The 55,963-nt window shown below is 67.5% G+C and carries 52 protein-coding genes and 2 tRNA genes (2 of these 54 cut by a window edge); 36 read left to right on the top strand and 18 right to left on the bottom strand.

Translation table 11 applies throughout. The features are described from left to right. The 5 genes from napA to BBX35_RS02045 all read right to left on the bottom strand — a co-directional run. On the bottom strand, positions 1–2,395 hold the 5' portion of the coding sequence (gene napA, locus BBX35_RS02065) for a periplasmic nitrate reductase subunit alpha (protein WP_067215446.1). Its footprint begins 107 nt before the window's first position; the window shows 2,395 of its 2,502 coding nt (coding positions 1–2,395); it begins with the start codon at positions 2,393–2,395; its stop codon lies off the left edge, out of view. A gap of 2 nt (positions 2,396–2,397) precedes the next feature. Next, positions 2,398–2,649: a chaperone NapD gene (locus BBX35_RS02060; protein ID WP_067215444.1), complete on the bottom strand. Its 252-nt coding sequence runs from the start codon at positions 2,647–2,649 to the stop codon at positions 2,398–2,400. Further along, positions 2,642–3,148, bottom strand: coding sequence for a ferredoxin-type protein NapF (gene napF / locus BBX35_RS02055; RefSeq protein ID WP_067215441.1), 507 nt, complete (start codon positions 3,146–3,148; stop codon positions 2,642–2,644). The genes BBX35_RS02060 and napF overlap by 8 nt, the downstream gene beginning before the upstream one ends. Positions 3,149–3,158: 10 nt before the next feature. Next, on the bottom strand, positions 3,159–3,353 hold the full coding sequence (locus BBX35_RS02050) for a periplasmic nitrate reductase, NapE protein (RefSeq protein ID WP_067215438.1): 195 nt from the start codon (positions 3,351–3,353) through the stop codon (positions 3,159–3,161). Positions 3,354–3,596: 243 nt separating this feature from the next. Continuing rightward, the gene (locus BBX35_RS02045; protein ID WP_083205969.1) at positions 3,597–4,814 is read right to left on the bottom strand and encodes an NnrS family protein; all 1,218 of its coding nucleotides are present in this window, start codon (positions 4,812–4,814) and stop codon (positions 3,597–3,599) included. Positions 4,815–4,948: 134 nt separating this feature from the next. Between BBX35_RS02045 and BBX35_RS02040 the strand changes: the two genes are divergently transcribed. Beyond that, positions 4,949–5,188 carry a DUF1858 domain-containing protein gene (locus BBX35_RS02040; protein ID WP_067215435.1) on the top strand — a complete coding sequence of 80 codons (240 nt, stop codon included), beginning with the start codon at positions 4,949–4,951 and terminating at the stop codon, positions 5,186–5,188. 48 nt (positions 5,189–5,236) lie between these two features. On the opposite strand, the gene BBX35_RS02035 is transcribed toward BBX35_RS02040, so the two are convergent. Continuing rightward, positions 5,237–5,941 (bottom strand): Crp/Fnr family transcriptional regulator, encoded by a 705-nt coding sequence (locus BBX35_RS02035; protein WP_067215433.1) that lies wholly within the window; start codon positions 5,939–5,941, stop codon positions 5,237–5,239. 147 nt (positions 5,942–6,088) lie between these two features. On the opposite strand from BBX35_RS02035, the gene nirK reads away from it, so the two are divergent. From nirK to BBX35_RS01990, 9 genes are all read left to right on the top strand, one after another. Then, on the top strand, positions 6,089–7,216 hold the full coding sequence (nirK, locus tag BBX35_RS02030; protein ID WP_083205968.1) for a copper-containing nitrite reductase: 1,128 nt from the start codon (positions 6,089–6,091) through the stop codon (positions 7,214–7,216). Positions 7,217–7,282: 66 nt separating this feature from the next. Then, positions 7,283–8,137, top strand: a complete 855-nt coding sequence (locus tag BBX35_RS02025) for an SUMF1/EgtB/PvdO family nonheme iron enzyme (protein ID WP_067215430.1) — start codon at positions 7,283–7,285, stop codon at positions 8,135–8,137. Continuing rightward, positions 8,122–8,523 carry a hypothetical protein gene (locus BBX35_RS02020; RefSeq protein ID WP_067215427.1) on the top strand — a complete coding sequence of 134 codons (402 nt, stop codon included), beginning with the start codon at positions 8,122–8,124 and terminating at the stop codon, positions 8,521–8,523. The genes BBX35_RS02025 and BBX35_RS02020 overlap by 16 nt, the downstream gene beginning before the upstream one ends. A 157-nt stretch (positions 8,524–8,680) precedes the next feature. Then, positions 8,681–10,138, top strand: coding sequence for a cytochrome c oxidase accessory protein CcoG (ccoG, locus tag BBX35_RS02015; protein WP_067215424.1), 1,458 nt, complete (start codon positions 8,681–8,683; stop codon positions 10,136–10,138). A 96-nt stretch (positions 10,139–10,234) separates the two neighbouring features. After that, the gene (locus tag BBX35_RS02010; protein ID WP_067218050.1) at positions 10,235–10,672 is read left to right on the top strand and encodes a pseudoazurin; all 438 of its coding nucleotides are present in this window, start codon (positions 10,235–10,237) and stop codon (positions 10,670–10,672) included. Between the two features lie 90 nt (positions 10,673–10,762). Next, a complete protein-coding gene (locus tag BBX35_RS02005; RefSeq protein WP_067215421.1) occupies positions 10,763–11,959 on the top strand; it encodes an NnrS family protein in 1,197 nt (398 codons plus the stop codon). After that, on the top strand, positions 11,956–12,402 hold the full coding sequence (locus BBX35_RS02000) for a hypothetical protein (protein WP_141687798.1): 447 nt from the start codon (positions 11,956–11,958) through the stop codon (positions 12,400–12,402). Before BBX35_RS02005 ends, BBX35_RS02000 begins: the two co-directional genes overlap by 4 nt. Before the next feature lie 128 nt (positions 12,403–12,530). Next, positions 12,531–12,791 carry a helix-turn-helix domain-containing protein gene (locus tag BBX35_RS01995; protein WP_067215416.1) on the top strand — a complete coding sequence of 87 codons (261 nt, stop codon included), beginning with the start codon at positions 12,531–12,533 and terminating at the stop codon, positions 12,789–12,791. Then, entirely contained in the window at positions 12,788–14,095 is a 1,308-nt protein-coding gene (locus BBX35_RS01990) for a HipA domain-containing protein (protein ID WP_067215413.1), read from the top strand. Before BBX35_RS01995 ends, BBX35_RS01990 begins: the two co-directional genes overlap by 4 nt. A gap of 88 nt (positions 14,096–14,183) precedes the next feature. On the opposite strand, the gene BBX35_RS01985 is transcribed toward BBX35_RS01990, so the two are convergent. Next, entirely contained in the window at positions 14,184–17,876 is a 3,693-nt protein-coding gene (locus BBX35_RS01985; RefSeq protein WP_067215411.1) for a vitamin B12-dependent ribonucleotide reductase, read from the bottom strand. A gap of 933 nt (positions 17,877–18,809) precedes the next feature. On the opposite strand from BBX35_RS01985, the gene BBX35_RS01980 reads away from it, so the two are divergent. Together BBX35_RS01980 and BBX35_RS01975 are read left to right on the top strand one after the other, a co-directional pair. Further along, positions 18,810–19,460 carry a response regulator gene (locus tag BBX35_RS01980; protein ID WP_067215408.1) on the top strand — a complete coding sequence of 217 codons (651 nt, stop codon included), beginning with the start codon at positions 18,810–18,812 and terminating at the stop codon, positions 19,458–19,460. Positions 19,461–19,566: 106 nt separating this feature from the next. Continuing rightward, positions 19,567–19,950, top strand: coding sequence for an NADH:ubiquinone oxidoreductase subunit NDUFA12 (locus tag BBX35_RS01975; protein WP_067215406.1), 384 nt, complete (start codon positions 19,567–19,569; stop codon positions 19,948–19,950). Positions 19,951–20,400: 450 nt separating this feature from the next. Here the strand turns inward: BBX35_RS01975 and BBX35_RS01970 are convergent, their stop codons facing one another. The 3 genes from BBX35_RS01970 to BBX35_RS01960 form a co-directional block, all read right to left on the bottom strand. Beyond that, the gene (locus BBX35_RS01970) at positions 20,401–21,231 is read right to left on the bottom strand and encodes an ATP-binding cassette domain-containing protein (protein ID WP_067215403.1); all 831 of its coding nucleotides are present in this window, start codon (positions 21,229–21,231) and stop codon (positions 20,401–20,403) included. A 2-nt stretch (positions 21,232–21,233) separates the two neighbouring features. Next, positions 21,234–22,361: an ABC transporter permease gene (locus BBX35_RS01965; protein ID WP_067215400.1), complete on the bottom strand. Its 1,128-nt coding sequence runs from the start codon at positions 22,359–22,361 to the stop codon at positions 21,234–21,236. A gap of 141 nt (positions 22,362–22,502) precedes the next feature. After that, complete coding sequence (locus tag BBX35_RS01960; protein ID WP_067215398.1) at positions 22,503–23,453, bottom strand: sugar ABC transporter substrate-binding protein; 951 nt, start codon at positions 23,451–23,453, stop codon at positions 22,503–22,505. A gap of 284 nt (positions 23,454–23,737) precedes the next feature. On the opposite strand from BBX35_RS01960, the gene BBX35_RS01955 reads away from it, so the two are divergent. Next, entirely contained in the window at positions 23,738–24,598 is an 861-nt protein-coding gene (locus tag BBX35_RS01955; protein WP_067215396.1) for a MurR/RpiR family transcriptional regulator, read from the top strand. Here BBX35_RS01955 and BBX35_RS01950 read toward each other — a convergent pair. The 6 genes from BBX35_RS01950 to parE all read right to left on the bottom strand — a co-directional run bounded on the left by BBX35_RS01950 (position 24,595) and on the right by parE (position 32,046). Then, positions 24,595–25,071, bottom strand: a complete 477-nt coding sequence (locus tag BBX35_RS01950) for an Lrp/AsnC family transcriptional regulator (RefSeq protein ID WP_067215395.1) — start codon at positions 25,069–25,071, stop codon at positions 24,595–24,597. The genes BBX35_RS01955 and BBX35_RS01950 overlap by 4 nt on opposite strands. Positions 25,072–25,180: 109 nt before the next feature. Further along, positions 25,181–26,242 carry a GGDEF domain-containing protein gene (locus BBX35_RS01945; protein ID WP_067215393.1) on the bottom strand — a complete coding sequence of 354 codons (1,062 nt, stop codon included), beginning with the start codon at positions 26,240–26,242 and terminating at the stop codon, positions 25,181–25,183. Positions 26,243–26,685: 443 nt separating this feature from the next. After that, entirely contained in the window at positions 26,686–28,332 is a 1,647-nt protein-coding gene (locus BBX35_RS01940; protein WP_067215390.1) for a DEAD/DEAH box helicase, read from the bottom strand. Between the two features lie 166 nt (positions 28,333–28,498). After that, complete coding sequence (locus BBX35_RS01935) at positions 28,499–28,894, bottom strand: hypothetical protein (RefSeq protein WP_067215388.1); 396 nt, start codon at positions 28,892–28,894, stop codon at positions 28,499–28,501. Between the two features lie 71 nt (positions 28,895–28,965). Beyond that, on the bottom strand, positions 28,966–29,787 hold the full coding sequence (locus BBX35_RS01930; protein WP_067215384.1) for a sulfotransferase family 2 domain-containing protein: 822 nt from the start codon (positions 29,785–29,787) through the stop codon (positions 28,966–28,968). A 195-nt stretch (positions 29,788–29,982) separates the two neighbouring features. After that, positions 29,983–32,046 (bottom strand): DNA topoisomerase IV subunit B, encoded by a 2,064-nt coding sequence (gene parE / locus BBX35_RS01925; RefSeq protein WP_067215382.1) that lies wholly within the window; start codon positions 32,044–32,046, stop codon positions 29,983–29,985. An 819-nt stretch (positions 32,047–32,865) separates the two neighbouring features. Here parE and BBX35_RS01920 point away from each other — a divergent pair. Both BBX35_RS01920 and BBX35_RS01915 read left to right on the top strand, forming a co-directional pair. Then, positions 32,866–33,720, top strand: a complete 855-nt coding sequence (locus tag BBX35_RS01920) for a tetratricopeptide repeat protein (RefSeq protein WP_083205967.1) — start codon at positions 32,866–32,868, stop codon at positions 33,718–33,720. Between the two features lie 316 nt (positions 33,721–34,036). Further along, on the top strand, positions 34,037–34,351 hold the full coding sequence (locus BBX35_RS01915) for a hypothetical protein (RefSeq protein WP_171901373.1): 315 nt from the start codon (positions 34,037–34,039) through the stop codon (positions 34,349–34,351). Positions 34,352–34,488: 137 nt separating this feature from the next. Here the strand turns inward: BBX35_RS01915 and xth are convergent, their stop codons facing one another. Both xth and BBX35_RS01905 read right to left on the bottom strand, forming a co-directional pair. Further along, a complete protein-coding gene (gene xth / locus BBX35_RS01910; protein WP_067215379.1) occupies positions 34,489–35,280 on the bottom strand; it encodes an exodeoxyribonuclease III in 792 nt (263 codons plus the stop codon). Between the two features lie 38 nt (positions 35,281–35,318). Further along, complete coding sequence (locus BBX35_RS01905; RefSeq protein ID WP_083205965.1) at positions 35,319–35,717, bottom strand: HesB/IscA family protein; 399 nt, start codon at positions 35,715–35,717, stop codon at positions 35,319–35,321. A gap of 326 nt (positions 35,718–36,043) precedes the next feature. Here BBX35_RS01905 and BBX35_RS01900 point away from each other — a divergent pair, with 326 nt between their 5' ends. The 21 genes from BBX35_RS01900 to BBX35_RS01800 all read left to right on the top strand — a co-directional run. Next, positions 36,044–37,261 carry a deoxyguanosinetriphosphate triphosphohydrolase gene (locus BBX35_RS01900; protein WP_067215375.1) on the top strand — a complete coding sequence of 406 codons (1,218 nt, stop codon included), beginning with the start codon at positions 36,044–36,046 and terminating at the stop codon, positions 37,259–37,261. Positions 37,262–37,313: 52 nt separating this feature from the next. Then, positions 37,314–39,080, top strand: coding sequence for an arginine--tRNA ligase (gene argS, locus BBX35_RS01895; RefSeq protein WP_067215373.1), 1,767 nt, complete (start codon positions 37,314–37,316; stop codon positions 39,078–39,080). 60 nt (positions 39,081–39,140) lie between these two features. Beyond that, complete coding sequence (locus BBX35_RS01890; protein WP_067215371.1) at positions 39,141–41,558, top strand: SPOR domain-containing protein; 2,418 nt, start codon at positions 39,141–39,143, stop codon at positions 41,556–41,558. Positions 41,559–41,697: 139 nt separating this feature from the next. Next, positions 41,698–42,720, top strand: coding sequence for a beta-N-acetylhexosaminidase (nagZ, locus tag BBX35_RS01885; RefSeq protein WP_067215369.1), 1,023 nt, complete (start codon positions 41,698–41,700; stop codon positions 42,718–42,720). 27 nt (positions 42,721–42,747) lie between these two features. Next, positions 42,748–43,602: a segregation and condensation protein A gene (locus BBX35_RS01880; RefSeq protein WP_067215367.1), complete on the top strand. Its 855-nt coding sequence runs from the start codon at positions 42,748–42,750 to the stop codon at positions 43,600–43,602. Positions 43,603–43,693: 91 nt separating this feature from the next. Then, on the top strand, positions 43,694–44,362 hold the full coding sequence (gene scpB, locus BBX35_RS01875) for an SMC-Scp complex subunit ScpB (RefSeq protein WP_067218043.1): 669 nt from the start codon (positions 43,694–43,696) through the stop codon (positions 44,360–44,362). Continuing rightward, on the top strand, positions 44,346–45,473 hold the full coding sequence (locus tag BBX35_RS01870) for an ABC transporter ATP-binding protein (RefSeq protein ID WP_244271548.1): 1,128 nt from the start codon (positions 44,346–44,348) through the stop codon (positions 45,471–45,473). Before scpB ends, BBX35_RS01870 begins: the two co-directional genes overlap by 17 nt. Before the next feature lie 90 nt (positions 45,474–45,563). After that, on the top strand, positions 45,564–45,794 hold the full coding sequence (locus BBX35_RS01865) for a twin-arginine translocase TatA/TatE family subunit (protein WP_067215364.1): 231 nt from the start codon (positions 45,564–45,566) through the stop codon (positions 45,792–45,794). A 96-nt stretch (positions 45,795–45,890) separates the two neighbouring features. Further along, positions 45,891–46,370, top strand: a complete 480-nt coding sequence (gene tatB / locus BBX35_RS01860) for a Sec-independent protein translocase protein TatB (RefSeq protein WP_067215363.1) — start codon at positions 45,891–45,893, stop codon at positions 46,368–46,370. Further along, entirely contained in the window at positions 46,367–47,149 is a 783-nt protein-coding gene (gene tatC / locus BBX35_RS01855) for a twin-arginine translocase subunit TatC (protein WP_067215361.1), read from the top strand. Before tatB ends, tatC begins: the two co-directional genes overlap by 4 nt. Positions 47,150–47,209: 60 nt before the next feature. Next, complete coding sequence (serS, locus tag BBX35_RS01850) at positions 47,210–48,490, top strand: serine--tRNA ligase (RefSeq protein WP_067215358.1); 1,281 nt, start codon at positions 47,210–47,212, stop codon at positions 48,488–48,490. After that, positions 48,490–49,251, top strand: coding sequence for a 5'/3'-nucleotidase SurE (gene surE / locus BBX35_RS01845; protein WP_067215355.1), 762 nt, complete (start codon positions 48,490–48,492; stop codon positions 49,249–49,251). Before serS ends, surE begins: the two co-directional genes overlap by 1 nt. Positions 49,252–49,297: 46 nt before the next feature. Further along, positions 49,298–50,020: a protein-L-isoaspartate(D-aspartate) O-methyltransferase gene (locus BBX35_RS01840; RefSeq protein WP_244271547.1), complete on the top strand. Its 723-nt coding sequence runs from the start codon at positions 49,298–49,300 to the stop codon at positions 50,018–50,020. Positions 50,021–50,233: 213 nt separating this feature from the next. Beyond that, positions 50,234–51,496 carry a murein hydrolase activator EnvC family protein gene (locus tag BBX35_RS01835; RefSeq protein WP_208979739.1) on the top strand — a complete coding sequence of 421 codons (1,263 nt, stop codon included), beginning with the start codon at positions 50,234–50,236 and terminating at the stop codon, positions 51,494–51,496. A 215-nt stretch (positions 51,497–51,711) separates the two neighbouring features. Then, a tRNA-Asp gene (locus BBX35_RS01830) sits at positions 51,712–51,788 on the top strand. A gap of 44 nt (positions 51,789–51,832) precedes the next feature. Beyond that, positions 51,833–51,909: transfer RNA gene (locus BBX35_RS01825), tRNA-Asp, on the top strand. Positions 51,910–52,132: 223 nt separating this feature from the next. After that, the gene (locus BBX35_RS01820) at positions 52,133–52,999 is read left to right on the top strand and encodes a penicillin-binding transpeptidase domain-containing protein (protein WP_067215351.1); all 867 of its coding nucleotides are present in this window, start codon (positions 52,133–52,135) and stop codon (positions 52,997–52,999) included. A gap of 235 nt (positions 53,000–53,234) precedes the next feature. Beyond that, on the top strand, positions 53,235–53,600 hold the full coding sequence (locus tag BBX35_RS01815) for an NADH-quinone oxidoreductase subunit A (RefSeq protein WP_067215349.1): 366 nt from the start codon (positions 53,235–53,237) through the stop codon (positions 53,598–53,600). Then, complete coding sequence (locus BBX35_RS01810) at positions 53,591–54,169, top strand: NuoB/complex I 20 kDa subunit family protein (protein WP_067215347.1); 579 nt, start codon at positions 53,591–53,593, stop codon at positions 54,167–54,169. Before BBX35_RS01815 ends, BBX35_RS01810 begins: the two co-directional genes overlap by 10 nt. Positions 54,170–54,234: 65 nt before the next feature. Continuing rightward, positions 54,235–54,840 (top strand): NADH-quinone oxidoreductase subunit C, encoded by a 606-nt coding sequence (locus BBX35_RS01805; RefSeq protein WP_067215345.1) that lies wholly within the window; start codon positions 54,235–54,237, stop codon positions 54,838–54,840. An 8-nt stretch (positions 54,841–54,848) separates the two neighbouring features. Beyond that, positions 54,849–55,963: the 5' portion of an NADH-quinone oxidoreductase subunit D gene (locus tag BBX35_RS01800; RefSeq protein ID WP_067215343.1), read on the top strand. The gene runs 70 nt beyond the window's last position; the window shows 1,115 of its 1,185 coding nt (coding positions 1–1,115); its start codon is at positions 54,849–54,851; the stop codon falls past the right edge of the window.

The following is a 55,963-nucleotide window of genomic DNA, read 5'->3' as shown; positions in this document are numbered from 1 at the left end:
ACGGCACGAAGATCACACCGCGCGGCATGCGGTTGCGTCCGCGCGTCTCGATGCGCGAGCGGATCTCGCCGCGCCGGGAGGTGACCACGACCTCGGTTCCCTGGTTCAGGCCGCGGGCGCGGGCATCGTCGGGATGCATGAAGACGCGGGCGCCGGGGAAGGCCTTGTAAAGCTCGGGCACGCGCATGGTCATCGAGCCCGAGTGCCAGTGCTCCAGCACCCGTCCGGTCACCAGCCACAGGTCAAACTCCTCGTCCGGCACTTCCGCAGGCGGCTCGTAAGGCACGGCGAGGATCACCGCCCGTCCATCCTTGCGGCCGTAGAAGCGCACGCCTTCGCCCGGCTTCACGTAAGGGTCGTATCCCTCGCGGTAGCGCCAGCGGGTTTCCTCGCCGTCGACCACCGGCCAGCGCAGGCCCCGCACCTCGTGGTAGCGGTCATAGGGCGCCAGGTCGTGGCCGTGGCCGCGGCCGAACTCGGCATATTCCTCGAACAGTCCCTTGTGGACGTAGAAGCCGAAGTCCTTCGCCTCCTGGTTCTCGTAATCGGGGTTGATCTCCGACAGCGGGAAACGGTCGACATTGCCGTTGCGATACAGCACATCGAACAGCGTCTTGCCGCGATACTCGGGGTGGGCGTCGAGAATCTCGGCGGGCCACACCTCGTCCGTGGTGAAGCGCTTGGAGAACTCCATCAGCTGCCACAGATCGGAACGGGCTTCGCCCTTGGCGGTAACCAGCTGGTGCCAGACATGGGTCCGCCGCTCGGCATTGCCGTAGGCGCCTTCCTTTTCCACCCACATGGCGGCGGGCAGGATGACGTCGGCGGCGAGCGCCGTCACCGTCGGATAGGCATCGGAGACGACGATGAAATTGTCCGGGTTGCGATAACCGGGATAGGTCTCCTGGCTGTTGTTGGGGGCGGCCTGGACGTTGTTGTTCACCTGGACCCAGTACCAGTTGAGCTTGCCGTCGCGCAGCATCCGGTCCTGCAGGACGGCGTGGTAGCCCGGCTTGTCCGGCAGCAGGCCCTCGGGCAGCTTCCAGATCTCCTCCGCATGCTTGCGGTGCTCGGGATTGGTCACCACCATGTCGGCGGGCAGGCGGTGGGCGAAGGTGCCGACCTCGCGCGCCGTGCCGCAGGCGGACGGCTGGCCGGTCAGCGAGAACGGGCTGTTGCCCGGCTCGGCGATCTTCCCGGTCAGGAGATGCAGGTTGTAGACCATGTGGTTGGCCCAGACACCGCGCACATGCTGGTTGAAGCCCATGGTCCACAGCGACATGACCTTGCGGTCCGGGTCGGCGTAGAGCTCGGCGAGCTCGCGCAGGAAATCGGGCTCGACGCCGGACAGTTCCGACACCCGCTCCAGCGTGTATTCCGACACCAGCTTGCGGAAGGTCTCGAAGTCAGCCGGCTCCATCTTGCCCGGATCGCCGGCCCCCGCGGCCTTGAGTTCCAGCTCGTTGTCCGGGCGCAGGCCATAACCGATGTCGGTCTGGCCGGTCATGAACACCGCATGGTCGCGCACGAAGTCCTCGTTCACGCGGCCGGTCTCGATGATGTGGTTGGCGATGTAGTTGAGGATCGCCAGATCCGTGCCCGGCTTGAACACGACCGGGACGTCGGCAAGGTCCATGCTGCGATGGGTGAAGGTCGACAGCACCGCGACGCGGACATGCTCGTGGCCGAGCCGCCGGTCGGCGAGGCGGGTCCACAGGATCGGGTGCATCTCCGCCATGTTCGAGCCCCACAGCACGAAGGCGTCGGCATGCTCGAAATCGTCGTAGCAGCCCATCGGCTCGTCCATGCCGAAGGCGCGCATGAAGGCGGTGGCGGCAGAGGCCATGCAGTGGCGGGCGTTGGGATCGAGATTGTTGGAGCGGAAGCCCGCGCGCATCAGCTTGGTGGCGGCGTAGCCCTCGAAAATCGTCCACTGGCCGGAGCCGAACATGCCGAGCGCCGTCGGCCCCTTGGCCGCCAGCGTCTCCTTGGCCTTCTTCGCTATCAGGTCGAAGGCCTCGTCCCAGGAGACCGGCTCGAACTCGCCGTCCTTGTGATAGCTGCCGCCGCGCTTGCGCATCAGGGGTGTGGTCAGGCGGTCCTCGCCATACATGATCTTCGACAGGAAATAGCCCTTGATGCAGTTGAGGCCGCGATTGACCTCTGCCTGCATGTCGCCATGGGTGGCGACCACCTGTCCTTCCTTCACGCCGACCATGACGCCGCAGCCGGTGCCGCAGAAACGGCAGGGCGCCTTCGACCACTTGATGTCGAGCGTGCCGATGCCGCCGGGGACCGGCTGCGCGTCGGCGGGCAGGGCGATGCCGGCGGCGGCAGCCGCGACGGCTGCGGCCTGCGCCTTGATCATGTCGCGTCTGGAGAGCTCAAGCTCCATCGTCAGACCTCCTCGATATGTTCGAAAACCATGTTGGCGGACACCACGCCGTCGAGCAGGGCGATCTCGACCAGCTGCCTGCCGGTCTCGCCGCGCGGGGCCTCCAGGACGATGACGATCTTGCTGCCCTCGGCGGCGCGGACCTCTACGCCGGGAAGGTCGGACAGGGTCGCGGCAACGCTGTCCAGCCGGCCCGGAAGAACCGAGACGACGGCACTGGAAATGGCGAGGGGGACGGTGGGGCTGTCAGGCATCGCAGGTCTCCTCAGCCATGGGAGCAAGCGCGATCGCCGAGACGGGACAGGGCGCGACGCAGGCGCCGCAGCCGGTACACAGCGAGGCCGTGACCTGCGGCAGGAACGGACCGCCGCGGCGAGGAGGAAAGCGGATCGCCTCCTGCGGACAGGCATCGCGGCAGGCCTGACAGTCGATCCCTGCGCGCGGCAGACAGTGCGCAGCGATCTGCGGCCTGTAAGGCAGGTCCTCCCGCTCCAGGTCGAACAGGTTCTCCGGGCAGGCCTCGGCGCAGGCGCCGCAAAAGGTGCATTCGCCCGAGGCGAAGGACAGCGCCGGCCGGCCGTGCTGCATCTCGACGATGCCGGTCGGACAGGTGTCGACGCAGGCGTTGCACGCCGTGCAGTGCGCCAGCGCCTCCGGCGCAAGCCAGGGCGGAAGCAGCGGGCCGTCGGAAGGTGGCCGGGAGGCGCGTCCCGTCAGGAAACGTCGTCTTGCGGGGTCGAAGGGCAGGGTCATTGCTCGACCCTCAATGCAGCGCCGACGGCGGCCCGGGAGGGCCGAATATCAGCTGCAGCATCCACACGGCAAAGCCGTAGGCGCCGACGACGGCGACGGCGACAAAAGGCCATACGCCGAACGCCAGCACCAGAAAGGCCAGCAATTCCGTGCGCCAGCGCCGCCGATCCGCGGCGCCGGCACCATTCTCCCCCGATCCGGTCATATCGACACGCGTCCTTTCGGATGGTGTTGCTGTGACTTGAAAAGCAGTCTGGATACAAAAATATGCAACATCAATGCGCAAAACTCCGTATCCTGTGAGTGGGTGAATATTGCTGACCTATTTCCCTTGTTATTTTTGACGTTGATCGACAGTTTTTTGATTTTTCTATTTCATAAATTCGTCACATCATCGGGTTCGCCGCGGTTAAAGCTGTTGTCTCTAATATTGGAATGTTGCGCGTGCTCAATGCGAGGCGCTGCTGCGCGACGGCTGAACTTGTGCGCTGGCGAAAAGCAGATAGGCGAGGCTCCAGAGGGCCGCGCCAGCACCCACGAGATGCAGGTAGTGCTCCGGGAACAGCGGAGCTGCCACGCGCAGCAGCGCCCCGACGTTGACGAGCAGCAAGGCAACCGCGCAAAGCCGCTGTCCGGCATGGCCGCCGGGACCGCGGGTCGTGGCCAGGCGGCTCATCACCGCAAGCGTCATGCTGCCGATCGCGCCGGCAGTCAGTGCGTGCAAGGCGCTGTCGGCCGCCACGCCGAAGTGCGGCAATGCCGAGAGGGACGCCAGCAGCAAGCCAGCCACCAGCCAGGCGTAGCCTACGTGAAGGGCGATGATGTCGCCGCGCCGAAGCAGCCATCCGCGCCAGCGCAGCAGGCGGGCAAGCTGCAACAGGCCGGCTCCAGCCAACAGGACGGCGCTGAACGGGGCATCCGGCGCCAGCACCCAGGCCGGCAGGGCAATGCTGGTCGCCAGCAGCACGAAGATGTCGAAGCGGCCGTAAGGAGCGGGCACCCGCTCGGCGCCGCGTCCGGCCAGCGCATTGCGCGTCAGGCTGGGCACGAGACGCCCGCCGACGGCGGAGATCAGCAGAGCCGCCACGGCGATGCCTGTGCGCGCCAAGGTCGCGGCCATCTCCGGATCGTTGCCCAGCATCCGGTGGGCAAGGGCGGCGGCGGCGAGCACTGGAAACAGCATCAACCCATGCCGCGACTGGCCGCTGCGCCCGAGCCGCATCTCGCGGAGCAGCAGCGCCGAGACCGCGAGCGGAAAGGCCGCATCGGCAGCGAGCGCCAAAGGCAGCGGAGCAACGAGAGGAATCAGGCGGCCGGTGAGCCACAGGCCGACGAGCAAGGCCAGCGGCCGGCCGGCGGTCGGCAGCCGTCCAGACCAGTTCGGCGTTGCCGACAGCAGGTAGCCGGCCATGATCGGCGGCAGGAAGCCGAACACCATTTCATGCGCGTGCCAGGTCATCGCCGGCAGGCCGGCGACTTCGGCGATGCCGGACGTATAGATCCAGATCCACAGAGGTACGGCGGCAGCGGCCTGCAGCGCGGCCGCCAGGAATAGCGGCCGGAAGGCAACGGCAAGCCACCAGTTGTTCGCCGGACGTTTCATGCCGCCGATGGCGGGCGAGATCGGAGTTGCGTTTGCGGGAAGAGAGCGCGTCTGCGGTGCCATTGCCGGCGTCCTTGCAAGTTGGGGGACGCTTGCAGGAGTAACCGCGGAATTCGCCTGCCTCGTTGTTCCCGCGCAAAGACGCGAACGACGGGGAAGCCTAGACTTTCACCTGACGTTGCAAGGGGAGTTCTCCCATGTCCAGCTATCAGGGTTCCAACGCCGGAGCGGCCAGAAAGGTCGGGCCGGAGACGCTCGTCGGGGAGCTGATGAGCAACTACCGCGCCACGATCTCCGTGTTCATCCGACACAAGATGATGTGCATCGGCTGTCCGGTCGCCCGCATCCACGATGTCGAGGAAGCCTGCCGCGAGCACGGCATTTCGCTCGATGCCTTCCTCGGCGAGCTCGATGCCGCGATTGCCGGCGCCGCCTGACATCCGTATAGGCACTTTCGATCCGGTCGCCCTTCCGGGGCGGCCGGATCAGTCGTTCGACCGCTCGGCCAGCATGAACAGCTTGTGGGCGTTGCACACGACCACTTTCTTGCGCGCGCTCGACACCAGCCCCTGTGCTTCCCACGAGGTCATCACCCGGCTCACGGTGTGAAGCGTCGTGCCGGTCATCTCTGCGATGTCCTGACGGGTCACCGGAAAGTCGATGAGGATGCCGTCCTCGGTCTTGCGGCCGGCCTGATTGACGAGGCGCAGCAGGGCATGCGCCACCCGTCGTTCCACTTCCTCAGTCGACAGCTCGCGGATACGCGTATGCGCGTCCTGCAGGCGCTGGCCGACGGTCTGCAGCGCATTCATCGCCAACACCGGGCTGCGGGCGATGAACGAGTCCCACTGGCTCGACGGCCAGACGAGGGCGAGACTGTCGACGACGGCGGAGGCCGTCGCCGGATAGTCCGTGCGCCGCATCGCCTTGGCGATGCCGAAGATGTCGCCGGGGCTGACATGGCGCACCACCACCTGCTGCCCGTCCGGCGTCGTCTGCACCACCTTCAGCCGGCCGTGCAGCAGGGCGAAGAACTCGCTCGCCGGTTCGCCTTGTGCGAAGACGGTGGCACCTATGGCGTATCTGCGGCTGACCGCCATGGCCAGCACCGCGTCGAGGTCCTCGTCCGACATCGACTGGAAGATCGTCAGGTCCCGGATCAGGGAGCGGTCAAGTTGTGCAGGCGGCATTCCGTGGTTCCCTCCTCAGATGCCATTTTGTCGCAGGGTGTCCGGTCTTGCATGCCGGCCTTGTTTGCCTTTTCGCAAAAAGAAAATCTCCGAGCGGGTGTTTCCTGACCTTGTCGAAAACGACGCACGACAGGAAAGGAATACATCATGATCACGAGACGCACCGCACTGATCGGGACCGCAATGGCCACTCTGATGGCGGTCGTCCCGGTCCTGGCTGACGAGGCGGCGAACCCGACGCTGAATGCGCTGGACCTGCCCGATCAGACCGCGAACCTGGAGCGTGTGCAGGCGACCCTGGTGGCGCCGCCCGCCGTGATGGATCACGACCGCGTTGCCCCGGGCGCCCCGAAGATCGTCGAGTTCACCATGACGATCGAGGAGAAGACGGTCGTCGTGGATGATCAGGGAACGACATTCCAGGCGATGACCTTCAACGGCACGATGCCCGGGCCGACCATGGTTGTCCATGAGGGCGATTACGTGGAACTGACCCTGGTCAATCCCGAAACCAACGAGATGCCCCACAATATCGACTTCCACGCCGCCACCGGCGCGCTCGGCGGCGCCGCGCTGACCCTGATCAATCCGGGCGAGCAGGCGACGCTGCGCTTCAAGGCGACCCGCACGGGCACCTTCGTCTATCACTGCGCGCCTCCGGGCATGGTGCCCTGGCATGTGGTGTCGGGCATGAGCGGCACGCTGATGGTGCTGCCGCGCGACGGTCTGAAGGACGAGCGGGGCAATCCGGTCACCTACGACACGGCCTACACGATCGGCGAATTCGACCTCTACATCCCGAAGGACGAGAACGGCAACTACATGACCTTCGAGAGCGTTGGCGAATCGTATGCCGACACGCTGGAGGTGATGCGCGGGCTGATCCCGACCCATGTGGTCTTCAATGGCGCCAAGAACTCGCTGACCGGTGACAAGGCCATGACCGCGAAGGTCGGCGAGCGGGTGATGTTCATCCACAGCACCGCCAATCGCGACACCCGTCCGCATCTGATCGGCGGCCACGGTGATCTGGTCTGGGAGACCGGCAAGTTCGCCAACCCGCCCGAGCGCGACCTGGAGACCTGGTTCGTGCGCGGCGGCAGCGCGGCGGTGGCGATCTACGAGTTCCTGCAGCCGGGCATCTACGCCTACGTGAACCACAACCTCATCGAGGCGGCCGAGCTCGGCGCCACCGGCCACGTGAAGGTCGAGGGCGAGTGGAACAACGACCTGATGATGCAGGTCAGCGCTCCGGCCCCCATCGCGGTCCAGTAACCGCAAAGCCGAAACCGGCAGCCCGCCACGGCGGGCTGTCGCCTTGCCAACAGGGGAGAGGCTGCCATGCTCGCGAACGGGAAAAAGACGCTCCTGCCGCTCTTTGCGGTCCTGTCGCTGCCGCTTGTGGCTGGTGCCGCGCTACCGGGAGCTGCCGAACCGGCGGGCTTGCCGGAGCTGGTGCGGATCGAGGAGAGTTCCATCACGTACCGCCTGCCGGGCGAGTATCTCGTCGGGCGCACCGCGACCAATGCGCCGCTGGAGAAGATCTCGCTTACCCGTCCCTTCGAGATCATGCGCCGTCAGGTGACAGCGGGCGAGTACGGGCGCTGCGTGGAGGCCGGGGGCTGCCTTGCCCTCGACGCGCCGCAGGCCGCCGACATGCCCGTCGTCGGCATCAATTGGCACGATGCGGTCGCCTACGCTGCCTGGTTCAGCCGGGAGACCGGCGAGACCTGGCGCCTGCCGACCGACCGGGAATGGTCGCTCGCCGCCGGTAGCCGCTATCGCGACGACGCCTTGACCGACATTGCCGATGCGCAGGATCCTTCGCGCCGCTGGATCGCGCTCTACGAGGCGGAGACCGCACGCGGCGCCGATGTCGATCCGACGCCCCGGCCGGTCGGCCATTTCGGCAGCAACGAGCATGGCCTTCTGGATATGGGCGGCAACGTCTGGGAGTGGACCGACAGTTGCTACCTGCGCCATCGCTTCGATCCGGTCACGGATGCGGAAAGTGTCGTCGAGAACTGCGGCATCCGCATCGCGCAAGGCAGCCACCGGGCCTACATGACCACGTTCTTCCGCGATCCCAAGGCCGGCGCCTGCTCGGTCGGCATTCCGCCTGCCAATCTCGGCATCCGGCTGGTGCGCGACGAGCCCGGCGCCCTGCAGGTGTTGAAGACATGGATCGGCCTCTAGGCGGTGTGGGGCCGACCCTTCGCGACAGCGACGAGGACGTGCTGTCGCGGCTGGCCCATGTGCTGCATGAAATGGGACTGCCCTGCGACTGCCAGGACCAAGTGGAGCGGGCGGTCTCGCTCTTTGCCGAGCTGGAGGCGCGGCGCGTGCGCCGGCGACTGATGGAGGCCGCACGCACCCGTGCGATGCGGCTTGCCGGTTTTATCGCCTATCTCGACGACCTGCGCGAGGGGACGGGCGAGCAGCTCGGCCCGGACGACTGCCTGCTGATCGCCGACACGTTCCGCACAATTGGTCGCACGGCCTCGGAGGGTGCGGCCTGTCTGGAGATGCTGGCCGGGCGGCTGGAGGCCACCGGCGAGGGGGAGGCCGGCGGTAAGATCTGACATTCGCGCGGTCCTTGCCAATTCGCTTCGTTCTTTGTCCCGGCACAAAGAGCGCTCGCCGCCCGGTGCCTAGGGTCAGGCGTCGCCAGCAGCCAGGGGAGGGCTGACCGGTTGCTCCGGCGACGCCCTTGCCCTTGCTGGCGGACGGAGACCGGCGATGACGTTTCACCCCACCACCTTGCACCGCAAGCCCGGCATTGGTGCCGCACCCGCTATCGGGCCCGGCCAGCCGGTCGTGCCGCAGTCGGTCAGCGGCCGGTTCCGCCGGCTGAAATGGGCGGCCGTGGGCCTTTGCCTTGCGCTCTACTACGTGCTGCCGTTCCTGCGCTACGACCGCGGCCCCGACCAGCCCGGCCAGGCGATCCTGTTCGATCTGGCGCAGCTGCGCTTCCATCTTGCCGGGCTGGAGCTGCGGCCGCAGGAGCTCTACCTGCTGACCGGCCTGCTGGTGCTTGCGACCATCGTTCTGGTCCTGTCCAATGTGGTGGCGGGCCGGATCTGGTGCGGCTTCTTCTGCCCCCAGACCGTGTGGACGGATCTCTTCCTGTGGGTCGAGCGGCAACTGGAGGGCGACCGCCGCGAGCGGCTCCGCCAGCTCTACCTGCCGATGACGCCCGCGCGCGCCCTGCGGAAGGGCATCAAGCACGTGATCTGGCTGGCGATTGCCGCCGGTACGGGCGGGGCCTTCGCGCTCTATTTCGCCGACGCGCCGACCCTTTTGCGCGACATCTTCACCGGCAATGCCTCCAGCGTCGCCTATGGCGCGGTGCTGACCCTGACGCTGACGACCTATGCGCTGGCCGGGTTCGCCCGCGAGAAGATGTGCACCTACATGTGCCCCTGGCCGCGCCTGCAGGGCGCCGTCTGGGACGCGGAAGCCTTCGGCGTCGCCTATCGCGACTATCGCGGCGAGGCGCGCATGTCGGCCAAGAAGGCGGCGGCCGCCCGCGCCAGCGGCCTGTCGGCCGGCGACTGCGTCGACTGCATGGCCTGCGTCAATGTCTGCCCGATGGGCATCGACATCCGCGAGGGGCCGAACCTTGCCTGCATCAATTGCGGCCTGTGCGTCGATGCCTGCGACACGACCATGCAGAAGCTCGACCGGCCGCGCGGACTGATCGACTACGAGAGCTGGACCAATATCGAGCGCGGCCGCAAGGGCGAGGCCCGGGTGCCGGTGCGGGTGGTGCGGGCGAAGACCGCCGCGCTGGCGCTGGCCGGCCTTGCGACGGCCGTTGCCATCGTCGCCGTGGTGGCGACCCGCGCGACCCTGTCGCTCAGCGTGGCCCATGAGCGCAATCCGGTGGCGGTGGAACTGTCCGACGGGCGGGTGCGCAACGCCTACGAGATCCGCGTCTCGCACGTTGCCGGGGCAGGGGGCACCGTGCTGCTCGGCATCGAGGGCGAGGCCGCCGGCCATGCCGAACTGCGCACGGCCGGCACGGCCGATCCGCAGGCCGAGGGCATTGCCGTCCTGCTCGACGAGCGGGGCAGCCGGCGGCTGCGCGTGACCGTTGCGGCCGAGCCGTCCGCTGCCGGGCCGATCACGTTCCGCCTTGCCGACCCGGTCAGCGGGGAGAGTGTCACGGCCTCGGATTTCTTCAAGATTCCATAAGTTTCTCCGACTTTGCGCTGGCACAACGTTGCAGCGCAGCAAGACGGATATTCCTTCAGACAACGGACCACGGTGGTCCGCTCAATGGAGACCGAGATGAAACGCACACGGATGTTCGCCCTTGCTCTTGCCACCGTCGCCGCCTTGTCGGGGACCGTCGCCATGGCGGCAGAGCATGAGGTGAAGATGCTCAACAAGGGCGCCAAGGGCGTCATGGTGTTCGAACCCGACCTCATCAGGATCGCTCCCGGCGATACCGTGCATTTCCGCGCCACCAATCCCAGCCACAACGCCGAGACCGTACCGGGCATGCTGCCCGAGGGCGCCGAAGCCTTCGCCGGCAAGATGAACAAGGACGTCTCCGTGACCTTCACCCAGGAAGGCGTCTACGGGATCAAGTGCAAGCCGCATTTCGCCATGGGCATGGTCGCTGCCGTCGTCGTCGGCGATCCGGTGAACCTGGACGACGCCAAGGCGGTCAAGACGCCGGGCAAGGCGAAGAAAGTCTTCGCGGAGTTGCTCGGCGGCCTGTGAGCTGCCGGCGGCAAGTACGGCCGGGCCGGACGGCGCGCGACTTCCCCTTCGCGCCGTCCGCTCGACGGGAGGGGTATCAGGAGGCGGGACATGAGCAGATCCCTTCGCGACACCTATTGGCTGACCGGGGGCTTTCGCCCCTTCTTCTTCCTCGGCGCGCTGTCGATGGCCCTGTCGGTGCTGGCCTGGATCCCGATCCTCTCCGGTCATGTGGACCTCCCGTCCGCCTTCGCCCCCCGCGACTGGCACATCCACACCATGCTGTTCGGCGGGGTCTCGGCGATCATCGCCGGCTTTGCGCTGACGGCGGTCGCCAACTGGACCGGCCGCCCGCCCGTCGCCGGCGGCGAGCTGCTTGCGCTCGTGCTTGTCTGGCTCGCCGGGCGCATTGCCGTCACGCTCTCGGCGCTGACGGGAGCCTGGGCGGCGATGGCCGTTGATCTCGCCTTTCCGCTCGCGCTGGTCGCCGTCTTCGCCCGCGAGGTGGTCGCCGGCGGAAACTTGCGCAACCTGCGCATCGTCGCGATCGTGGCGCTCTACGGCGCTGCCAACGCAGCCTTCCACACGGAAGCTGCGCTGACCGGCCTTGCCGACCATGCCGCGCGCGCCGGGATCGCCGTGGTGCTCCTTCTCGTCATGCTGATCGGAGGGCGGATCATTCCCGCCTTCACCCGCAACTGGCTGATGCAGCGGCGCGCCCTCGCGCTGCCGGCCGGTTTCTCGCGGCTTGACGGGGCGACCATGCTGGTCTCCGCGGCAGCTCTAGCCGTCTGGATCGCGGTTCCCGATCATCTTGCGACCGCGCTGCTGATGTTGGCCGCGGGCCTGGCCAATGGGGTGCGCCTGTCGCGCTGGTGCGGGCTGGCGACGCGCAGCGATCCGCTGCTGCTGATCCTGCATCTGGGCTTTGCCACCGTGCCGCTCGGCTTCGTGCTGGAGGGCCTGTCGATCCTGCTTCCCGGCGTGCTGGAGCCTTCCGCCGCCGCCCATGTGTGGACCGCCGGCACTTTCGGCATGATGACGCTGGCGGTGATGACGCGGGCAAGCCGCGGCCATTCCGGCCATCCACTGGCCGCCGGTCGGCTGGAAGTGGCGATCTACGCGCTCGTCGCGCTCGGCGCGGCGGCCCGTGTGCTGGCGCCCTATGCGACAGGTTGGGGCGGCGACTGGATGGTGCACCTCTTCGCCTGTGCCGCGCTGCTCTGGGCGCTGGCCTATCTGCTCTTTGCCGCCGGCTATGCGCGCATGCTGCTGTGGCGGCCGGGCCTGCCGGTGCGTCGGCCATGACCGCCACTACCGGTGACTCCGATGCGATCCGCGTGCTGCCGGCCATCACGCCCTGTGCCGCGCTGCGCCTTGCCGCCTGCCGCTTCTTCGCGATCCTGCTCGCCGCCTATCTTCTGTCCGGTTCGGCCCGCGCGGTGCTGGTCGATCCGGCCGCCGGTCCGCTGGCCGGCGCGCTGCTGGAGGCGATATGGCTGGTCTCGGCCGGGCTGCTTGCCACCGCATTGATGCCCTGGGGGCTGCTGACGCCGCGCCGTGCCCTCGCGCTCGCCGTGCTGACGGCACTGGCGCTCGTCGTCAGCGATGCGCTGGTGGCGGTGTTCCTGTGCGGCATCTCCGTGCCGCGCCACTTCGCCCGCTTCGCGCAGGCCGATGGCGCTATCCAGGCCGCCGCATTCCTCACGGCGCTCTTCCTGCCGCTGGCAGTGTCCTTGCAGCGCAGATAGAGAATCCACATGATCGTGCGGATTTCTGCAGCGGAGAGAGCAGGAGGCCTTAAATCCGCACGTTTGTGAGGATTTCTTTCCTGTGCGAACGGGGTGTGCTATAAATCCTCACGAGCGTGAGGTTTTTCATGAAAGTTCCGGTCAACGGCCCGCAAGATATCGGTGCCATCATACGTGCAACCCGCAAGGCGCAGGGCCTGCGTCAGGACGATGCTGCCGGCAGCATCGGCGTCAGCGAGAACTTCCTGTCCAAGGTCGAGCGCGGCAACCCGTCAGTGAGCTGGGCGAAGCTGTTCGAGGTCATGGACGGGCTCGGCATCCGCATCTCGCTGGATACGCCCGTCGACATCGACCCGATGCCGCCGGCCGGGGTCAGCGCAAAGCGATGAGCGAGCGCTCCCTTGCGGCCTATATCAACGAGCTTAGGGTTGGCGAACTCGTCGACGCCGGAGGCGTGTGGTCGTTCCGGTATGCGAAAAGCTGGCTGCAGTCGCCGGGAAGCTACTTTCTTTCGCCGCATCTTGCTCCGGAAGGTGGCGTCATCACCGACGGAGCCAGCCTGCGGCCGGTTCAGTGGTATTTCGACAATCTGCTTCCGGAAGAAGGTCAGAGGAGTCTTCTCGCCAGCGATGCGAGGATCGACGAAGCCGATGCCTTCGGCCTCTTGGGGCATTATGGGGCGGAATCCGTCGGATCGCTAACGCTCCTGCCGCCGGGACGCCTGCCGGCAGATACCGGCGAGCGCCGGCCGCTGACTTCCCGGGACTTGTCTGTGCGCATCCGCGGCCTGCCGCGGCTGCCGCTCACCCATGCTGCCCCTAAGCGGATGTCGCTCGCTGGCGCGCAGCACAAGCTAGCGGTCAATTTCGACGGTGAAGCATTCTTCGAGCCTGTCGACGAGACGCCTTCGACACATATCCTCAAGCCCGATCATCCTGACCCGGCCTATGCGCATTCAGTGGCGAACGAGTATTTCGTCATGCGGCTTGCAGCACGTATGCGCCTCCAGGTGCCGCGCGTGACGAAGCTCTACATTCCCGAGCCCGTCTATGTGATCGAGCGGTTCGACCGCGTCAAAACCGGAACGGGCTGGGAGCGTCTGCATGTCGTCGACGCTTGCCAGCTGCTCAATCTCGACCGCGCCTTCAAATACCATCAGGGCAGCATCGAGCGGCTGGCCGAACTGGCAAACTACTGCCGCAGCGCGGCAGTTGCCCGCAGCCGACTGTTCGAATGGCTGGTCTTCAACGTGCTTACAGGCAATGACGATGCCCACCTCAAGAACCTGAGCTTCCTCGTATCCGGAGCGGGGGTGCAACTCGCCCCGCATTACGACCTTTTGTGTACGGCCGTCTATGACAGCCGTGCCTTCGATCAGGCCGGATGGCCCGACAGGACCACTCTTGCATGGCCTGTTCTCGGTGCCCGCCGGCACGCGGATATCTCTCGTGAAAAGCTTCTGGATGCAGCCGAAGCTCTCGGGCTCGCTCGCCGGACTGGCGAACGTATCCTCGCCTTCCAATCCAGCCGTATATTGGCCGTGGCACAGGAACTTCAGGATGAGATCGAGGCGAAGGACCGGGAGCGATACGCCAACGACCCGAGGATCCTGACATCGATCACGGCAGAGGCCCGGACAATCCGTGCGGTGATCCACACGATCATCTCGGACACCATACGGCAACTCGGTTGAACGCATGCCCGGAAACGACAAGGCCCCGGACATCGGGTGATGTCCGGGGCCTCGTTGTCTGGTCGGGCCGGGCGAGCCGGCCCTTGCCTTAGCTGCAGCCGCTGGTGCTGCCGCAGGTGTCGCACTTCAGGCAGGTGCCGTTGCGCACCATCGTGAAGTTGGCGCATTCCGGGCAGCTCTCGCCTTCGTAGCCCTTCATGCGGGCCTGGGCGATCCGCTCGGCCGCGCTCGGTGCCTGCTGGGCAGGGGCGGGCGTGGTGATCTCGACCCGGGCGGCCGCTTCCGAGCCGCGGGCGAAGGCGGCAGCCACCGCCGTCGTCTGCGCGATCGGCGCATTGCCGAGCTCGGCGGCGATCGCCTTGGTCAGGTTGCCGGCCGGCTCGCCGCCGCCGACAAGGCGGAAGCGCTCGGTCTGGCCGCGGATCAGGCCGTGTGAGACGACGCCCTGGTGACCCTTGCCGCCGCGCTCCTCGGCCTCGGCCGAGGCCTTGGCCGACTGGCCGAAGACCTCCGGCGGAACGTGGGCCAGCTCGTGGCGGTCCAGATAGGACACGGCCAGCTCGCGGAACACGTAGTCGAGCACCGAGGTGGCGTTCTTGATCGCGTCGTTGCCCTGCACCATGCCCGCCGGCTCGAACTTGGTGAAGATGAAGGCGTCGACATACTCCTCCAGCGGCACGCCGTATTGCAGGCCGAGCGACACCGAGATGGCGAAGTTGTTGATGAAGGCGCGCAGGGCCGAGCCTTCCTTGTTCATGTCGATGAAGATCTCGCCGAGGCGGCCGTCATCGTATTCGCCGGTGCGCAGGAAGATCGTATGCCCGCCGATCTTGGCCTTCTGGGTGTAGCCCTTGCGGCGGGTCGGCAGCTTCTCCTGCTGGCGAACCACACGCTCGACGATCCGCTCGACGATCTTCTCGGCGACGATCTCGGCGCGCGCGGCCTGCGGCTGGGCGACCAGCGTCTCGACCGCATCCTCCTCGTCGTCGTCCGCATCGGCGAGCAACTGCGAGTTCAGCGGCTGCGACAGCTTTGAGCCGTCGCGGTAGAGGGCGTTGGCCTTCAGCGCCAGGCGCCAGGAGAGCAGGTAGGCCTCCTTGCAGTCGGCGACGGTGGCGTCGTTCGGCATGTTGATCGTCTTGGAGATCGCGCCGGAGATGAACGGCTGGGCCGCCGCCATCATGCGGATGTGGCTCTCCACCGACAGGAAGCGCTTGCCGAGGCGACCGCAGGGGTTGGCGCAGTCGAAGACCGGGTAGTGCTCGGTCTTCAGGAAGGGCGCGCCCTCCAGCGTCATGGCACCGCAGACATGGGTGTTGGCGGCCTCGATGTCCTGGCGGGAGAAGCCGAGATGCGCCAGCAGCTCGAACTCCGGATCGTCCAGCTTCTCGGCCGGCACCTTCAGCGCGCCCGTCAGGAAGTCGTCGCCCAGCGTCCAGCGGTTGAACACGAACTTGATGTCGAAGGCGGACTTGAGCGCACCGGCGACCTTGGCCAGCGCCTCATCGTCGAAGCCGCGCGAGCGAAGCGTCGACGGGTTGATCGCCGGCGCCTGGTCGAGCGAGCCGTGACCGACCGCATAGGCCTCGATCTCGGCGATCTCGCTCTCGGAATAGCCGAGGGTGCGGAGGGCTTCCGGCACCGCGCGGTTGATGATCTTGAAGTAGCCGCCGCCGGCCAGCTTCTTGAACTTCACCAGCGCGAAGTCGGGCTCGATGCCGGTCGTGTCGCAGTCCATGACGAGGCCGATCGTGCCGGTGGGCGCGATGACCGTCGACTGGGCGTTGCGGTAGCCGTGCTTCTCGCCGAGCTCCAGTGCGCGATCCCAGGCCAGCTTTGCCCGCTCGATCAGGATCGGCTGCGAGCAGGAGGCATGGTCGAGCGGCACGGGCAGGGTGCTCAGGCCCTCGTAGCCGGAGGCCTCGCCATAAGCAGCGCGGCGGTGGTTGCGCATGACGCGCAGCATGTGCGGGGCATTGTCCGCATAGCCCGGGAAGGGGCCGAGTTCGCCGGCCATCTCGGCCGACGTGGCGTAGGCGACGCCGGTCATGATCGCGGTCAGGGCACCGCAGATCGCGCGGCCCTCGTCGCTGTCATAGGGAATGCCAGAGGTCATCAGCAGGCCGCCGATATTGGCGTAGCCGAGGCCGAGCGTACGGTAGCGGTAGGAGAGTTCCGCGATCTCCTTGGACGGGAACTGTGCCATCAGCACCGACACCTCGAGCACGACGGTCCACAGGCGGACGCAGTGCTCATAGGACTCGACGTCGAAATTGCCGTTGGCCTCACGGAACTGCAGCAGGTTCAGCGAGGCGAGGTTGCAGGCCGTGTCGTCGAGGAACATGTACTCGGAGCACGGGTTCGACGCACGGATCTCGCCGGAGGCCGGGCAGGTGTGCCAGTCGTTGATGGTGGTGTGGTACTGGATGCCGGGATCGGCCGAGGCCCAGGCGGCGTAGCCGATCTGCTCCCACAGCTCGCGGGCCTTCAGCGTCTTGGTGACGCGGCCGTCCTTGCGGGCGGTCAGGCTCCAGTCGCCGTCATCCATCACGGCGGTGAGGAAGCCGTCCGTCACGCGCACCGAGTTGTTGGAATTCTGGCCGGAAACCGTGAGGTAGGCCTCCGAATCCCAGTCGGTGTTGTAGGTCGGGAACTCGATCCTGGTGAAGCCCTGGCGCGCGAACTGGATGACGCGCTGGATGTAGTTCTCCGGCACCATCATCTTCTTGGCGGCGCGGATTTCGCGCTTGAGCGCCGGGTTCCTGGCCGGATCGAAGCAGTCGCCGTTGTCCGCCTCGCAGTTGACGCAGGCCTTCATGATGGCGGTCAGGTGCTTCTGGCAGATCTTCGAGCCGGTGACGAGGGCGGCGACCTTCTGCTCCTCGCGGACCTTCCAGTTGATGTAGTCCTCGATGTCCGGATGGTCGATGTCGACCACCACCATCTTGGCGGCGCGGCGGGTGGTGCCGCCCGACTTGATGGCGCCGGCGGCGCGGTCGCCGATCTTCAGGAAGCTCATCAATCCGGAGGACTTGCCGCCGCCCGACAGCTTCTCGCCTTCGCCGCGGACGCGGGAGAAGTTGGAGCCGGTGCCGGAGCCGTACTTGAACAGGCGCGCCTCGCGGACCCACAGGTCCATGATGCCGTTCTCGTTGACGAGATCGTCCTCGACCGACTGGATGAAGCAGGCATGCGGCTGCGGATGCTCGTAGGCCGTTGCCGAGCGGGTCAGCTCGCCGGTCTGGAAGTCGACATAGAAGTGGCCCTGGCTCGGGCCGTCGATGCCATAGGCCCAGTGCAGGCCGGTGTTGAACCACTGCGGGCTGTTGGGGGCGACCTTCTGGGTCGCCAGCATGTAGCGCAGCTCGTCGTAGAAGGCCTGGGCGTCGGCCTCGCTGTCGAAGTAGCCGCCCTTCCAGCCCCAGTAGGTCCAGGTGCCGGCGAGACGGTCGAACACCTGGCGGGCGTCGGTTTCGGAGCCGTAGCGCTCTTCCTCGGGCAGCTTCTTCAGCGCCTTGAGGTCAGCTTCCTGGCGCCACAGCCAGGAGGGAACGGTGTTCTCCTCGACCGGCTTCAGGCGGGCCGGGACGCCGGCCTTGCGGAAGTACTTCTGTGCCAGGATGTCGGCCGCGACCTGCGAGAACTGGGCCGGAACGTCAATGTTTTCAAGCCGGAAGACGATCGAGCCGTCCGGATTGCGAATCTCGCTGGTGGCAACGCGAAACGCGATGTCGGCGTAGGGGGACTGCCCCTCCTTCGTGTAGCGCCGCTCGATCTTCATCCCAAAGGCCCCTTTCGTGTCGCCGGCCGCCGGCCGGTCATATGTCTAGAAGCCGGCCGTGCCGCCGGCAGTGTCTGTCGCGGCAAGCCGCATGAATTCGTCTCGCGGCCGGGCCGCATCTCGTCCGGTCGCGGTTCGGCCGCGAGCGGGAAGGGCGGCCACGCCGCCGGTCCTGCGTGTCTTGCGACGCGCCGGGGGCTAGCCTTCCTGTCAGATGCCGCAACCTGTGGCCACGGTCGTTATCTTTGGATGATGCCTATATATAGTAGGCCATCGGTCTTTTGTCACCAGATATCGCCAATGCGAGGCGCAATTTTCCGAGGTCGCGAACCGCCGCGGTTCGTGACGCCGAGACCGGGAAACCCCGGATACGCTGCTGCAGTTGAAGAGGACGCGGGGCACGCACGGCTTGTCGCCGGCCCCAACCTTGCTGCGATTACCTGACGCCCTGAAACTAGGGTGAATCGTCCGCCGGCGTCAAGCGCTGCGAGCAACCTGTTGTGGCTGCTTGTGTCGCTGGCCCCAAATATAGTGTGTCGGTGTGGATAACGAGGATGAGGGGCGAATCGGCCTTTTGCCGGCAAATCCAGCCCCCCAATCCCGACTGGGGCGGCTGCAGCGGGCCGATCGGCCTTTGTGGCCTTATCCCCGCAGGGGCGCAGGCGCCCGAGGGGCGGTTATCCCCGCAATCGCGGGGGCGGGGATTGCAAACCTCTATCCCCGCGTCCTGGAAAATGGCGGAAATCCGCCATTCCGATTGAGAGCGATTTCGAGATTTTGCGCAGAATCGTCTCAATTCTCTCCAAACTAACATCGAACTCGCTCCAATTTTAGGAAGTTTGTCCGAAAATCGTCTTGTCCCGTTCAATCGCGGGGAAATCCGGACGTGGTTCACTGTCCTCCTCCGAGAGAAGGACGATGCGCTTGGCCCGGATGACGCGGCACTACGCCTACGGACTGGATATGGACGATCTGGATGTCGTGGTCGTCGACGATTCGAAGCCGATGCAGGCGATCCTGCGCTCGACACTGCTCTCCTTCCGCGTGCGCCGGGTGCGGACCTTCGACACCGCCGAGGCGGCGCTGGAAATGATGCGGCTCGACCCGCCCAATTTCGTCATCACCGACTGGCGGATGAAGCCGATGAGCGGGCTGGCGCTGCTGCGCACGCTGCGCCAGCGCAAGATGGCACCGCTCTGCTTCCTGCCGGTGGTGGTGTGCACCGCCCATGGCACGCGAACGCTGATCGACCGGGTGCTGCGCGACGGGGCGCAACATGTGGTGGCCAAGCCGCTGTCGCCGTCGGGCCTCTACGACCGGCTGATGTGGACGCTGCGCGACGGCCGGCAACTGGTGATGGGCGACGACGGGCGCTATGTCATCGAGGGCGTTGCCGACACGCTCGACGAGAAGGCGCGCAAGTGGCAGCAGATCGGCATCGAGCGCGAGATCGTCGCGCCGAAGTCCGGCACGCGGCGCGATCACCTTGCCGCCGCGCAAAAGAGCGAAGCGGGCGCGGCCGGGGCTGCACCGCGCAGCGGCTTCGCCACCGTGCGCCCCAAGCGGTCCCAGCCGGCGGCCTGAGCTCGCGCGTGCAGGAAACCCGGTCGCGGGACGCGCCGCCGCATTGCGAAACCGGCGAGGGTGCGCTATGCGAAAGCCAGACAGACAAACCGGGACGCCGCCTTCGATGAAAACGCTGCTGCAATTCTTCACCTGGTGGAACAGCGCGACCTGGGGCACGCGCTTCTTTACCTGGCGCAAGGGCGAGTTCGTCGGAAACGACGAGTTCGGCAATGCCTACTATCGCGAGCGCGGGGGAAACCGCCGCTGGGTGATCTACAACGGCCTGGCCGAAGCCTCGATGATTCCTCCCGGCTGGCACGGCTGGATGCACCACCGCACCGACACGCCGCCGACCGAGACGGACTACAAGGCCCGCGTCTGGCAGGCGCCGCATCACGGCAACCGCACCGGCACGCATGAGGCCTACCGTCCGAAGGGCTCGATCCTGACGGCGGAAAGCCGGCCGAAGGTTTCGGGCGACTACCAGGCCTGGACGCCGGAAGGCTGACGCCGCTTGATGTGGGGGATCAAGGTCCCGCCGCAACCAATTGAAAAAGCGCCGACCCTCGTGGTCGGCGTTTTTGTTTTTTGGGGTGGCTGAGGGCGGTCGGCGTGGGGGCGGAGGGACGCGCCACCTCTCGGCTGTCATGCCTGCGACAAGCAGGCATCCAGTATCCGCCGGGGGGATGGTGGCGCGAAGGCGGAAGCCGCTGAAGTTCCGGCGGCAATGCCGAGGTCTGTCTCGAACCGTTCGGGGTTACTGGATCCCGGTCTTCGGCTCCGCCGAAACCGGGATGACATCCTGCGGGTGGGGCGGACGACGCGCATTCCCTGCGGTGCGGGATGACGAAGGCGGTGCGAGGGCCGCTACCGCTCTGGCAACCAATAGGCCCCGGCTCGCGCTTCGCTTGGCCGGGGTGACGGCGGAGGGGAGGCGAGGTCCTGCCTCTCCCTTCCGTCAGACCGTGCCGCCGAGATCGGCGCCGAGGTCCTGCAGCTCCTTGCCGCCGGCCATCAGGTTCTGCAGCTCGTCGATGGTGATCTCGCCGCGCGCGTGGGTGCCGAGCGTGCGCCCGCGGTTGAGCACGGTGAAGCGGTCGCCGACCGCATGGGCGTGGCGGACATTGTGGGTGATGAAGATGACGCCGAGCCCCTTGGCCCGCACCTGGTTGATGTATTTCAGCACCATCGAGGTCTGGGCGACACCGAGCGCGGAGGTCGGCTCGTCGAGGATCAGCACCTTGGCGCCGAAATAGACCGCCCGGGCGATCGCCACGCATTGCCGCTCGCCGCCCGACAGGGTGCCGACCGCCTGCTGCGGGTCGCGCACGTCGATGCCGATGCGCCGCATCTCTTCCCGCGTCACCGTGTCCGCATGGGCCATGTCCATGCGGCGAAGCGGCCAGGTGCCCTTGAGCGGCTCGCGGCCCATGAAGAAGTTGCGGGTGATCGACATAAGCGGGATCATCGCCAGGTCCTGGTAGACGGTGGCGATGCCGGCATCGAGCGCGTCGCGCGGGCTGTCGAAGGCGACCTCCCGGCCACTGACGAGGAAGGTGCCCGCTGTCGGCCGATGCACGCCCGAGAGCGTCTTGATCAGCGTCGACTTGCCGGCGCCGTTGTCGCCGAGCAGGCAAAGGACCTCGCCGGCATGCACCTTCATCGAGATGCCGCCGAGCGCGATGACCGAGCCGAAATGCTTGACGAGGTCGCGCACCTCGATCAGCGGAACGGCAGGCGCAGGGTCGGTGCGGGCCGGGTCGGAATGTGCGTGACCTGTCGCGGCCATGGTCAGCGCTCCCCCGTCGCCCGCTTGCGGATGAAATTGTTGAACAGCACGGCGATCAGCAGCATCCCGCCGAGGAAGACCAGGTACCAGTCCTGGTCGATGTCGGTATAGGTGAGGCCGATCAGCACCATGCCGAAGATGATGGCGCCGAAGAAGGCGCCGATGGCCGAACCATAGCCGCCGGTCAAAAGGCAGCCGCCGATCACCGCCGCGATGATCGCCTCGAACTCCTTCTGGAAGCCGCGGCGGGCATCGGTGGAGCCGGCATCGAGCACGGTGAGGATGGCGACCAGCGCCGCGCACATGGCGGTGACCATGAACAGGATGGTCTTGACCCGTGTGACCGGAACGCCGGAATTGCGTGCGGCAGCCGCGTCGCCGCCGGCAGCGAAGATCCAGTTGCCGAAGCGGGTGCGCAAAAGCACCCAGGTGGCAACGAGCGCAATGGCCGCGAACCAGAGGATCTCGACCGGCACGCCGGTGACCTTGGGCGTGCCGTTTCGGAAGGTCTCGATGTAGTCGTTGGCGGCGAGCCAGGCGAACAGGCCCTCGAAGGCATCGCCCGAGAACAGCTGCAGCACCAAGCCGTCGCCGGCCGCCTCCTTGACACCGCGCAGCTGGGTCGACCCGTCGGTCGCCCACTTCAGCCCGACCAGGGTGAGGCCGCGCAGGATGAACAGGAAGGCCAGCGTGACGATGAAGGAGGGCAGGCCGGTGCGCAGGACGATCTGGCCGTTGACCGCGCCGATGCCGGCGGCAAAGGCCAGCGTCGCGGCAATGGCGACGATGAGCGGCATGTCCCACACCACCAGCACCGTGCCGAAGGCAAGGCCGGCAAAGGCGACCATGGAGCCGACCGACAGGTCGAACTCGCCGCCGACCATCAGCAAGGCGGCGCCGATGGCGAGGATGCCGAGCTGGGCGGCGGGGGCCATGAAATTCATGACGCCGGCGAGCGAGAACATCGCCGGATTGGCCACCGTGACGAAGAAGAGGGTGACCAGAACCAGCCCCGCCAGCGCGCCGAGCTCCGGCCGGCGCAACAGCCTGGTCGCCAGCCCGGTTTCCCGCAGCCGCTCGTCCGCGCCCTCTCTGTCGCCGGAAGGGGCGGTCGCCTGTGCTTCACTCATCGAACCTGTCCTCAAGATGTCGAAAGCCGGGGCCGGATCCGGCGGGGCGCAGCCATGTGGCCGCGTCCCGCCGGACAAACCGGCAAGCCTTGCGTTGCGGGAGCTCGACCGGAGCCCGACCGGCGCCCGATCAACGTCCGATCAACGAATGCCCTGGGCGGACAGCTCGACGACCTGGCCGGCCTTTTCCTTGGTGATCAGGTTCGGGCCCGAGGCGACATTGCCGCCCGGCATCAGGCCGAAGCGGGCATGGTTGGCCAGGAACACCACCGGCAGGTAGCCCTGCAGGAACTGCTGCTGGTCGATGGCGAAGGCGGCCTCGCCATCGGCGACCGCCTGCAGGAAGTTGGCCGACATGTCGAAGGTGGCGACCTTGACCTGCTCCAGCATGCCGCTGTCCTTGACCGCCTGCAGGCTGGGCTCGCCGCCGAGCGAGGCGCTGAGCGCGATCACCGTGTCGACATCGCCGTCGGAGGCGAGGGCAGCCTTCACCTTGGCCAGGATCTCGGCCGGGTCGTTGGTGGTCGGCAGCACGGAGACCGAGCCGCCGAAGCCGTCGGCAAAGCCCTGACAGCGCTGGTCGAGCGAGACGTTGCCGACCTCGTGGTTGACGCAAAGGCCCTTCTTGCCGCCCATCTCGGCCAGCGCCTCGCCGGCCTTCTTGCCGGCGTCGTATTCTTCCTGGCCGACATGGAGCGCCGCGCCGAGCGAGGCCGACACGTCGGAGCCGGAATTCATCGAGATGACCGGAATGCCGGCGGAGACCGCCTTGCGGATCGAATCGCCGAGCGCATCGCCGTCCGGGATCGAGACGATCAGCCCGTCCGGCTCCTGGTTGACGGCGGCATCGATGAGCTGGGCCATCGCCACCATGTCGAAGGTTTCCGGCGCGCGGTAGTCGACCGTGACGCCCATGTCCTCGCCGGCCTTGGCAACGCCGTTCTTGACCACCGACCAGAACGGATCGGACGCCTGGCCGTGGCTAACCACGATAATGTTGATATCCTGAGCCGTTGCCGGTGCAGTGCCGGCAGTGGCTGCCAGGCCGACGACGGCGGCAGCCGACAGCAGACGAGCGACGAAACGTTTCATGTGTCTTCCTCCCATTGCCCCGCATGCGGGGACTTTCTCGTCTTCCGCTCCCGCCGGACGGCCTGTCGCCGCGCTCGCGGAACGCGCTTTCCGGCTGACGGCGCCTCCCGCGCACCCTCCGGAAAAATCAGAATGACGCATTCCAAAACGCATCATATGGAATTTTTATTCCATTTATGGTTTGACGGTGTCAAGCTGAAATCGGCTGCGCCGCTGCGTCAGGCGTGGCCGGCAGGGCCGGGCGCGAGAAAGCCCGGGATCGGGGCGAGCAAGGGAGACCGCCGATGAGCGACAAGGAGGCCGAGGCGGCCGAGGGCGCGGTGCCGCCGCGCGACTACGACGGATTGCGGGCGCTGTTGATCGAGAAGAAGCCGGCGATGCCCAAGCGCCTGGCGCAGGTGGCGGCCTTTGCGGTCGACCGGCCGGACGACGTGACCTTCGGCACGGTGGCGGTGATCGCCGAGCAGGCCGGCGTGCAGCCCTCGACGCTGGTGCGCTTCGCCCAGTCGCTGGGCTATCAGGGCTTTTCGGAGCTGCAGGACGTGTTTCGCGCCCGGCTGCGCGAGCGCTGGCCGGATTACGACGAGCGGCTGGAGGTGCTGCGGCGGCGCAGCGGCGACAGTCACGGCGCCCATGCGCTCTTCGGCGATTTCGTCGACACGGCGGTCGCCTCGCTGCTGCGCATGCGCAATTCGCTCGCCCCCGACGTGATGGAGGAAGCGGCCCGCGCGATGGCCCGCGCAAGGGTGATCTATCTGGTGGCGCAGCGCCGGGCCTTCCCGGTCTCCGCCTATATGGCCTATGCGCTGTCGAAGCTCGGCATGGCGGCGGTGCTGGTCGACAATCTCGCCTCGCTCGGCCCCGAGCAGGCCTCGGCCGCCGGGCCGCAGGACCTGATGGTGGCGGTGAGCTTCACCCCCTATGCCTCGCTGACGGTGGATGTCGCCAATGCGGCCGCCGCGCGCGGGGTGCCCGTGCTGGCGCTGACGGATTCGCCGTTCTCGCCGCTGATCCAGTCGGCAAAGGTGGTGGTGGAAGTGGCGGAGGCGGATCTGGGCGCCTTCCGCTCGCTGTCCGGCACGCTGTGCCTTGCCATGGCGCTGTGCGTGGCGGCTGCCGAAATGCGCCGCGACGGGGCGAGCTAACCGGCGACGGGCACGCCCGGCGGCATCGTCGCCGGGCTGCGGTCGAACTTCGAGGCGAGCACGATCGAGGATTGCGAGCGGCGCACGCCGGGCACCACGGCGATCTCGTCCAGCGCCTCGTCGAGATCCTCCAGCTGCGGCGCCTCCACCACCAGGAAGATGTCGAACTCACCGGCAATGGTCAGGCAGGTGCGGATTTCGGGAAATGTCGCCAGCCGGCGGATCGTCTCGCGCATCTGCTGCTGCTCGACGGCGAGCATGACGAGGGCGCGGACCGTGCTGCCGGTCTCCGGGCGGGCAAGGACGGCGGTGTAGCCGGCAATCGCGCCGGTGCGTTCCAGCCGGGCGATGCGCTCATGCACGGTGGAACGGGCGACGCCGAGCCGGCGGGCGATGTCCGCCGTCGGCATGCGGGCATTCATCTGCAGAAGCGCGATCAGCTTGCGGTCCAGCGCATCCCGGCCAGTGGTCATGACGATCCGTCCGTTCTCCCGTCGATCCGTCGGTTATAGCGGCAGGACGTCGGCAGGTCAGGAGGAATCGCCGGAGGGAAACGTCTGGGGGAAACGTCGGTGAGGGCGGTCAGGCGACGCGTGTGTCGTCGGCCTCGACGTCGGGGTCGGTCTCGCAGCGCACGAGATTGCGCCCGGCGCCCTTGGCGGCATAGAGCGCGGTGTCGGCGCGGGCGATCATCGACTGCGGCGTGTCGTCGCTGCGGAAGGTCGAGACGCCGATGGAGATGGTGATGCGGCCGAGATTCTCGCCGGTGGAGCGCTTGACCAGCTCCTTCGACAGCACCGCGCGGCGGATGTGCTCGGCGACGGTGACGGCCTGGCGCAGCGAGGTGTGCGGCAGCAGGATGGCGAATTCCTCGCCGCCATAGCGGCAGGCGACGTCGTGGCCCTTGACGTTCTGCTTGACCGCCAGCGCAACGAGACGGAGCACCTGATCGCCGGTCTGGTGGCCGAAGGTGTCGTTGAACTTCTTGAAGTGGTCGATGTCGGTGAGCAGCAGCGACAGCGGCTCCTGGCTCTGCGAGGCATCCTTCACCATGCGCTCGATCGTGTGATCGAAGTGCCGGCGATTGCTGAGCGTGGTGAGCTCGTCGGTGAGCGATTCGTAGCGGATCGCCTCCAGGCTCTCCTGCAACTCCTCGATCTGGCGGCGCGACTCGATGAGCTGGCCCTCGAGCTGGCGGTTGGAGCCGGCGGTGTTGCGGGTGGCGAGGAGCAGGTGGGCGACCAGCTGCTTGAGCTGCTGCGGGTCCTGCAGGGTTTCCAGCTGCGCCTGCGCGCCCTCCAGCGACTGGCCGTATTCGCTGACGGATTCGACGCTCTGGCCGAGCATGTCGACCATGTCGCGGATCTCGTCGGAGATCTTCTCGCCGACCTCGTCGATGCGGTCGCCGAGCTTCGTCGGCGACAGGAAGCTGTTGTAGATCTGCTGCAGCTGTTCGGTGGTGACGGTGCCCTTGGCGCCGACGATCTCGTTGACCGCGCGGTTCAGCGAATGGTTGAAGCCCGCCGCATAGGTGTACCAGAGCTCATAGAAACGCGGGTAAGCCGGCAAGATATTCTTGCGGATATATTTGAGGGCGGCATCACCGTAGACAATGGTGCGCTTGTGATCGTCTTCCTGGGCCATGCGATGTTCCACACGTCTCGGTTTTGTGCCAGGAGGATGCACGCGACCTCGATATATAATGTAGTTTCTATAATTGTCACTTAAGCCTTAAGGCACGGTTAAGCATATCTTAAAGTTCCGTCAACGGAATCCCATGCCTAAAATCGGATATTACCATGAAAAGGGCGCGTGCAACTCTTGCGCGCAGAGTTTCGCCATTTACGCGAAGAAGCCTTCCAGGTTGTGCCGCGCCTTTTCCGCGAAGTTCGTTCGCATTTTGCTGCGGTGGGAAAGAATGGCCCGGCATCTTCTGCCGGATCGCGGCCAAAGGGCCGCCGGCACGCGAAACCTCGAAAGGGGGTGCAAGGCGCGGCCACAAGAAAAACGGCAGGGCCAAAACAAAATGGCAGGCGCGAGGCCTGCCCTTTGTCGTTCAATTCATTCAATTCGCAGAGATGCCGGGATCAGCCCTTGGAGGGGCGAATCTCGCGCAGCAGGAACGCCGGGACGTGATCGCCGAGGCCGATGACCGGCTCGTCGTCGTCATGACGGCGACGGTTGCCGCCGCGCCGGTTGTCCGAGCCGCCCTTGCTGCCGGACCGGTCGCGCGAGGGGCCGGCATTCTGGTCGCGGCGCGGGCCGCGGTCGCGCGGCGCATTGCGCTGCTCGCCGCCGGAACGGCCGGACGAGGCCGGCTTGTCGGCAGCGGCCTTCTCGGCTGCGGGTTTGTCGGCGGCAGGCTGCTTTGCCTCCGCCTCGGCGGTCTTGTCGGCGCTGCGGGCAGGCTTGCTCGCGGCCTTCTTCTCGGCCTTCGGGGCCTCGTCCTGTGCGCCGTCCTTGGCCTCGGCCTTGGCGGAGCTGCGACGCTTGCGGGCGGGACGCTCCGCAGCCTCGTCGGACGCTTCCGCCTCGGCCCTGCGGCCGCGCGACGAGGAGGAGGAGCGACCGCCGCGGCGCGGACGCTCGGCCGCCGCCGCGTCGAAATCGATCTCTTCGTCCAGCCAGGGGATCTTGCGCTCGATCAGCTTCTCGATCGCCTGCAGGTACTTCTGGTCGCCCGGCGTCACCAGGGTGATGGCGACACCGCTGCGGCCGGCGCGGCCGGTACGGCCGATGCGGTGGACATAGTCCTCCGCATGGGTCGGGATGTCGTAGTTGTAAACGTGGCTGACGGCGGGAATGTCGAGGCCGCGGGCGGCCACGTCGCTGGCCACCAGCAGGGTCAGCTCGTTCTTGCGGAACTGCTCCAGCGTCGCCATGCGCGAGCGCTGGTCCATGTCGCCATGCAGCGCGCCGACCGAATATTCGTGCCGCTGCAGCGAACGGAACACGGTCTGCACGTCGCGCTTGCGGTTGCAGAAGATGATCGCGTTGGTGAGGTTCTCGGCCTGGTCGATCATGCGGCGCAGCGTGGCGCGCTTGTCGAAGTCCTTGGAGCCCGAGGCAACGATGTTCTGCGTCACGGTCTCGGCGGTGGAGGAGGCGCGGGCCACCTCGACGCGGGCCGGATTGTGCAGGAACGTGTCGACGAGACGCTGGATCTCCGGCGGCATGGTGGCCGAGAAGAACAGGGTCTGGCGGGTGAAGGGGATGAGCTTGCAGATGCGCTCGATGTCCGGGATGAAGCCCATGTCGAGCATGCGGTCGGCCTCGTCGATGACGAGGATGTCGACGCCCTGCAGCAGCAGCTTGCCGCGCTCGGTGTGGTCGAGCAGGCGGCCCGGCGTGGCGATCAGCACGTCGACGCCGCGGTCCAGCTTCTTGTCCTGGTCGCCGAACGAGGTGCCGCCGATCAGCAGCGCCACGTTGAGCTTGTGGTTGATGCCGTACTTGTTGAAGTTCTCTTCCACCTGGGCGGCGAGCTCGCGCGTCGGCTCGAGAATGAGCGTGCGCGGCATGCGGGCCCTGGCGCGGCCCTTTTCGAGCAGCGTCAGCATCGGCAGGGTGAAGGAGGCGGTCTTGCCTGTACCGGTCTGGGCGAGACCCAGCACGTCGCGCTTCTGCAACACGTGCGGGATGGCAGCAGCCTGAATGGCGGTGGGTTCGGTGTAGCCGGCCGCTTCAACGGCAGCGAGCACTTTCTCGCTCAGTCCAAGTGAGGAAAAGGACATATGACCTTGATGGTATGACAGGGACGAAAGCCGTGCCCCGACAGCGTCCTGTGGGGCTGGCACTTTGGCGCGCACACTACAGTTTCAAAATAAAATGTCAATGACACACAGTCGCAGGACCGTTCTTGGCAAGAATTGCGTTCAGGATCGCCCGGCGAGCCGGGGCTCAGTTACTTGCTGGCTGAAACAGGTAACCAGCAGTATCGTCGTTTTCAAGAAACAGCTCATAAGTGGTGTCGCCCATGTCGACGAAGGCGACGACGCCGTGCGGGTCCGTCTCGCTGCGCAGACCGGCAACGCGCGCGGCCAGCTCGCCCGCCTCGGAAACCTCCAGCGGCGCCTTGCCCTCGCGCAGCACGAAAAGCCGGTCGCGCTGCGCCTCGCGCGCCACGACGAAGGCGGTGCCGGAGCCCTCCGGCCCGGGGAGGCGGGTCAGCCCCTGCAGCTCGGCCGGCAGGGCGGCGACGAGGTCGGAGACCGGATCGGCGCGAACGGGAAGGGCGGGCAGGGCGGCGAGCGAGACGGCAAGGCCGGCGATGGCGAGAGCAAGACGTGGCGTCATGGTCGGGTCCTCTTGCGGTTTGGCATCCTGCGGCGGTGCGGGTCCTTGACGGGGGATGGCGAGGGCGGTCTTCAGGCCGGCACGGGAACCGCCGGCAAGGCCAGCGTCGTGCCCTCATAGAAATTTCGGTAATCGGCGGCATAGCGGCGGCGCACGGACAGGCGCAGCGCCGGCTCGATCTGCGATACCAGTGCGGCGATCGTCTCGCCATGCGGATCGCGGATGCCGGGCAGCGGGCCTATGTCGACGCCGCAAGCCTGGGCGAGCTCTGCGCGAAAGGCCTGCCAGTCGGCCTCGCCGGTTTCGTGGCGCAGCACGCGGGAGGGCAGCAGGCGGGCCTTGTGGGTGAGGATCGCGGTCTGAGAGCGATAGGCGTTCGGGCTCTTCCAGTCCGGCATGGCGCATACGCGGGCGACGAAGCCGGGAAAGTCTTCGCCGGAGCGGAAGGCGCGGTCGGCGCCGGGGGGCGGTGCGGTCTCCGTGCGCATGCGGTGGAAGCAGGCGGCAAGCCGGGTCAGCGGATCGCGCACCACGGAAAAGACCAGCGCGCCGGGATGGCGGCGCACGAGCTGGCGCCCGGACAGGAGATTGAGCCCGTCGGCCCAGGAAGTCAGGGTGCCGGTGGCATAGGAGGTGCAGGGATCGTCGGCCGCCTCGTGCTCCAGCTCAGCATCGTCTTCGAACTCGTCGTCAAAGCCATCGTCGAACCCGTCGTCCTCGAACGGGTCCTGCCCGGCGCTGGAGGTCAGGTGCAGGAGGGCGTGGCGAATGTCCTCGCTGGCCGAGTTCGGGCAGCGGCCATAGGCCAGCCCCAGATGCGGAAGCACGAGAAAATTGTGGTCGCGCAGCGGCCGGCGACGGCGGAGATAGGCGTGGAGTATCGCCTTCAGCACAGTTGCGACGTCCTGTGACTGGGCCCGGCAAACGCGGATGCGTCCTCAGGCCTCGTTGCGGGCACCTTTCGGCAGATCGACCGGCGGACCGGCCGGGTCTGTCCTGTCTCCAGCAATAATGAAGCAGCCGTATGGCCGAAAGAGGATTTTCCCGCAAGACGGCCGCAGCGTGCCGTTTCTCCGGCCCGCGCGGCGCTAGATATCGAGCTCTTCGGCGAAGCGCGCATTCTCCTGGATGAACTGGAACCGCGCCTCGGGCTTGTTGCCCATCAGCCGTTCCACCGCCGAGCCGGTCGCCTCCGGATCGATGGCGTCGATCTCCACACGCAGCAGGCTGCGCTTCGAAGGATCCATCGTCGTCTCCTTGAGCTGGGCGGGAAGCATCTCGCCGAGGCCCTTGAAGCGGCCGATGTCGACCTTGGCATTGCCCTTGAACTCGCGGGCCAGCAGCGCGTCCTTGTGGGCGTCGTCGCGCGCATAGAGCGTGCGCCCGCCCTGGGTCAGCCGATAGAGCGGCGGATTGGCGAGATAGAGGTGACCATTGCGGATCAGCTCGGGCATCTCGCGGTAGAAGAAGGTGATCAGCAGCGAGGCGATATGCGCGCCGTCGACGTCGGCGTCGGTCATGATCACCACCTTCTCGTAGCGAAGGTCGGCATCGCGATAGGTCTTGCCGGTGCCGCAGCCGAGCGCCTGGATCAGGTCGGCGAGCTGCTGGTTGGCGACGAACTTGTCGCGCCCGGCGCTGGCGACGTTGAGGATCTTGCCGCGCAAGGGGAGGACGGCCTGGTTGAGCCGGTTGCGGGCCTGCTTGGCGGAGCCGCCGGCCGAATCGCCCTCGACGATGAACAGCTCGGAGCCGGCCGCCTGGTTGGAGGCGCAGTCGGCGAGCTTGCCCGGCAGGCGCAGCTTGCGCACCGCGGTCTTGCGGGCGACGTCCTTTTCCTGGCGCCGGCGCAGCCGCTCCTCGGCGCGGTCGATCACCCATTCCAGCAGCTTGTTGGCCTGGTTGGGCGAGGCGGTGAGCCAGTGGTCGAAGGCATCGCGCACGGCCGTCTCGACGATGCGGGTCGCCTCCGAGGTCGCCAGCTTGTCCTTGGTCTGGCCGACGAATTCCGGCTCGCGGATAAAGACGGAGAGCATGGCGCCGGCCGAAGTGACGATGTCGTCGCCGGTGATGACGGCGGCCTTCTTGTTGCCGGTCAGCTCGGCATAGGCCTTGAGCCCGCGCAGCAGGGCATAGCGCAGGCCCGCCTCGTGCGTGCCGCCCTCGGGGGTCGGCACGGTGTTGCAGTAGGAGTTGATGAAGCCGTCGCCGGCGAACCATGTGATCGCCCACTCGACGGAGCCGTGACGGCCGGTGTCCTTGGTGCGGCCGGCGAAGGTGTCGTCGATGACGCGGCGCTCCTTGCCGAGCGCGTCCTGGAGATAGTCGCGAAGACCGCCGGGGAAGTGGAAGGTCGCCTCCGCCTCGACGCCTTCGCTCGCGGCGACGGCCGGGTCGCAGCGCCAGCGAATCTCGACGCCGGAGAAGAGATAGGCCTTGGAGCGGGCCATCTTGAACAGGCGCGCCGCCTTGAAGGCCGCGCCCTTGCCGAAGATCTGCTCGTCGGGCAGGAAGCGCACAAGCGTGCCGCGCCGGTTCTGCACATCGCCGACGCATTCCAGCGGGCCGGCCGGCACGCCGCGGCGGAACACCTGGCGATAGAGCTTGCGGGCGCGGGCGACCTCGACGGTCAACTCCTGCGACAGGGCGTTGACCACGGAGACGCCGACGCCGTGCAGGCCGCCGGACGTCTCGTAGACCTTGCTGTCGAACTTTCCGCCCGCATGCAGCGTGGTCATGATGACCTCGAGCGCGGACTTGTCGCGGTGCTTGGGATGGGGGTCGACCGGGATGCCGCGGCCGTTGTCGACGACGGTCAGGCTGCCGTCGGCGCCCAGCGTCACCTCGATCCAGCTGGCATGGCCGGCGACCGCCTCGTCCATCGAGTTGTCGATGACCTCGGCGAAGAGATGATGCAGGGCGCGCTCGTCGGTGCCGCCGATATACATGCCCGGACGCCGGCGCACCGGCTCCAGCCCTTCCAGCACCTCGATATGCTCGGCCGTGTAGTCCGAGCCGTCGCCGCGCTCGGCGCGCGGGGACGCGCTGCGGCGGGCAGCGGGCGCCGGGCGGGCTGCGGGGTCGGCCTGCGGACCCTTGGCGGCGGGGGCGGGCGCACCGCCGGCTTCGAAGAGGTCGTTCTCGGTGGTCATGCTCTGTCCGGTCGGGGGCGCCAGGCTGCGCCCGAATCAACTGTGATTCTGCCAAGTGCGATGGATTCGGCCAAGGATCAAGCCTTGAGGCCCCCGCAGACAACCGTTTTTCAACGGATCGCCGGCATGATGGGCACCGTGGTCGTCACGGGGCCTCGGCCCATGCAGGAGGGAAAGCGTCATGAACATCATTTCGTCCAGCCATGTAGCACGTCGGGCCGACCTGGTGGCAGCCGGAGCGCTGCTCTTTGCCGCTGCGCTCAATATCCTGCTGGCCTGAGAAGAGCGGGCGGCGCGGCCAGCCCTGTCGTTTGTGACGAGTCTGCAACAGTGTTGCCGGACTCGTACAAGGGGCGCCGGATCGGGGCAAGCTCGCCGCGTTTCGGCCATCTTTTGACGGCCACCGTGGAGCGTGTTCGAAGCCAAAGGTCGCGATTGCGGCGACGGGGTGACGAACACGGTCCTACTCTTGCCCAGTTGCCGGTCTAGGCTCCGGAACAGTCAGGGAAGAGAGGCCCGCAAGGCGGCATATGGCGACTGGCAGGTTCGCCGCAAGCCGAGAGCGGGCGATCCGGAAAGGTCACTTTCCGGACAGGACCCAAGGGGCAGAACAACAGGGGGGACGTGGCGCCGCAATGCGCCGCGCAACCTGACGGGTCCGCCCGGGCGCAAAGGCATCGAGCCTTGACCGACCGGTCGACGGATCCGCGAAGAAGGGACAGGACGCTTGCGCGAGAGGCGTGCTTTCACGATGCCACAGGGCCGCGGTTGCGACCGGCATGGGAAGGCGTGCGACCCGGCGCGGGCGCGAGGTGGTCAATGATACGGATCATCGGTACAGGCCTGGCGTATGCCGTTGCCCTGGCGCTGGCGGCGCCGGTCGCGGTGCAGGCACAGGAAACGGCTGCGGAAGCGGCCGCCAAGCTTTCGGGTGCGGCACCTGCCTCGCAGGATCTCTCGCCCGGCGAGGCGCTGCGCGTCGGCGCGCAGTTCTACTATGCCGGCGAGAAGGAGCGGGCGCTCGACTCGCTGCGGTTCGCCGCCGAGCAGGGCCACCCGCTGGCGGCCTGGAAGCTCGGGCGGATGTATTCGCGCGGCGACGGCGTCCAGGAAGACGACGTCAAGGCGTTCGAGTATTTCCGCCAGATCGCCTCGAAATATGCCGACGACAGCCCCAGTTCGCCGCGCGCGCCGTTCATCGCGAGCGCCTTCGTCGAGCTCGGCTCCTACTATCTCACCGGCATCAACAACAGTGCGATCGAGCCCAATGTGGCGAGGGCGCGCGAGATCTTCACCTACGCCGCCTCCTATTTTGGCGATGCGGATGCCCAGTTCCATCTCGGCATGCTGTATCTCGACGAGCCGGAGCGGGACCCGCACATGGCGGCACGCTGGCTGAAGCTGGCCGCGCAGAAGGGGCACCTGATGGCGCAGGCGCGGCTCGGCGAGCTGCTGTCGAACGGCGAGTTCGGCGGCAACGAGAACCGCACCGCCGGGCTGATGTGGCTGACGGTCGCCCAGCGCCGGGCGCATGGCGACGACGCCGTGTGGATCGGTGAGGCGCAGGAGCGCAGCTTCGGCCTCGCCTCCGAGAAGGTGCGCCGGCGGGCGGCGGCCCTGGCCGACAACTGGCTGTCCAAGAACGGCGCGGTGGTCGCGGAAAAGACGCAGTAAAAAACGGTTCCGATCGGGTGGATCGCAGGCGCGGGCAGGGGATTTCCCTGCCCGTTTCCGTTTCGGATCCTTGAGGGCGGTCTGCGGGGGTCGATCCATCTGCCGTTGCCGCTGCGTCATCAATGCTCGCGCAAGTCCGGCAAGCGTGCTAGTCTTTGCCATGCGCAGGACATGGCTGCCCCGCATCCGCATCGAGCGGGCCCGTCACGGGCGGGCGGCGCCGGCTCTTTCGGGAGCCGCCGCCAAAGGCCGGTTCGGCCGCGCTTCCTCTCTCCCTCTTCCAGCGTTGGTCTTGTCGGGCGCGGCATCGGCAGCGTTGTTGCTGCTGGCGTTTGCCGGGCCGTCCTCTGCCGTGGAGATCGTCTCCGAGCGGGCGCAAGGGGCAGGCGTGGTCACGGTTGCCGACGGCGGCAGCGCGCGGGGTGGGCCCGACTGCACCTGCCGCTATTTCGGGGTGAACTACCGGCTCGGCGAGACCGTCTGCCTGCGCGGACCCGAAGGGCCGCGCCTTGCCCGCTGCTCCATGGTCCTCAACAACACCACCTGGCAATCGCTGGAAAGGTCCTGTCCGACCTCCGCCCGCGCACCGATGACGCTCGCCGCTGCCCCGCTCTGCCTGCCGGGCGGGTAGGCGGCGGGTTTCGGGGAGTACGCCCCATAGGCCCCCGGCTCTCCGGTCCCGGGTCGCGCTTCGCTTGCCCGGAATGACGAAGGAGAGGTTTCGGGTGCTGGAAGGCACGGCGAGAGGCGGACAGCGGGGCTGTGCCCTCAAGCGGCGAGGCGGACCCAGACGGGAACGTGGTCGGAGGGCTTTTCCCAGCCGCGGACATGGACGTCGATCCCGGCGCCCTCGAAGGCGTCGGTCGCTTCCGGCGACATCAGCACATGGTCGATGCGGATGCCGTTGTTCTTCTGCCAGGCGCCGGCCTGGTAGTCCCAGAAAGTGTAGACGTCCTTGGCGGTGTTGACCGAGCGCACAGCCTCGGTGAAGCCGAGGCCGAGAAGCGCGCGGAAGGCCGAGCGGCTTTCCGGCTGGAACAGGGCGTCATCCACCCAGTTCTGCGGATTGCGTGCGTCGACCGGCTGGGGAATGACGTTGTAGTCGCCCAGCAGCAGGAAGCGCTCCTCGTCGGCAAGGCGCGCACGGGCATGGGCGATGAGCCGCTGCATCCAGGCAAGCTTGTAGGGGAACTTCTCCGTGCCGAGCGGATTGCCGTTCGGCAGGTAGAGGCAGCCGACGCGCAAGGGGCGGGCATCGCCGTCTTCCGTCTCGATCCGCGCCTCGATGTAGCGGGCCTGCTCGTCGCTGTCGTCGCCGGGAAGGCCGCGTACGACCTCGCTCACCGGAGTGCGCGAGAGAATGGCGACGCCGTTGAAGCCCTTCTGGCCGTGGGTCTCGACATGGTAGCCGAGCTCCTCGAAGGCCTCGCGCGGGAAACCCTCGTCGACCGACTTGATCTCCTGCAGGCACGCGACATCGGGCGTCGCCTCGCGCAGCCAGGCAAGCGTGGTGTCCAGGCGCGCCTTGACGCCGTTGATGTTCCAGGTGGCGATTTTCAACGGTGTCGTCCCGTAATGCGTGGCGAAAGGGATCGCCGTCAGATGGCGAAGCTGGTGCCGCAGCCGCAGCCGGCGGTGGCGAGCGGATTGCGGATCTGGAACGACTGGCCCATCAGGTCGTCGACGAAATCGATCACCGCGCCTTCCATGTACTGGAGCGAGACGGGATCGATGAGCACGCTGGCACCGTCGCGGGCAAGGACGATGTCGCCCTCTTCCTGCTCGGTGACGAGGTCGTACTTGTACTGGAAGCCGGAGCAGCCGCCGCCTTCAACCGAGATGCGCAGGCTGGTGCCCGCCGGCTCAGAAGACAGGATGCGGGCGATGCGGCGTACGGCGGCGTCGCTGAGCTCCACTCCCTGTGCCGCTGCGGCGCCTTGCGCTGCGGGTGCCTGTGCTGCCGTGTCCTGTGCCGTCGATGCAGTGTGATCGGCCATGGTCGTCACTCTCTTTCGTGCCGCCGCGTCTTCCCCTAGGGAGCGCTGGCGGCGCTTGCGGTTGCGGAAGGCCGTGGGCGTCGAGGCCCGGCATTCCGGCCCGCACTGTCGACATATTCGGCGCGGAAGGGCGCCAAGCCTGCCGGCTTTCGCGCAAAATTCCGCAACTGCTGCATATGCCGCCCTGTGCAAGGCGTTACCGAATAGGTATGAACAGCGCGAGCATGCGTCAACACTCTCGCATGGATGGCGCTGCAGCGCGAGCCCGCGCCGGATGGCGGCGGGACAGCCTGCGACGCGCCTGCGCAATGACCCGGGGAGCCCTCATGACCGCACCGCTTGGCTATGGAGCCCAGCCGCGCGCGCCCTACGCCACCGATCCCGACCAGAGCGTCGGCCGGCTCGTGCCCGAACCGGAAAGCCCGACGCGCACGCCGTTCCAGCGCGACCGCGACCGGATCATCCACTCGACGGCGTTCCGGCGGCTGAAGCACAAGACGCAGGTCTTCGTCTATCACGAGGGCGACCACTTCCGGACCCGGCTGACGCACACGATCGAGGTGTCGCAGATCGCCCGTTCGCTGGCGCGCGCGCTGCGGCTCGACGAGGATCTGGCCGAGTGCCTGGCGCTGGCGCACGATCTCGGACACACGCCGTTCGGCCACGAGGGCGAGGACGTGATGGACGTCTGCATGGCGCCCTATGGCGGCTTCGACCACAACGCCCAGTCCCTGCGCATCGTGACGCTGCTGGAGCGGCGCTACGCAGAGTTCGACGGGCTGAACCTGTCGTGGGAGACGCTGGAAGGCCTGGTCAAGCACAACGGCCCGCTGACGGGTGCCGACGGCACGCCGCTCGGCAAGTTCGCCGAAACCGGGCTGCCCTTCGCCATCCGCCAGCATGCGCAGAAGCAGGACCTGCGGCTCGACACCTGGCCGAGCGCGGAAGCGCAGGCCGCCGCGATCGCCGACGACATCGCCTATGATGCGCACGATCTCGACGACGGCTTGCGCGCCGGACTGCTGTCGCTGGACCAGCTCGGCGAGGTGCCGTTCTTCGCCGACATCCTGGCCGAGGTCGATGCACGCTATCCGGGACTGGAGGAGGCAAGGCGCATCCACGAGATCGTCCGCCGCTCGATCACCCGCATGGTCGAGGACGTGATCGGCGAGGCGGTGCGGCGGCTGGAGCGGCTTGCCCCGCAAAGCGTCGAGGACATTCGCGGGGCGGGCGAGCCGGTCGTCACGTTCTCGCCTGCCATGACGGCGCGCGAGAAGCAGGTGAAGGCGTTCCTCTTTGCGAATCTCTACCGGCACGAGTCGGTGCTGGCAGTGCGCCGGGAGGTCGCGACGGTGGTGCGCGAGCTGTTCGCCGCCTACATGGAGGACCCTGCGCGGATGCCGGAGGAGTGGCGACGAGGCCTCGACGAGGCCGACGAGGCGCGTCGGGCCCGGCGCGTGTGCGACTTCATCGCCGGCATGACCGACCGTTTCGCCATCGAGGAACATGCGCGGTTGTTTGACCGAACTCCCGATTTGGGATAGGTCGCCGCCGACCGTTTCGCCCGTTTTGCGCCCAAGACACCGAAAGACCGACATGAACATCTTCAGCCATTATGCCGACCTCGTCCGGACGGCGATCCGCGAGTTGCATCCGGGCGACGAGGTGAGCGCCGAGCTGCTGCAGCGCTGCGTGGTCGAGCCGCCGCGCGACAGCGCCCATGGCGATCTGGCCACCAATGCCGCGATGGTGCTGGCCAAGCCGCTGAAGACCAACCCGCGCGCGCTCGCCGAACAGCTGGCGGCACGGCTGGCGGAAAACGACGATATCGTCAGCGCCGAAGTGGCGGGCCCGGGCTTCATCAACCTGCGGCTCACCGAGGGCGTGTGGGCGAAGGTGGTGGCCGGGATCCTGGCGGCGGGCACGGATTACGGCCGCTCGACCATGGGCGGCGGGCTGAAGGTCAATGTCGAATACGTGTCGGCCAACCCGACCGGGCCGATGCATGTGGGCCATTGCCGCGGCGCGGTGGTAGGCGATGCGCTCGCCTCGCTGCTCGACTTCGCCGGCTACGACGTCACCCGCGAATACTACATCAACGATGCCGGCTCGCAGGTCGACACGCTGGCGAGCTCCGCGTTCCTGCGCTACCGCGAGGCGCTCGGCGAGGATATCGGCGCGATTCCGGAAGGGCTGTATCCGGGCGACTATCTGGTGCCGGTCGGGCAGATGCTGGTCGAGAAGTATGCCGACCGCCTGCTGGCGATGGACGAGCGCGAGCGCATGGTGCTGGTCAAGGACGCCACCATCGACGCGATGATGGACCTGATCCGCGCGGACCTGGCGCTGCTCAACGTGCGGCACGAGGTGTTCTTCTCCGAGCGCACGCTGCATGCCCGCGACGGGGCCAACAGCTCGCAGATCGACCGGATGCTGGAAGAACTGCGCTCTCGCGACCTCGTCTACGAGGGCACGCTGCCGCCGCCGAAGGGGCAGCTGCCGGACGACTGGGAAGACCGCGAGCAGACGCTGTTCCGCGCCACCGCGTTCGGCGACGACATCGACCGCGCGTTGAAGAAGTCCGACGGGTCCTACACGTATTTCGCGGCGGACGTTGCGTATTTCCTGTCGAAATACGAGCGCGGCTTCAAGGAAATGATCTTCATCCTGGGCGCCGACCATGGCGGCTACGTCAAGCGGCTGGAGGCCGTCGGGCGTGCAATCTCGAAGGGCGAGGCCAAGGTGATCGTGCGGCTGTGCCAGCTGGTGAAGCTGTTCCGCGGCGGCGAGCAGGTGACCATGTCGAAGCGCTCGGGCGAGTTCGTCACCCTGCGCGACGTGGTGGAAGAGGTGGGCCGCGACCCGGTGCGCTTCATGATGCTGTACCGCAAGAACGACGCGCCGCTCGACTTCGACTTCCAGAAGGTGACCGAGCAGTCGAAGGACAACCCGGTCTTCTACGTGCAGTACGGCCATGCCCGTTGCCGCTCGGTGTTGCGCCAGGCCGGCGAAGAGTTCGGCGCAGAGGCGGTTTCGCCGCAAGCCCTTGAGGCGGCTGACTTCTCGCTGCTGACCGATTCGGGCGAGCGGGACATTGCCGCGAAGCTCGCCGCGTGGCCGCGTCTGGTGGAAAGCGCAGCGGAAGCACACGAGCCGCACAGGGTGTCGTTCTACCTGCACGAACTGGCCAGTGCCCTGCATTCGCAATGGAATAAAGGCAAGGATTCGCCGCAATTACGTTTTATTAACGCTGAAGATCGACAAACAACACTGGCCCGCCTGGGTCTCGTACATGCAATCTCCCTGGTTCTTGCCTCCGGCCTTGGCATTCTCGGCGTGGAGGCCCCGGAGGAGATGCGATAGGGCGGGATGGATCGCCGGTGCGCAAGGCGCGCCGCAGTCAGCGGAGAAGTCCCTAGCACCATGTCCAGTCGCTCGAACACTCCGGTCCAGGACCAGCGCGGCGATCGATACCAGGCGGATACTGGCCAGTCCGGGGGCAATGCCGGGTTCGAAGAGGATCCGCTCGTCGAACTGGCGCGCATCGTCAGCGAGGGCAATGCCCGCTACCGTCCGGTCGCGCTCGGCACTGAGGGCGATGCACCTGCAGCGCCCCAGGGCAGCTACGACGCCTCGCGCGACCTGGTCGACCACGAGGCGTGGGCGCGCGAGCTCGAGGCCGGGCTGTCCAACGATTTCGGCACCTATGCGCCCGAGGCCTATGCGGCGCCGGAGGCTGCCGGCTATCAGGGCCAGGATTATCAGGATCAGGATTACGACGACCCGGCCGGAGCCTATCCGCAGGACGATGCGGAGGCCTTCGCCGACGACAGCTACCCGCAGGACCGCCGCGAGGCGGAGGTCCTGGCCCCGCAGCCCTATGTGGACGAGGTCTATGCCGACCGCGCGCTGGTCGACGAGGGGCTGGCCTATTCCGACGACCCTCACGCCCAGCCTTACGAGGAGGACGCGTATGCCGACGAGGCGTATGCGGAGGGCGGCTATGTCGAGCCGGACGTAGCCGAGGAGCCGCAGCTCGACGCCTATGCGCGGCGCGCTGCCGAGGCGCGCACGGCGCCGGCCTATGCCCCGGCGCAGCTGTGGGCGGGATCGGCGACCCAGGCGGACGATGCCGGCCACTACGACGAGGAGGCCGCCGAGGCGTTTGCCGACGACCTGGCCGCCGAGGAAGAGACCGGGCAGGCCGCAGCGCCTGCCGACGATCCGCTGGCATCGCTGGAGGATGAGTTGCTCGGTGCCCTGCGCGGGCCGCGCGCCGCGGAGCCGGCCTGGGGCGCAAGCGCCACGGCCGAGGCGGCGCAGGACGATTATGCCGACGACGGCTATGCCGAGGATCCGTATCGCGACGACGATTACGAGCAGAACGGCTATGGGTCCCGCCAGGACGAGGACGACGACCTGCTGGGGCTGGATGCCGCGCCGGTGGCGCGCCATTACGGCACGGCCCCTGTAGCGGGCGTTGCCGCGGCAGGCGCTGCCTCCGGCCGGTATCGCGACGAATACGAAGAGGCGGTCGACGACATCTTTGCCGGCGAGGGGGAAGCCCCGCCGCCGCCGGGCGGCTACGACCTCGACGAGGTGGCGCAGGCCATGCGCGAGGGGGATCCGCAGCTCGGCGGGCACGGCGTGCTGCCGCCGCATTCGGAGCGGGAGCAGGAAGCGGCCGAACCGGCCGCAAAGTCGAAGCGCGGGCTCTATGTCGCGGCGGCCGTTCTCGGCGTCGTGGTGCTGGGCGGCGGCGTCTTCGCGCTGACCAATCTGGGCGGCGACGAGATGTCCGGCCCGCCGCCGGTGATCACCGCCGACGGCGAGGACCTGAAGGTCTATCCCGACAGCCAGACCGCAGCCAATGACGGCCAGAACAAGCTGATCTACGACCGCGTCGGCAGCGATGGCGACGAGCGGCTGGTGCTGCAGGACGAGACCCCGGTCGCCTCGCTGCCGCCGGCACCGCTGAGCGGAAACGAAGACGCGGACGGCGCGTCGGGCATTTCGTCCGGGCCGCGCAAGGTGCGCACGGTCGTCGTGCGTCCGGACGGCACCATCATCTCCGGCGATGCGCCGGGCCGCACGGCGCCGGGCACTGCAACTGCACCCGCGACGACGCTGGCCGGCGACACCGCGCGCGTTCCCGGCACCTCGCCCGAGGAGCCGGCGGCCGCGGCCGCTCAGCCGACGACCGATGCGAACGGCGTGCGCCAGGTCTCGACCACACCGATCACCAGCGGTGCGGGCGAGGGCGCCCCGACCCAGCTGACCTCCACGCTGGACGCGGCCGGGCAGGCCGCAAACGGGGCGGCGACCCAGCTTTCCGGCGGGCAGGACGCGCAGAACCCCGTGGCCGCAGGCACCGATCCGACGGCCGCCAACGTGCCGCGGACCAAGCCGGGTGACATCGATACGCTGGCGGCCAATGCGACCCCGGCCGCACCCCGCCAGAGCGAGCCGGTCCGCAACACGCAGGCGCCGCTCGACCTGACGGCCCAGGCGCCGCGCGTGCCGACCGCGCCGGCCCAGACGCAGCAGCCGGCGGCGACGCAGGCCTCCGCTCCGGCGACCGGCGCGATCCCTGCCGGCACCTATATCGTGCAGGTGTCGTCGCAACGGACCCAGGACCAGGCGCAGGCGGCCTTCGGCGACCTGCAGCGGCGCTACGGTTCGGTGCTCGGCGGCGTGACGCCGGTGATCGAGCGCGCGGATCTCGGCGACCGCGGCACCTTCTACCGGGTGCGCATCCCGACCTCCTCGCGCGACGATGCGATCTCGCTCTGCGAGCGGCTGAAGTCGGCCGGCGGCGACTGCTTCGTGCGCCGGAACTGACGGGACGCGCCTTGCGGCGACAGACAAGACATTCAAACGGGCGGGCCGGAGGACGGGCCGCCCGTTTTCGCGACAGGCAAGCCTTTCACATTACGACCGGCGCAACGCAGCCGCCGGGACGACACGGGATTTCCAGCCGATGATCAAGGCCTTCATCACCGGGTGTTCCGGTCTCTCCCTGAACGAGAAGGAGCGGGCGTTCCTGGCGCGCGAGCAGCCCTGGGGGCTGATCCTGTTCGGCCGCAACTGCCAGTCCGCCGAACAGATCGCAGCGCTCTGCGCCGAGTTCCGGGACTGCGTCGGCCGGGGGGACGCGCCGGTGCTGATCGATCAGGAGGGCGGACGGGTGCGCCGCCTGCGCCCGCCGCTGGTCGGCGACTATCCGGCCGGGGCGGTCTACGGGCAGTTGCTCGCAATCGACCGCGAGGCGGGCCTCAGGGCGGCGTTCCTCGGCGGACAGCTGATCGGAACGGACCTGCTGGAGATGGGCATCACCATCGACTGCGCGCCGATCCTCGACGTGCCGGTGGCGGAAACGAGCCAAGCCATCGGCGACCGCGCTTATGCCGCAAGCCCCGAGGGCGTCGCGGCCATCGGCCGGGCCTTCGCCGACGGGCTGCTGGCCGCCGGCGTGCTGCCGGTGATCAAGCACATGCCGGGCCACGGCCGGGCGACCGTCGACAGCCATTATCATCTGCCGGTGGTGGAGGAGGGGCTCGCCGAGCTGCAGCAGACCGACTTCGCGCCGTTCCGGGCGCTTGCCGACCTGCCGCTCGGCATGACGGCACATGTCATCTTCACCGCCGTCGATCCTTCGCACCCGGCCACCCAGTCGGCGCGGGTGATCGAGGAGATCGTGCGCGGCGCCATCGGCTTCGACGGGCTGCTCATGAGCGACGACCTGTCGATGAAGGCGCTCGGCGGCGAGGTCGGCGAGCGGGTGGAACTGCTGTTCGCCTCGGGCTGCGACATGGCGCTCCACTGCAACGGCGAGATGGCGGAGATGGTCGCGGTGGCCGGCGCGAGCCCGGACCTGTCGGGCAAGGCGCTGGAGCGGGCGCAGGCGGCGCTGCGGGCAAGGCCGCAGCCGGCGCCGCTGGACCGGGCGGCCGCACGCGCGGAATTCGACGCCTTGCTGGCGGAGGCGCGCGCTCTGTCTTAAAAGGTTACAAACCGAGTGGGGGCAGGGGTGCAGGACACCTTCTTCGAGGATCCGGATCCGGCAAGCGTCGCGGCAGACCGCGCGACGACGGACCCGGCGCTGGTGGTGGATGTCGACGGCTTCGAAGGGCCGCTCGACCTGCTGCTGACGCTCGCCCGCAAGCAGAAGGTGGATCTGGCCCGGATCTCGATCCTGGCATTGGTCGAGCAATATCTGGAATTCGTCGCCGAGGCGCGGCGCCTGCGGCTGGAGCTGGCCGCCGACTATCTGGTGATGGCGGCCTGGCTCGCCTATCTGAAATCGCGGTTGCTGATCCCCGAGCAGAAGGAAGAGGACCAGCTCTCGGGCGAGGAGATGGCGGCAGCGCTGGCCTTCCGCCTGCGGCGGCTGGAGGCGATGCGCCAGGCGGCCGAAAAGCTGATGAACCGCAACCGCCTGGGGCGGGACATCTTTGCAAGGGGACGGCCCGAGGCGGTGTCCATCGCCCGGCGCAGCGCCTGGTCGGCGACGCTCTACGATCTCCTGATCGCCTATGCGGCGCAGCGCCAGCGCACCTCCGTCACGTCCGTCCAGGTGCGCCGACGCACCGTCTGGTCGCTGCAGGAAGCGCGCGACCTGCTGACGCGGATTGTCGGATTGCATATGGACTGGATGCCATTGGACGCCTATCTGTCGAAGTATATCGGTGATGGCAGCAAGGCGAGCACCGTGCTGGCCAGCACCTTTTCGGCAAGTCTCGAACTCGTACGCGAGGGCGAGCTTGAACTGCGACAGGCAGAGCCGTTCGCCCCGCTCTACCTGAGACGCAGGCCCGATCCGGGCGATCGCGGACCGCCAGAGGGTTCGCCAGCGCCGGACACCGGCGAACAGGACGAGGCGTGACGTGACGAGCGGCCGGGAGCAGGCAGCACAGGGCGACGGCGCATTGCAGGACGAGACGGACGGCGAGTTGCCGCTCGACGACCTGCAGGCAATGCCCGAACCCTCGCCCGAAAGCGGACTGCGCATGGCGGAGGCATTGCTCTTCGCCTCGCGGGACCTGCTCAGCGTCGAGGAGATCGCGGCAAGGTTGCCGGCCGGAACCAATGTTCGCGCCTTGATAGACACGCTGCGCCGCGCCTATGCGACCCGCGGCGTGAATGTTGTGGAAATCGGCGGAAAGTTCGGCTTCCGGACGGCGGAGGATCTCGCCTATCTGCTGGCGCGCGAGCAGGTGGAAGAGCGCAAGCTGTCGCGCGCCGCGCTGGAGACGCTGGCGATCATCGCCTATCACCAGCCGGTGACACGGGCAGAGATCGAGGAGATCCGCGGCGTCTCGACCTCGAAGGGCACGCTCGACGTGCTGCTGGAAACCGGCTGGATCCGCATGCGCGGACGGCGCAGGACGCCGGGGCGGCCGGTGACCTACGGCACCACGGAAGCCTTCCTGGAGCATTTCATGCTGACCTCGGTCGGCGATCTGCCGGGGCTCGAGGAACTGAAGGGCTCCGGCCTGCTCGACAGCGCCGTGCCGGCGGGGTTCACCGTGCCGGTGCCAGACGATTCCTCCGACCTTCGCGACGAGGAAGACCCGATCGACGAGGCCGAATTGTTCGATTTGATGCAAGACGAAGACGAGCCGCGCCATGACCACGATGACTGAGGCAAGGCCGAGCGAGGCGCAGGCCCGGCGCTGGGGCACGCGCGGCACGGCCGGCGCGACCATCGCGGCGCGGCTGAGTTTCGAGGCGGTGAGCCATTCCTACGGGCAGCTGGCGGCCGTGCGCTCGGTCTCGCTGACCGTGGAGCCGGGCGAGGTGCTGTGCCTGCTCGGCCATTCGGGCTGCGGCAAGACCACGTTGCTGCGGATCGCCGCCGGCGTCGAGCGCCAGAGCTCCGGGCGCGTGCTGATCAACGAGCGCGAGGTGGCGGGGCCGCAGGCGTTCCTGCCGCCGGAGCGGCGCGGCGTCGGCCTGATGTTCCAGGATTACGCGCTGTTTCCGCATCTGACGATTGCCGAGAACGTCGCCTTCGGGCTGACGCATATGGGCCGCGCCGAGGCGCGCCAGACGGCGCTGACGGCGCTGACGCGGGTGGGGCTCGCCTCGCATGCGGGCGATCATCCGCACGCGCTGTCGGGCGGCGAGCAGCAGCGCGTGGCGCTGGCGCGGGCGATTGCGCCGCGGCCGGGCGTGCTGTTGATGGACGAGCCGTTCTCCGGCCTCGACCGGCGGCTGCGCGACACTGTGCGCGACGAGACGCTGGCGGTGCTGCGCGAGACGCGGGCGACCTGCGTGATGGTCACCCACGACCCGGAAGAGGCGATGCGCATGGGCGATCGGATCGCCTTGATGCGCAAGGGCCGGCTGGTGCAGCTCGGCAGTGCCGACGATCTCTACAACCGGCCCGTCGACATGTTCGCGGCGCGGTTCTTCTCCGAGCTCAACGAGTTGGAGGCGAGCGCGGGCGACAACGAGGTGGAGACGGTGTTCGGGCGCTTTGCCGCGCCGGGCATCTCCAGGGGGCAGGACGTCGACGTCTGCGTGCGCCCGCAGGGCATTCTCCTCGGCGAGGAGGGCGAGGGCCAACGCGGGCGCGTGACGCGCCGCCGGTTCATCGGCGAGGTCGACCTCGTCGAGGTGGCGGTGGAGGGGCTGGACCTGCCGCTCCACGCAAGGATTCGCGACGGCGGACGCTTCGCCGTCGGCATGGATGTCGGGGTGCGCCTCGATGCCCGGGACGTGATCGCCTTCCCACGCGACAGCGGGGAATAGGGCTGCAAGGGTCCGGTTGCGGTGGCGACCGCTTTGTTGCAATAGTGCCGCGCCGGAGCGCGTGCACCGGAAGACCAGGGAGTTGGGCGTATGAATATTGGCATTTGGCAGATCCTGATCATCGGCGTGATCGTTGTTCTGCTGTTTGGCCGCGGCAAGATCTCGGAGCTCATGGGCGATGTCGCCAAGGGCATCAAGAGCTTCAAGAAGGGGCTCAACGAGGACGACGAGACCGAGACCGCCAGCCGCAAGACGATCGATCACAAGGCCGACGAGACCGTGGTCACCAGCAAGTCCGAGGACAAGTCCCAGGCAGGCTGAGCGCCGGGACGAACCGGACGCTTGCCGCCATGCCGCCCGTTGCGTGCGGCGTGCGGATGCGGCCATTGACCCTTCGAACGCGGAAGACGGATCGACATGTTCGATATCGGCTGGACCGAACTGATTGTTGTTGCGGTCGTCATGATCCTCGTCGTCGGACCGAAGGACCTGCCGAAGATGCTTCGCACCTTCGGCCAGACGATCGGCAAGGTGCGGCGGATGGCCGGCGAGTTCCAGTCGACCTTCAACGAGGCGCTGCGCGAGGCCGAGCAGCAGGCCGACATCGCCGACATGAAGAAGCAGGTCGAGAAGGCAGGGAACTTCGATCCGCTCGGCGACATCAAGAAGTCTATCGAGACGGACCGCAAGGCGGCCAAGCCCGCGGAGAGCGCGCCTGCGACCGCCAAGGCCGCCGACGGCACCGCGGCAGCAGCACCGGAGGCCGGCGCCCCGCCGACTGCGACGCCTGCGCCTGCGGCGACGACCGCCGAGGCGTCTCAACCTGCGCAAACGGACCAGCCCGCCAAGGCGGGCGAGAGCGGCACGGCCAACACGGCGGGTGACAGGACGGCATGAGCCAGGAAGACATCGACGCCTCCAAGGCGCCGCTCATCGAGCACTTGATCGAATTGCGCAGCCGGTTGCTGAAATCGGTGGTGGCGACGCTGATCGCGTTCCTCATTTGCTTCTATTTCTCGCAGGACATCTACAACATCCTCGTCATCCCGTACGAGAATGCCGCCGGACATCCGGTGGAGATGATCTATACGGCGCCGCAGGAGCTGTTCTTCACCCAGCTCAAGCTCGCCTTCTTCGGCGCGCTGTTCATCGCCTTCCCGGTGATTGCCGGCCAGCTCTACATGTTCGTGGCGCCGGGGCTCTATAAGCACGAGCGCGGGGCGTTCCTGCCGTTCCTGTTCGCAACGCCGGTGCTCTTCGCCCTCGGCGCGTCGCTGGTGTTCTTCCTGGTGATGCCGCTGGCCATGGGCTTCTTCCTGTCGATGGAGCAGGACGGCTCCGGCGGCACGGCCAAGATCCAGCTGATGGCGCGGGTGAGCGAATATCTCAGCCTCATCATGACGCTGATCTTCGCCTTCGGCCTGGTGTTCCAGCTGCCGGTGCTGCTGACGCTGCTCGGACGTGTCGGACTGGTCTCGTCCGAGGCGCTGCGGTCCAAGCGGAAATACGCCATCGTCATCGCCTTCATCGTGGCGGCGGTGCTGACGCCGCCGGACCCGATCAGCCAGATCGGCCTTGCACTTCCCACACTGCTTCTCTACGAAGTGTCCATCATCTGCGTCAGGCTGGTCGAGAAGAAGCGGGCCGAGCGGGAGGCCGCCGAGGCGGAGACCTGATCCGGGCCGCGACCGACGATCCGCCATTCCGGCGCGCCGGCAGCAATCCCGGGGTTTCTCATGTTCGACATCAAGTGGATCCGCGACAATGCCGCGGCTTTCGACCGCGCCATGGACCGGCGCGGACTGGAGCCGCAGGCAGCGCGGCTGATCGCCATCGACGACCGGCGGCGGGCGCTCGTCGCCGAGCTGCAGCAGGCGCAGGAGCGCCGCAACGCCGCCTCGCGCGAGATCGGCAAGGCCAAGGCATCCGGTGACGAGCAGGCCGCGCAGGCGGTGATCGACGAGGTTGCGAGCCTCAAGACCAAGATCCAGCAGGGCGAGGAGCAGGAGCGGCAGATCGATGCCGAGCTGCAGACCGCCCTGTCCGTGCTGCCCAACATGCCGCATGACGACGTGCCGGACGGCAAGGACGAGAGCGACAATGTGGAAGTGCGCCGCGTCGGCACACCGCGCGCCCTCGACTTCACCCCGAAAGAGCATTTCGAGATCGCCGGCGCGCTGCCGGGCCTTGCCTTCGAGCGGGCCGCGCGTATCGCCGGCGCGCGTTTCGTCATGCTGCAGGGGCGTCTCGCCCGTCTGGAGCGGGCGCTCGGCCAGTTCATGATGGACCTGCAGACCGGCGAGCACGGCTACATGGAAGTGTCGCCGCCGCTACTGGTGCGCGACGAGGCGCTCTACGGCACCTCGCAGCTGCCGAAATTCGCCGAGGATCTGTTCAAGACCACCGACGGACGCTGGCTGATCCCGACTGCCGAAGTGCCGCTGACCAACATGGTGGCCGGCGAGACGCTGGACGAGGCGGATCTGCCCCTGCGCGTGACCGCGCTGACCCCGTGCTTCCGCTCGGAAGCGGGCTCGGCCGGGCGCGACGTGCGCGGCATGCTGCGTCAGCACCAGTTCTGGAAGTGCGAGCTGGTGTCGGTGACGCGCCCGGAGGACTCGCTGGACGAGCTGGAGCGGATGACCGGCTGCGCCGAGGAAGTGCTGAAGCGGCTCGGCCTGCCGTACCGCGTGATGGCGCTGTCGGCCGGCGACATGGGCTTCGGCGCGCGCAAGACCTACGACATCGAGGTCTGGCTGCCGGGGCAGGACGCCTATCGCGAGATTTCCAGCTGCTCGGTCTGCGGCGACTTCCAGGCCCGGCGCATGAACGCGCGCTTCCGCCCGCAGGGCGAGAAGGGCCTGAAGTTCGTGCACACGCTGAACGGCTCGGGCATCGCGGTCGGCCGCGCGCTGATCGCTGTGCTTGAAAACTACCAGAACGCGGACGGCAGCATCACGGTGCCCGAGGCGCTGAGGCCCTATATGGGCGGCATCGAGACGATCGAGGGGCTTTGATGCGCATCCTGCTGACGAATGACGACGGCATCCACGCAGCCGGCTTTGCCGCGCTGGAGCAGATCGCCGGGGAACTGAGCGACGACGTGTGGGTGGTGGCGCCCGAGACCGACCAGAGCGGCGTGGCGCACTCGCTGACCCTGCACGACCCGCTGCGCCTGCGCGAGATGGGCGAGCGCCGCTATTCGGTGCGCGGCACGCCGACCGACTGCGTCATCATGGGCGTGCGCGAAATCCTGAACGACAAGCGACCGGACCTGATCCTGTCGGGCGTCAACCGGGGCCAGAACGCAGCCGACGACGTGACCTATTCCGGCACCATTGCCGGCGCGATGGAAGGCACGCTGATGGGCATCCGCTCCATCGCGCTGTCGCAGGGCGTCGCCTGGTCGAAGGGCGCGCGGGCCGACTATTCCTGCGCGATCTCCCATGCGCCGAAGCTGATCCAGCGGTTGCTGGATTTCAGCTTCCCGCCGGACACGCTGCTCAACCTCAACTTCCCGGCTTGCGCGCCGGACGAGGTCGAGGGCATCGAGGTGACGCGCCAGGGCAAGCGCAAGGTCAGCGAGCTGGGCGTCGATGCGCGCACCGACGGGCGCGGCGTTCCGTACTACTGGCTCGGCTTCCGCAATGCGGACGAGGATCCCCCGCGCGACACCGACCTGTCGGCGCTGGTCCACAACCGCATTTCGGTGACGCCGCTGAAGCTGGACTTGACGGCGCACGACCTGCTCGGCGAACTGAAAGACCTGCTGGGCTGACGATGCATTTTGCGTCTTCGGCCAGCGATGGCCGGGGGAGGGGCTGGTGAGCGAGAACGGCAAGGGCCGAGACGATAGCTGGCCGGCCGACGGCGAGGACCTGCGCAGCGCCGCCGAACGGCAGGCCGAGGCCGACCGCGAGGCGACGGCCGCGCTGATCCTGCGCCTGCGCTCGCAGGGCATCCGCAACACGCGGCTGCTCTCCGCCATCGAGCGGGTGCCGCGGCGCCTGTTCCTGTCCGCCGCGCTGCAGCGCCACGCGGGCGAGGACACGGCCATGCCCATCGAATGCGGCCAGACCATCTCCCAACCGAGCCTCGTCGCCCGCATGACCGACGCACTGGACGTGGCGTCGACGCACAAGGTGCTGGAGGTCGGCACCGGCTCCGGCTTCCAGGCGGCGATCCTCGGCCTGATGGCGGGGGAGGTGCACAGCATCGAGCGCTACCGCACCCTCGTCGACCTGGCGCGTGAGCGGCTGGCGTCGCTGCGCATCGGCAGCGTGCGCGTGCATCACGGCGACGGGCTGGAGGGGCTGGCGGAACACGCGCCCTATGACCGGATCATCGTGACGGCTTCGGGGCCCGAGATCCCCAAGGTTCTGCTCGACGAACTGGCGGAGGACGGCAAGCTGATCATGCCGCGCGGGCCCAAGGGCAGCCTCCAGCAGCTGGTGCTGATCGAGAAGCGCGACGGGCGGCTGTCGGAGAAGGTGCTGGCGGAGGTGCGATTCGTGCCGCTGGTCGAGGGAACGGCGAGCCGGCTGTAATCCCGCTTCGGCGCAGAGAGCGCTGCGCAGGACGCGCCCGAGATTTCCGGCATAAAACGCAAATTGGTTTACGGGCGGCGCGCGACTTTAAGTCTTTATCAACGTTACCGGCATTTAATCGACATCATGATTTCAGGTGTCTTCAGTCCGAGTAGCGCCATGACAATGCAGGTTCTTCGCCCTTCCTCCCGACTGCTTACGCAGACTGCCGTCGTGATCGTGCTCGCCGCGCTCGCAGGAGCCTGCAGCGGCGGTGTCGAGCGGTTCGAGGATCCCATCTTCACCGGCAATACCGATAATCAGCGCGCCATGCTGGGCAACGGCTCGCAGCCGAGCTTCGACAGTGTCGCGGCCGGGCCGCGCCAGCCGTCCAATGCGGTCCAGCGCTCGACGCTGCCGCCGCCGACCGGCGCCAACAGGCCCGTCTCGACCGGCTCCATCGGCAATGCGCGGACCAGCACGCCATCGACCTCCGGCACCTATGCTGGCGTGCCGACGGCCACGAGCGCCCCGCGGACGGTATCCGCACCGGCGGCAACCTCCGGAGAGGTGCGCACCGTGCGCGGCTGGACGACGGTCGGCGCGACGCAGGTCACCGCACGCCAGGGCGACACGGTCGCCAGCCTGTCGCGGCGCTACGGCATTCCCCAGCACGTGCTGGGCGAGATCAACGGTACCGACGCCAATGGCAGCTTCACGGCCGGCCAGCGCGTGACGATCCCGACCTATTCGCAGGGCGCACCGAACATCGCCTCGGCGGTGCCCGCGCAGCCGACGACGCGCCTGCCGGATGCCGGCGGGTCACCCAGCGTGACCGGCTCGATCCCGGCCGGTGCCGGCCTTGCCAGCGCGCCGCGGCCGCAGGCGAAGCCCGGTGCCCGCACGCAGGTCGCTTCGCTGACCACGCCGCAGCCGGGCAGGGGTGTCGTCACCTCGCCGAAGAGCAAGCCGGCGGCGCTGTCCAGCCGTCCGACCCAGCCGGCGACCTCCGCTCCGACCACGCCGGCGCGTCCGGCGGTGGTGCGCGACGAGCCGGCGCCGACCGCGCCGATCGCCGTGTCCCGCGAGACCTCGCCGGAGCCGGCGGCCACCGGCGAGCGGCGCTTCCGCTGGCCGGCACGCGGCCGGATCATCTCCGAATTCGGCCCGAAGCCGGGCGGCGCACATAACGACGGAATCAATCTGGCCCTGCCGGAAGGCACCGAGATCAAGGCGGTCGAGGACGGCACGGTGATCTACTCGGGCAACGAGCTGAAGGGCTTCGGCAACCTGGTGCTGGTGCGCCATGACGACGGCTGGGTTTCCGCCTATGCCCACAACAGCTCGCTGATGGTGAAGCGGGGCGAGGCGGTGCAGCGCGGCCAGACCATTGCCAAGGCCGGCTCCAGCGGCTCGGTAAGCCAGCCGCAGCTCCATTTCGAGCTGCGCCGCGGCAACAAGCCGGTCGACCCGATGAAGTATCTCGCGAGCCTGTAAGGGGTTTCGCCTTTGCCGCGCCATTTCCGGCGGGCAGAAACGTTGCAGCGGACGCGCCCACCCGGCGCGTCCGTTTTGTTTTCCACAAGCGGCAAGGGCGGCAGGCAAAGGCTCTTTGCACAATCGTCACATGAGCGCCCGCTTGCGCTTGACTTGACGCGCGGAGCGCCGTACATCACCGCCACTCCCGGCGACCAAGCGTCGCCATGAGGTGAGCGGGTGTAGCTCAGTTGGTTAGAGTGCCGGCCTGTCACGCCGGAGGTCGCGGGTTCGAGCCCCGTCACTCGCGCCACTCACCTTTTACGGGAGCCTTTCGCAGCATTGCGAAGCGGGCGAGCGGGTGTAGCTCAGTTGGTTAGAGTGCCGGCCTGTCACGCCGGAGGTCGCGGGTTCGAGCCCCGTCACTCGCGCCACTCGCCCCCTTTCTTTCTCCTGACAGTCCAGACTTATCCAGACCGGACGCACGGGCGACGGACAGGCCTTCGGGCCGCGTCTTCGCTGTGCGTGCGCGTGTTCGCACCTCTCCAGTGCACAAGCTGCGCTCCGACACATTGTCGCACCAATTGCATGGCGGGTTCTTCGCCTGCGTGCGGTTGCAAGGCCGGCGCGAGCCGATCATGCGGGGAGGGGACATCGATGGCACGCATCACGGGCACGGCACTGGCGATTCTGGTTCTGGGGGCAGTGGTGCCCGGGGCCGCGACCTCGGCGCAGGCCGGCGTCCTGTGCACGATGGTGATCGAATCGGCGAGCCGCGCCGTGCTGCTGGAAGAGGGCGAGTGCACGCGCCGGGTCACGCCGGCCTCCACCTTCAAGGTGCCGCTCGCGGCCATCGGCTACGAAGAAGGCGTGCTGAGCGGCCCGCATTCCCCGGTCTGGACCTGGGCCAAGGGCGAGGTCGACTGGGGCGGCGATCCGTGGCGCGGCGACGTCGATCCCATGCACTGGATGGAATATTCCGTCGTCTGGTACTCGCAGCGCATGGCGCGGCAGCTCGGCCGCCCGGTGCTGGAAGAGCGCACGCGCGCGCTCGGCTTCGGCAATGCCGACTTTTCCGGCGACCCGGGCAAGGACAACGGGCTGGAGCGCGCCTGGATCGCCTCCTCGCTGACGGTCTCTGCGCGCGAACAGGCGCTGTTTCTCACCGGGCTCCTGAACCGCACGCTGCCGCTGTCGGAGAACGCGCAGGCGCAGGCCGAGGCCCTGCTGCCTGCGCTCGAGGCGGGCGAGGGCTGGACGCTTACCGGCAAGACGGGCGGGGCCTATCCGCGGCGCGCAGACGGCAGTTTCGACCGGTCGCGCGGCTTCGGCTGGTTCGTCGGCTGGGCCGAGGCGAAAGGGAGCCGCGAGGGCCGGCGGCTCGTCTTCGTGCGGCTGGTGCAGGACGAGACGCGCGAGCGCGGCTCGCCGGGGCGGCGCGCCCGCGCGGCCTTCCTGAAGGAATGGCCGGCCATTGCAAAGCGGCTGCCTGCCGATGGTCCGCCGCTTTCGGGCAAAAACTGACGCAGGGGCCTTTCGCGCCTGCAAAAAACCGCTTTCGATTACTCCGTCGTCGGACTTGCGTTGCGTTTGTGCGTGGGCTAAGCGTGCCCCATGGGCACTGGCGGGAGCGTGCCTCCACGCGCATCCGCCGCAATCGCCGGGATAGAGGGACCGGCTGCGCGTCGCGCGGCCGGGCACGTTGCATGGGACACAGGGTTCCGGCAGCGAAAATGGCCCGGCGGAAGGACATTAGGACATGGAAGAGCTCCTGAGAGATTACGTTCCGATCCTCGTCTTCATCGGGGTATCGCTCGTCATCGGCCTCGCGCTTTTGATTTCGCCGTTCCTGCTCGCCTACAAGAATCCCGATTCGGAAAAGCTGTCGGCCTATGAGTGCGGCTTCAACGCCTTCGACGATGCGCGCATGAAGTTCGACATCCGCTTCTATCTGGTCGCGCTGCTGTTCATCATCTTCGATCTCGAAGTGGCGTTCCTGTTTCCCTGGGCGGTCGCGTTCGGCGACCTCGGCTGGTACGGCTTCTGGTCGATGATGGCCTTCCTCGGCGTGCTGACCGTCGGCTTCATCTACGAATGGAAGAAGGGGGCCCTGGAATGGGACTGACGTCGCAGCAGCCGCTCATCGCCCAGGCTCCGAAGGGCATCCTGGATCCGGCCACCGGCAAGCCGGTCGGCGCCAACGATCCGTTCTTCATGGACATCAACGACGAGCTGGCCGACAAGGGCTTCGTCGTCACCGCGACCGACAACCTGATCCAGTGGGCGCGCACCGGCTCGCTCATGTGGATGACCTTCGGTCTCGCCTGTTGCGCGGTCGAGATGATGCAGATGTCGATGCCGCGCTATGATGCCGAACGCTTCGGCTTCGCGCCGCGCGCCTCACCGCGCCAGTCGGACGTGATGATCGTCGCCGGCACGCTGACCAACAAGATGGCTCCGGCCCTGCGCAAGGTCTACGACCAGATGCCGGAGCCGCGCTACGTCATCTCCATGGGCTCGTGTGCCAATGGCGGCGGCTACTACCACTACTCCTATTCGGTGGTGCGCGGCTGCGACCGGGTTGTCCCGGTCGACATCTACGTTCCCGGCTGTCCCCCGACGGCCGAGGCGCTGCTTTACGGCGTTCTTCTGCTTCAGAAGAAGATCCGCCGCACCGGAACGATCGAACGCTGAACGCCGCCCGCGGAGTGCCGGCCCGGCCGGCACGCCTCCCGCAAGCGACTAGACGGGTCAGGATCATGGACGAGACGCTCGCCGAGCTTGGCGAACACATTCAGGCGCATCTGGGCGATGCCCTCGACGGCTACAAGGTCGAGTACGGGGAGCTGACGCTGCTCGCACGGGCTTCCGAGATCGTCCAGGTGGTGCGGTTCCTGCGCGACGACTCCAGCTGCCAGTTCGTCAACCTGACGGACCTGTGCGGCGTCGACTGGCCGCAGCGGGACAACCGCTTCGACGTGGTCTACCACTTCCTGTCGCCGAAGCAGAACCTGCGCATCCGCGTGAAGGTGGCCACCGACGAGGAAACGCCGGTTCCCTCCATCATCGACGTGTTCGCCGGTGCGGAGTGGTTCGAGCGCGAGACCTACGACATGTACGGCGTGCTGTTCTCCGGTCATCCGGACCTGCGCCGGATCCTGACCGACTACGGCTTCGACGGCTATCCGCTGCGGAAGGACTTCCCGCTGACGGGCTATGTCGAGGTTCGCTACGACGACGAGAAGAAGCGGGTGGTCTATGAGCCGGTCCGGCTCAACCAGGAATTCCGTGACTTCGACTTCATGTCGCCTTGGGAGGGTGCGGAATACATCCTGCCCGGCGACGAAAAAGCCAAGACCAATTGAGGCAGCCGATGGCAGAGGCTCAGGTCCGCAACTTCAACATCAATTTCGGCCCGCAGCATCCGGCGGCGCACGGCGTGCTGCGCCTGGTGCTGGAGCTGGACGGCGAGGTGGTGACGCGCGTCGATCCGCATATCGGCCTGCTGCATCGCGGCACCGAAAAGCTGATCGAGCACAAGACCTACCTGCAGGCGGTGCCCTATTTCGACCGGCTCGACTATGTCGCGCCGATGAACCAGGAGCATGCCTTCGCGCTGGCGGTCGAGAAGATGCTCGGCATCTCCGTGCCCAAGCGCGGCCAGCTGATCCGCGTTCTCTACTCGGAGATCGGCCGGCTCCTGTCTCATCTGCTGAACGTGACCACGCAGGCGATGGACGTCGGCGCGCTGACGCCGCCGCTGTGGGGCTTCGAGCCGCGCGAAGAGCTGATGGTCTTCTACGAGCGGGCCTGCGGCGCGCGCATGCACGCCGCCTATGTGCGGCCGGGCGGCGTGCACCAGGACCTTCCGAAGGACCTGCTCGACGACATCTGGGACTTCTGCGATCCGTTCCTGCAGACGCTGGACGACATCGAGGGCCTGTTGACCGACAACCGCATCTTCAAGCAGCGCAACGTCGATATCGGCGTGGTGTCGCTGGAAGACGCCTGGGCGCGGGGCTTCTCCGGCGTCATGGTGCGCGGCTCGGGCGCTGCCTGGGACCTGCGCAAGTCGCAGCCCTATGAGTGCTATGCCGAACTCGATTTCGACATCCCGATCGGCAAGAACGGTGACTGCTACGACCGCTATCTCATCCGCATGGAAGAGATGCGTCAGTCGGTGCGGCTGATGAAGCAGTGCCTGGAGAAGCTGACGGTGGAGACGGGCCCGGTCTCGTCGATGGACGGCAAGGTGGTTCCGCCCAAGCGCGGCGAGATGAAGCGCTCGATGGAAGCGCTCATCCACCACTTCAAGCTCTACACCGAAGGTTACCGCGTGCCGGAAGGCGAGGTCTATGCGGCCGTCGAGGCGCCGAAGGGCGAATTCGGCGTCTACCTCGTCGCCGACGGCACCAACAAGCCCTATCGCTGCAAGATCAAGGCCCCCGGCTTTGCCCATCTGCAGGCGATGGATTTCATGTGCCGCGG

The sequence above is a fragment of the Stappia indica genome (genome assembly GCF_001696535.1).
GTDB classification, from domain to species: Bacteria; Pseudomonadota; Alphaproteobacteria; order Rhizobiales; family Stappiaceae; genus Stappia; species Stappia indica.
This window is presented reverse-complemented; position numbering and strand designations above follow the sequence as displayed.

What these genes read in the sequence shown, in the direction of transcription:
- BBX35_RS01990 (WP_067215413.1), top strand. Translation starts at nt 12,788, where the DNA reads ATGAGCGAGCGCTCCCTTGCGGCCTATATCAACGAGCTTAGGGTTGGC.
- ccoG (WP_067215424.1), top strand. Translation starts at nt 8,681, where the DNA reads ATGACGTTTCACCCCACCACCTTGCACCGCAAGCCCGGCATTGGTGCC.
- BBX35_RS01870 (WP_244271548.1), top strand. Translation starts at nt 44,346, where the DNA reads ATGACCACGATGACTGAGGCAAGGCCGAGCGAGGCGCAGGCCCGGCGC.
- BBX35_RS02045 (WP_083205969.1), bottom strand. Translation starts at nt 4,814, where the DNA reads ATGGCACCGCAGACGCGCTCTCTTCCCGCAAACGCAACTCCGATCTCG.
- napF (WP_067215441.1), bottom strand. Translation starts at nt 3,148, where the DNA reads ATGACCCTGCCCTTCGACCCCGCAAGACGACGTTTCCTGACGGGACGC.
- tatC (WP_067215361.1), top strand. Translation starts at nt 46,367, where the DNA reads ATGAGCCAGGAAGACATCGACGCCTCCAAGGCGCCGCTCATCGAGCAC.
- BBX35_RS01965 (WP_067215400.1), bottom strand. Translation starts at nt 22,361, where the DNA reads ATGAGTGAAGCACAGGCGACCGCCCCTTCCGGCGACAGAGAGGGCGCG.
- BBX35_RS02020 (WP_067215427.1), top strand. Translation starts at nt 8,122, where the DNA reads ATGGATCGGCCTCTAGGCGGTGTGGGGCCGACCCTTCGCGACAGCGAC.
- BBX35_RS01815 (WP_067215349.1), top strand. Translation starts at nt 53,235, where the DNA reads ATGGAAGAGCTCCTGAGAGATTACGTTCCGATCCTCGTCTTCATCGGG.
- BBX35_RS01900 (WP_067215375.1), top strand. Translation starts at nt 36,044, where the DNA reads ATGACCGCACCGCTTGGCTATGGAGCCCAGCCGCGCGCGCCCTACGCC.
- BBX35_RS01890 (WP_067215371.1), top strand. Translation starts at nt 39,141, where the DNA reads ATGTCCAGTCGCTCGAACACTCCGGTCCAGGACCAGCGCGGCGATCGA.
- tatB (WP_067215363.1), top strand. Translation starts at nt 45,891, where the DNA reads ATGTTCGATATCGGCTGGACCGAACTGATTGTTGTTGCGGTCGTCATG.
- BBX35_RS01905 (WP_083205965.1), bottom strand. Translation starts at nt 35,717, where the DNA reads ATGGCCGATCACACTGCATCGACGGCACAGGACACGGCAGCACAGGCA.
- BBX35_RS01950 (WP_067215395.1), bottom strand. Translation starts at nt 25,071, where the DNA reads ATGACCACTGGCCGGGATGCGCTGGACCGCAAGCTGATCGCGCTTCTG.
- BBX35_RS02005 (WP_067215421.1), top strand. Translation starts at nt 10,763, where the DNA reads ATGAGCAGATCCCTTCGCGACACCTATTGGCTGACCGGGGGCTTTCGC.
- argS (WP_067215373.1), top strand. Translation starts at nt 37,314, where the DNA reads ATGAACATCTTCAGCCATTATGCCGACCTCGTCCGGACGGCGATCCGC.
- BBX35_RS01995 (WP_067215416.1), top strand. Translation starts at nt 12,531, where the DNA reads ATGAAAGTTCCGGTCAACGGCCCGCAAGATATCGGTGCCATCATACGT.
- BBX35_RS01955 (WP_067215396.1), top strand. Translation starts at nt 23,738, where the DNA reads ATGAGCGACAAGGAGGCCGAGGCGGCCGAGGGCGCGGTGCCGCCGCGC.
- BBX35_RS01935 (WP_067215388.1), bottom strand. Translation starts at nt 28,894, where the DNA reads ATGACGCCACGTCTTGCTCTCGCCATCGCCGGCCTTGCCGTCTCGCTC.
- BBX35_RS01960 (WP_067215398.1), bottom strand. Translation starts at nt 23,453, where the DNA reads ATGAAACGTTTCGTCGCTCGTCTGCTGTCGGCTGCCGCCGTCGTCGGC.
- BBX35_RS01810 (WP_067215347.1), top strand. Translation starts at nt 53,591, where the DNA reads ATGGGACTGACGTCGCAGCAGCCGCTCATCGCCCAGGCTCCGAAGGGC.
- BBX35_RS02000 (WP_141687798.1), top strand. Translation starts at nt 11,956, where the DNA reads ATGACCGCCACTACCGGTGACTCCGATGCGATCCGCGTGCTGCCGGCC.
- BBX35_RS02025 (WP_067215430.1), top strand. Translation starts at nt 7,283, where the DNA reads ATGCTCGCGAACGGGAAAAAGACGCTCCTGCCGCTCTTTGCGGTCCTG.
- BBX35_RS01940 (WP_067215390.1), bottom strand. Translation starts at nt 28,332, where the DNA reads ATGTCCTTTTCCTCACTTGGACTGAGCGAGAAAGTGCTCGCTGCCGTT.
- serS (WP_067215358.1), top strand. Translation starts at nt 47,210, where the DNA reads ATGTTCGACATCAAGTGGATCCGCGACAATGCCGCGGCTTTCGACCGC.
- nirK (WP_083205968.1), top strand. Translation starts at nt 6,089, where the DNA reads ATGATCACGAGACGCACCGCACTGATCGGGACCGCAATGGCCACTCTG.
- nagZ (WP_067215369.1), top strand. Translation starts at nt 41,698, where the DNA reads ATGATCAAGGCCTTCATCACCGGGTGTTCCGGTCTCTCCCTGAACGAG.
- BBX35_RS01980 (WP_067215408.1), top strand. Translation starts at nt 18,810, where the DNA reads ATGACGCGGCACTACGCCTACGGACTGGATATGGACGATCTGGATGTC.
- parE (WP_067215382.1), bottom strand. Translation starts at nt 32,046, where the DNA reads ATGACCACCGAGAACGACCTCTTCGAAGCCGGCGGTGCGCCCGCCCCC.
- BBX35_RS01970 (WP_067215403.1), bottom strand. Translation starts at nt 21,231, where the DNA reads ATGGCCGCGACAGGTCACGCACATTCCGACCCGGCCCGCACCGACCCT.
- BBX35_RS01920 (WP_083205967.1), top strand. Translation starts at nt 32,866, where the DNA reads ATGATACGGATCATCGGTACAGGCCTGGCGTATGCCGTTGCCCTGGCG.
- BBX35_RS02060 (WP_067215444.1), bottom strand. Translation starts at nt 2,649, where the DNA reads ATGCCTGACAGCCCCACCGTCCCCCTCGCCATTTCCAGTGCCGTCGTC.
- BBX35_RS01945 (WP_067215393.1), bottom strand. Translation starts at nt 26,242, where the DNA reads ATGGCCCAGGAAGACGATCACAAGCGCACCATTGTCTACGGTGATGCC.
- scpB (WP_067218043.1), top strand. Translation starts at nt 43,694, where the DNA reads ATGCCCGAACCCTCGCCCGAAAGCGGACTGCGCATGGCGGAGGCATTG.
- BBX35_RS02035 (WP_067215433.1), bottom strand. Translation starts at nt 5,941, where the DNA reads ATGCCGCCTGCACAACTTGACCGCTCCCTGATCCGGGACCTGACGATC.
- BBX35_RS02010 (WP_067218050.1), top strand. Translation starts at nt 10,235, where the DNA reads ATGAAACGCACACGGATGTTCGCCCTTGCTCTTGCCACCGTCGCCGCC.
- BBX35_RS01805 (WP_067215345.1), top strand. Translation starts at nt 54,235, where the DNA reads ATGGACGAGACGCTCGCCGAGCTTGGCGAACACATTCAGGCGCATCTG.
- BBX35_RS02050 (WP_067215438.1), bottom strand. Translation starts at nt 3,353, where the DNA reads ATGACCGGATCGGGGGAGAATGGTGCCGGCGCCGCGGATCGGCGGCGC.
- BBX35_RS01865 (WP_067215364.1), top strand. Translation starts at nt 45,564, where the DNA reads ATGAATATTGGCATTTGGCAGATCCTGATCATCGGCGTGATCGTTGTT.
- BBX35_RS02040 (WP_067215435.1), top strand. Translation starts at nt 4,949, where the DNA reads ATGTCCAGCTATCAGGGTTCCAACGCCGGAGCGGCCAGAAAGGTCGGG.
- BBX35_RS01985 (WP_067215411.1), bottom strand. Translation starts at nt 17,876, where the DNA reads ATGAAGATCGAGCGGCGCTACACGAAGGAGGGGCAGTCCCCCTACGCC.
- surE (WP_067215355.1), top strand. Translation starts at nt 48,490, where the DNA reads ATGCGCATCCTGCTGACGAATGACGACGGCATCCACGCAGCCGGCTTT.
- BBX35_RS01820 (WP_067215351.1), top strand. Translation starts at nt 52,133, where the DNA reads ATGGCACGCATCACGGGCACGGCACTGGCGATTCTGGTTCTGGGGGCA.
- BBX35_RS01975 (WP_067215406.1), top strand. Translation starts at nt 19,567, where the DNA reads ATGAAAACGCTGCTGCAATTCTTCACCTGGTGGAACAGCGCGACCTGG.